At 32.6% G+C, this 57,671-nt stretch carries 63 protein-coding genes and 2 pseudogenes (1 of these 65 running past the window's edge); 61 read left to right on the top strand and 4 right to left on the bottom strand.

Translation table 11 applies throughout. The features are described 5' to 3' along the window. The 25 genes from ACU68U_RS03775 to ACU68U_RS03655 all read left to right on the top strand — a co-directional run. Positions 1 to 208, top strand: partial view of a DUF7768 domain-containing protein gene (locus tag ACU68U_RS03775; protein WP_002834899.1) — the 3' portion only. It extends 179 nt beyond the left edge of the window; the window shows 208 of its 387 coding nt (coding positions 180-387); its start codon lies beyond the left edge, outside the window; the stop codon is at positions 206 to 208. Next, entirely contained in the window at positions 209 to 2,437 is a 2,229-nt protein-coding gene (locus ACU68U_RS03770) for a phage/plasmid primase, P4 family (protein WP_446762783.1), read from the top strand. A 133-nt stretch (positions 2,438 to 2,570) separates the two neighbouring features. Continuing rightward, on the top strand, positions 2,571 to 2,852 hold the full coding sequence (locus tag ACU68U_RS03765) for a VRR-NUC domain-containing protein (RefSeq protein ID WP_308532393.1): 282 nt from the start codon (positions 2,571 to 2,573) through the stop codon (positions 2,850 to 2,852). After that, positions 2,853 to 4,196 carry an SNF2-related protein gene (locus ACU68U_RS03760; RefSeq protein WP_446762782.1) on the top strand — a complete coding sequence of 448 codons (1,344 nt, stop codon included), beginning with the start codon at positions 2,853 to 2,855 and terminating at the stop codon, positions 4,194 to 4,196. 47 nt (positions 4,197 to 4,243) lie between these two features. Beyond that, the gene (locus ACU68U_RS03755) at positions 4,244 to 4,672 is read left to right on the top strand and encodes a hypothetical protein (protein ID WP_446762781.1); all 429 of its coding nucleotides are present in this window, start codon (positions 4,244 to 4,246) and stop codon (positions 4,670 to 4,672) included. Positions 4,673 to 4,770: 98 nt separating this feature from the next. Continuing rightward, positions 4,771 to 5,136 carry an HNH endonuclease gene (locus tag ACU68U_RS03750; protein ID WP_446762780.1) on the top strand — a complete coding sequence of 122 codons (366 nt, stop codon included), beginning with the start codon at positions 4,771 to 4,773 and terminating at the stop codon, positions 5,134 to 5,136. A gap of 44 nt (positions 5,137 to 5,180) precedes the next feature. Next, positions 5,181 to 5,828, top strand: a complete 648-nt coding sequence (locus ACU68U_RS03745) for a P27 family phage terminase small subunit (RefSeq protein ID WP_446762779.1) — start codon at positions 5,181 to 5,183, stop codon at positions 5,826 to 5,828. 5 nt (positions 5,829 to 5,833) lie between these two features. Beyond that, on the top strand, positions 5,834 to 6,616 hold the full coding sequence (locus ACU68U_RS03740) for an S-adenosylmethionine synthetase N-terminal domain-containing protein (RefSeq protein WP_446762778.1): 783 nt from the start codon (positions 5,834 to 5,836) through the stop codon (positions 6,614 to 6,616). After that, positions 6,616 to 7,866: a site-specific DNA-methyltransferase gene (locus ACU68U_RS03735; RefSeq protein ID WP_151409014.1), complete on the top strand. Its 1,251-nt coding sequence runs from the start codon at positions 6,616 to 6,618 to the stop codon at positions 7,864 to 7,866. The genes ACU68U_RS03740 and ACU68U_RS03735 overlap by 1 nt, the downstream gene beginning before the upstream one ends. 43 nt (positions 7,867 to 7,909) lie before the next feature. Then, positions 7,910 to 8,125 (top strand): DUF4314 domain-containing protein, encoded by a 216-nt coding sequence (locus ACU68U_RS03730; RefSeq protein ID WP_060802110.1) that lies wholly within the window; start codon positions 7,910 to 7,912, stop codon positions 8,123 to 8,125. Between the two features lie 72 nt (positions 8,126 to 8,197). Continuing rightward, the gene (locus tag ACU68U_RS03725; protein WP_446762777.1) at positions 8,198 to 8,566 is read left to right on the top strand and encodes a DUF7698 family protein; all 369 of its coding nucleotides are present in this window, start codon (positions 8,198 to 8,200) and stop codon (positions 8,564 to 8,566) included. Positions 8,567 to 8,658: 92 nt separating this feature from the next. Beyond that, the gene (locus ACU68U_RS03720; protein ID WP_070611477.1) at positions 8,659 to 8,946 is read left to right on the top strand and encodes a transcriptional regulator; all 288 of its coding nucleotides are present in this window, start codon (positions 8,659 to 8,661) and stop codon (positions 8,944 to 8,946) included. A 98-nt stretch (positions 8,947 to 9,044) separates the two neighbouring features. Further along, the gene (locus ACU68U_RS03715) at positions 9,045 to 10,634 is read left to right on the top strand and encodes a terminase large subunit (protein ID WP_446762776.1); all 1,590 of its coding nucleotides are present in this window, start codon (positions 9,045 to 9,047) and stop codon (positions 10,632 to 10,634) included. Between the two features lie 44 nt (positions 10,635 to 10,678). Then, the gene (locus ACU68U_RS03710) at positions 10,679 to 11,098 is read left to right on the top strand and encodes a nuclear transport factor 2 family protein (RefSeq protein WP_002834879.1); all 420 of its coding nucleotides are present in this window, start codon (positions 10,679 to 10,681) and stop codon (positions 11,096 to 11,098) included. A 44-nt stretch (positions 11,099 to 11,142) separates the two neighbouring features. Continuing rightward, positions 11,143 to 12,420 (top strand): phage portal protein, encoded by a 1,278-nt coding sequence (locus ACU68U_RS03705; RefSeq protein ID WP_446762775.1) that lies wholly within the window; start codon positions 11,143 to 11,145, stop codon positions 12,418 to 12,420. Then, positions 12,407 to 13,093, top strand: coding sequence for a head maturation protease, ClpP-related (locus ACU68U_RS03700; protein ID WP_446762774.1), 687 nt, complete (start codon positions 12,407 to 12,409; stop codon positions 13,091 to 13,093). Before ACU68U_RS03705 ends, ACU68U_RS03700 begins: the two co-directional genes overlap by 14 nt. Positions 13,094 to 13,097: 4 nt before the next feature. Further along, positions 13,098 to 14,288, top strand: coding sequence for a phage major capsid protein (locus ACU68U_RS03695; RefSeq protein ID WP_446762773.1), 1,191 nt, complete (start codon positions 13,098 to 13,100; stop codon positions 14,286 to 14,288). Positions 14,289 to 14,298: 10 nt separating this feature from the next. Further along, complete coding sequence (locus ACU68U_RS03690) at positions 14,299 to 14,571, top strand: head-tail connector protein (RefSeq protein WP_144398637.1); 273 nt, start codon at positions 14,299 to 14,301, stop codon at positions 14,569 to 14,571. Then, positions 14,571 to 14,903, top strand: a complete 333-nt coding sequence (locus ACU68U_RS03685; RefSeq protein ID WP_144398636.1) for a phage head closure protein — start codon at positions 14,571 to 14,573, stop codon at positions 14,901 to 14,903. Before ACU68U_RS03690 ends, ACU68U_RS03685 begins: the two co-directional genes overlap by 1 nt. Next, on the top strand, positions 14,900 to 15,280 hold the full coding sequence (locus ACU68U_RS03680; RefSeq protein WP_278735908.1) for an HK97 gp10 family phage protein: 381 nt from the start codon (positions 14,900 to 14,902) through the stop codon (positions 15,278 to 15,280). The genes ACU68U_RS03685 and ACU68U_RS03680 overlap by 4 nt, the downstream gene beginning before the upstream one ends. Beyond that, entirely contained in the window at positions 15,273 to 15,599 is a 327-nt protein-coding gene (locus ACU68U_RS03675; protein WP_278735906.1) for a hypothetical protein, read from the top strand. The genes ACU68U_RS03680 and ACU68U_RS03675 overlap by 8 nt, the downstream gene beginning before the upstream one ends. Further along, positions 15,592 to 15,771 (top strand): hypothetical protein, encoded by a 180-nt coding sequence (locus ACU68U_RS03670; protein WP_278735905.1) that lies wholly within the window; start codon positions 15,592 to 15,594, stop codon positions 15,769 to 15,771. Before ACU68U_RS03675 ends, ACU68U_RS03670 begins: the two co-directional genes overlap by 8 nt. Next, on the top strand, positions 15,761 to 16,357 hold the full coding sequence (locus tag ACU68U_RS03665) for a major tail protein (protein ID WP_009431460.1): 597 nt from the start codon (positions 15,761 to 15,763) through the stop codon (positions 16,355 to 16,357). The genes ACU68U_RS03670 and ACU68U_RS03665 overlap by 11 nt, the downstream gene beginning before the upstream one ends. 2 nt (positions 16,358 to 16,359) lie before the next feature. Then, positions 16,360 to 16,716, top strand: a complete 357-nt coding sequence (locus ACU68U_RS03660; RefSeq protein ID WP_278735903.1) for a hypothetical protein — start codon at positions 16,360 to 16,362, stop codon at positions 16,714 to 16,716. 17 nt (positions 16,717 to 16,733) lie between these two features. Then, a complete protein-coding gene (locus ACU68U_RS03655) occupies positions 16,734 to 16,898 on the top strand; it encodes a hypothetical protein (protein WP_004816339.1) in 165 nt (54 codons plus the stop codon). On the opposite strand, the gene ACU68U_RS03650 is transcribed toward ACU68U_RS03655, so the two are convergent. Together ACU68U_RS03650 and ACU68U_RS03645 are read right to left on the bottom strand one after the other, a co-directional pair. Then, positions 16,895 to 17,224 (bottom strand): type II toxin-antitoxin system RelE family toxin, encoded by a 330-nt coding sequence (locus ACU68U_RS03650; protein WP_049690779.1) that lies wholly within the window; start codon positions 17,222 to 17,224, stop codon positions 16,895 to 16,897. The genes ACU68U_RS03655 and ACU68U_RS03650 overlap by 4 nt on opposite strands. Continuing rightward, entirely contained in the window at positions 17,221 to 17,544 is a 324-nt protein-coding gene (locus ACU68U_RS03645) for a type II toxin-antitoxin system Phd/YefM family antitoxin (RefSeq protein ID WP_108831510.1), read from the bottom strand. Before ACU68U_RS03645 ends, ACU68U_RS03650 begins: the two co-directional genes overlap by 4 nt. 89 nt (positions 17,545 to 17,633) lie before the next feature. On the opposite strand from ACU68U_RS03645, the gene ACU68U_RS03640 reads away from it, so the two are divergent. The 29 genes and pseudogenes from ACU68U_RS03640 to ACU68U_RS03500 all read left to right on the top strand — a co-directional run bounded on the left by ACU68U_RS03640 (position 17,634) and on the right by ACU68U_RS03500 (position 47,286). Then, entirely contained in the window at positions 17,634 to 20,699 is a 3,066-nt protein-coding gene (locus ACU68U_RS03640; RefSeq protein ID WP_446762772.1) for a phage tail tape measure protein, read from the top strand. 101 nt (positions 20,700 to 20,800) lie between these two features. Next, positions 20,801 to 21,163 carry a hypothetical protein gene (locus tag ACU68U_RS03635; RefSeq protein WP_446762771.1) on the top strand — a complete coding sequence of 121 codons (363 nt, stop codon included), beginning with the start codon at positions 20,801 to 20,803 and terminating at the stop codon, positions 21,161 to 21,163. After that, entirely contained in the window at positions 21,163 to 23,034 is a 1,872-nt protein-coding gene (locus ACU68U_RS03630; RefSeq protein ID WP_446762770.1) for a hypothetical protein, read from the top strand. Before ACU68U_RS03635 ends, ACU68U_RS03630 begins: the two co-directional genes overlap by 1 nt. Beyond that, complete coding sequence (locus tag ACU68U_RS03625; RefSeq protein ID WP_278735898.1) at positions 23,021 to 24,409, top strand: hypothetical protein; 1,389 nt, start codon at positions 23,021 to 23,023, stop codon at positions 24,407 to 24,409. The genes ACU68U_RS03630 and ACU68U_RS03625 overlap by 14 nt, the downstream gene beginning before the upstream one ends. Before the next feature lies 1 nt (position 24,410). Next, positions 24,411 to 24,812, top strand: a complete 402-nt coding sequence (locus ACU68U_RS03620) for a phage holin family protein (RefSeq protein ID WP_019125117.1) — start codon at positions 24,411 to 24,413, stop codon at positions 24,810 to 24,812. Next, on the top strand, positions 24,813 to 25,622 hold the full coding sequence (locus ACU68U_RS03615) for an N-acetylmuramoyl-L-alanine amidase (RefSeq protein WP_278735896.1): 810 nt from the start codon (positions 24,813 to 24,815) through the stop codon (positions 25,620 to 25,622). A gap of 173 nt (positions 25,623 to 25,795) precedes the next feature. Further along, a pseudogene (locus tag ACU68U_RS03610) lies at positions 25,796 to 25,948 on the top strand (TetR/AcrR family transcriptional regulator); the annotation flags it as partial. 60 nt (positions 25,949 to 26,008) lie between these two features. Next, positions 26,009 to 26,407 carry a hypothetical protein gene (locus ACU68U_RS03605; protein ID WP_000184355.1) on the top strand — a complete coding sequence of 133 codons (399 nt, stop codon included), beginning with the start codon at positions 26,009 to 26,011 and terminating at the stop codon, positions 26,405 to 26,407. Between the two features lie 170 nt (positions 26,408 to 26,577). Then, positions 26,578 to 27,171 (top strand): MptD family putative ECF transporter S component, encoded by a 594-nt coding sequence (locus ACU68U_RS03600; RefSeq protein ID WP_001006067.1) that lies wholly within the window; start codon positions 26,578 to 26,580, stop codon positions 27,169 to 27,171. Then, positions 27,172 to 27,858: an energy-coupling factor transporter transmembrane component T family protein gene (locus ACU68U_RS03595; protein WP_144398627.1), complete on the top strand. Its 687-nt coding sequence runs from the start codon at positions 27,172 to 27,174 to the stop codon at positions 27,856 to 27,858. 12 nt (positions 27,859 to 27,870) lie between these two features. After that, positions 27,871 to 29,286: an ABC transporter ATP-binding protein gene (locus ACU68U_RS03590; protein ID WP_000608260.1), complete on the top strand. Its 1,416-nt coding sequence runs from the start codon at positions 27,871 to 27,873 to the stop codon at positions 29,284 to 29,286. A gap of 3 nt (positions 29,287 to 29,289) precedes the next feature. Then, positions 29,290 to 31,002: an ABC transporter ATP-binding protein gene (locus tag ACU68U_RS03585; RefSeq protein WP_002842109.1), complete on the top strand. Its 1,713-nt coding sequence runs from the start codon at positions 29,290 to 29,292 to the stop codon at positions 31,000 to 31,002. A gap of 1 nt (position 31,003) precedes the next feature. Continuing rightward, the gene (locus ACU68U_RS03580) at positions 31,004 to 32,746 is read left to right on the top strand and encodes an ABC transporter ATP-binding protein (RefSeq protein ID WP_144398626.1); all 1,743 of its coding nucleotides are present in this window, start codon (positions 31,004 to 31,006) and stop codon (positions 32,744 to 32,746) included. Between the two features lie 2 nt (positions 32,747 to 32,748). Then, complete coding sequence (locus tag ACU68U_RS03575) at positions 32,749 to 32,931, top strand: AAA family ATPase (RefSeq protein WP_207689149.1); 183 nt, start codon at positions 32,749 to 32,751, stop codon at positions 32,929 to 32,931. Between the two features lie 113 nt (positions 32,932 to 33,044). Next, complete coding sequence (locus ACU68U_RS03570; protein ID WP_144398625.1) at positions 33,045 to 34,409, top strand: MATE family efflux transporter; 1,365 nt, start codon at positions 33,045 to 33,047, stop codon at positions 34,407 to 34,409. Positions 34,410 to 35,018: 609 nt separating this feature from the next. Next, a complete protein-coding gene (locus ACU68U_RS03565; RefSeq protein WP_144398624.1) occupies positions 35,019 to 35,228 on the top strand; it encodes an SHOCT domain-containing protein in 210 nt (69 codons plus the stop codon). A 59-nt stretch (positions 35,229 to 35,287) separates the two neighbouring features. Beyond that, complete coding sequence (locus ACU68U_RS03560; protein WP_446762769.1) at positions 35,288 to 36,850, top strand: recombinase family protein; 1,563 nt, start codon at positions 35,288 to 35,290, stop codon at positions 36,848 to 36,850. Next, a complete protein-coding gene (locus ACU68U_RS03555; protein WP_446755558.1) occupies positions 36,843 to 37,259 on the top strand; it encodes a recombinase family protein in 417 nt (138 codons plus the stop codon). The genes ACU68U_RS03560 and ACU68U_RS03555 overlap by 8 nt, the downstream gene beginning before the upstream one ends. Continuing rightward, positions 37,252 to 38,823 carry a recombinase family protein gene (locus ACU68U_RS03550; RefSeq protein WP_071027528.1) on the top strand — a complete coding sequence of 524 codons (1,572 nt, stop codon included), beginning with the start codon at positions 37,252 to 37,254 and terminating at the stop codon, positions 38,821 to 38,823. The genes ACU68U_RS03555 and ACU68U_RS03550 overlap by 8 nt, the downstream gene beginning before the upstream one ends. Before the next feature lie 325 nt (positions 38,824 to 39,148). Next, positions 39,149 to 39,274 (top strand): erythromycin resistance leader peptide, encoded by a 126-nt coding sequence (locus tag ACU68U_RS03545; RefSeq protein WP_135100604.1) that lies wholly within the window; start codon positions 39,149 to 39,151, stop codon positions 39,272 to 39,274. Positions 39,275 to 39,331: 57 nt separating this feature from the next. Beyond that, the gene (gene erm(A), locus ACU68U_RS03540) at positions 39,332 to 40,063 is read left to right on the top strand and encodes a 23S rRNA (adenine(2058)-N(6))-methyltransferase Erm(A) (RefSeq protein ID WP_019108019.1); all 732 of its coding nucleotides are present in this window, start codon (positions 39,332 to 39,334) and stop codon (positions 40,061 to 40,063) included. Between the two features lie 216 nt (positions 40,064 to 40,279). Continuing rightward, positions 40,280 to 40,804: a phosphotransferase gene (locus ACU68U_RS03535; RefSeq protein WP_001176020.1), complete on the top strand. Its 525-nt coding sequence runs from the start codon at positions 40,280 to 40,282 to the stop codon at positions 40,802 to 40,804. A gap of 45 nt (positions 40,805 to 40,849) precedes the next feature. Then, complete coding sequence (locus ACU68U_RS03530; protein ID WP_001041171.1) at positions 40,850 to 41,239, top strand: cytidine deaminase family protein; 390 nt, start codon at positions 40,850 to 40,852, stop codon at positions 41,237 to 41,239. Further along, a complete protein-coding gene (locus tag ACU68U_RS03525; RefSeq protein ID WP_019108018.1) occupies positions 41,230 to 41,922 on the top strand; it encodes an MBL fold metallo-hydrolase in 693 nt (230 codons plus the stop codon). Before ACU68U_RS03530 ends, ACU68U_RS03525 begins: the two co-directional genes overlap by 10 nt. A 468-nt stretch (positions 41,923 to 42,390) precedes the next feature. Next, positions 42,391 to 43,458: an ATP-binding protein gene (locus ACU68U_RS03520; protein WP_154272871.1), complete on the top strand. Its 1,068-nt coding sequence runs from the start codon at positions 42,391 to 42,393 to the stop codon at positions 43,456 to 43,458. Beyond that, the gene (locus tag ACU68U_RS03515; RefSeq protein ID WP_156850259.1) at positions 43,451 to 45,685 is read left to right on the top strand and encodes a S8 family serine peptidase; all 2,235 of its coding nucleotides are present in this window, start codon (positions 43,451 to 43,453) and stop codon (positions 45,683 to 45,685) included. The genes ACU68U_RS03520 and ACU68U_RS03515 overlap by 8 nt, the downstream gene beginning before the upstream one ends. Before the next feature lie 86 nt (positions 45,686 to 45,771). Next, complete coding sequence (locus ACU68U_RS03510) at positions 45,772 to 46,011, top strand: hypothetical protein (protein ID WP_154275594.1); 240 nt, start codon at positions 45,772 to 45,774, stop codon at positions 46,009 to 46,011. Positions 46,012 to 46,030: 19 nt separating this feature from the next. Further along, positions 46,031 to 46,447, top strand: a complete 417-nt coding sequence (locus ACU68U_RS03505; protein ID WP_154275595.1) for an Abi-alpha family protein — start codon at positions 46,031 to 46,033, stop codon at positions 46,445 to 46,447. A gap of 8 nt (positions 46,448 to 46,455) precedes the next feature. Beyond that, positions 46,456 to 47,286, top strand: coding sequence for a hypothetical protein (locus tag ACU68U_RS03500; protein ID WP_241673573.1), 831 nt, complete (start codon positions 46,456 to 46,458; stop codon positions 47,284 to 47,286). 14 nt (positions 47,287 to 47,300) lie between these two features. Here ACU68U_RS03500 and ACU68U_RS03495 read toward each other — a convergent pair. Together ACU68U_RS03495 and ACU68U_RS03490 are read right to left on the bottom strand one after the other, a co-directional pair. Further along, positions 47,301 to 48,632 (bottom strand): annotated as a pseudogene (locus tag ACU68U_RS03495) (relaxase/mobilization nuclease domain-containing protein). A 1-nt stretch (position 48,633) separates the two neighbouring features. Then, the gene (locus ACU68U_RS03490; protein ID WP_036755837.1) at positions 48,634 to 48,990 is read right to left on the bottom strand and encodes a plasmid mobilization protein; all 357 of its coding nucleotides are present in this window, start codon (positions 48,988 to 48,990) and stop codon (positions 48,634 to 48,636) included. A gap of 292 nt (positions 48,991 to 49,282) precedes the next feature. Between ACU68U_RS03490 and ACU68U_RS03485 the strand changes: the two genes are divergently transcribed. The 7 genes from ACU68U_RS03485 to ACU68U_RS03455 all read left to right on the top strand — a co-directional run bounded on the left by ACU68U_RS03485 (position 49,283) and on the right by ACU68U_RS03455 (position 57,491). Beyond that, a complete protein-coding gene (locus ACU68U_RS03485; RefSeq protein WP_004827281.1) occupies positions 49,283 to 49,879 on the top strand; it encodes a TetR/AcrR family transcriptional regulator in 597 nt (198 codons plus the stop codon). 4 nt (positions 49,880 to 49,883) lie between these two features. Continuing rightward, a complete protein-coding gene (locus ACU68U_RS03480) occupies positions 49,884 to 51,602 on the top strand; it encodes an ABC transporter ATP-binding protein (protein ID WP_446762768.1) in 1,719 nt (572 codons plus the stop codon). Then, positions 51,595 to 53,331 (top strand): ABC transporter ATP-binding protein, encoded by a 1,737-nt coding sequence (locus tag ACU68U_RS03475; RefSeq protein ID WP_002834855.1) that lies wholly within the window; start codon positions 51,595 to 51,597, stop codon positions 53,329 to 53,331. Before ACU68U_RS03480 ends, ACU68U_RS03475 begins: the two co-directional genes overlap by 8 nt. A gap of 364 nt (positions 53,332 to 53,695) precedes the next feature. After that, positions 53,696 to 53,905: an SHOCT domain-containing protein gene (locus tag ACU68U_RS03470; protein ID WP_002834854.1), complete on the top strand. Its 210-nt coding sequence runs from the start codon at positions 53,696 to 53,698 to the stop codon at positions 53,903 to 53,905. A 59-nt stretch (positions 53,906 to 53,964) separates the two neighbouring features. After that, complete coding sequence (locus ACU68U_RS03465) at positions 53,965 to 55,527, top strand: recombinase family protein (RefSeq protein ID WP_446762767.1); 1,563 nt, start codon at positions 53,965 to 53,967, stop codon at positions 55,525 to 55,527. Next, positions 55,520 to 55,936, top strand: a complete 417-nt coding sequence (locus tag ACU68U_RS03460; RefSeq protein ID WP_446762766.1) for a recombinase family protein — start codon at positions 55,520 to 55,522, stop codon at positions 55,934 to 55,936. The genes ACU68U_RS03465 and ACU68U_RS03460 overlap by 8 nt, the downstream gene beginning before the upstream one ends. Next, positions 55,929 to 57,491 (top strand): recombinase family protein, encoded by a 1,563-nt coding sequence (locus ACU68U_RS03455; protein WP_004835127.1) that lies wholly within the window; start codon positions 55,929 to 55,931, stop codon positions 57,489 to 57,491. The genes ACU68U_RS03460 and ACU68U_RS03455 overlap by 8 nt, the downstream gene beginning before the upstream one ends. Positions 57,492 to 57,671 lie beyond the last annotated feature (180 nt).

Raw genomic sequence — 57,671 nt, 5'->3', positions numbered from 1 at the left:
TATTCCCATAGCACCACATCTTTTATTTCCTCAGTTTATGAGTGATGAAAGTGAGAGAAGACTTGCCATGCATTTTAATTATGTCCTTCTTGGAAAATGTGAAGAAGTCTGGGCTTTTGGTGATCATATAAGTCCTGGAATGGCAGAAGAAATAAAAATTGCTAAGAAGAGAAAAATGAAGATTCGTTATATAAAGGAGGTATCCTAATTGAAAATATACACCTCAAATCAAATAGGAGTGGAGTCAAATTGTGTTTATCCTAATGGGGTCAATGCAGTAGATGTTAGGTCATTTGAGAAAGCTGCAAGTTTCGACCATGTAATGGCTAAGTATAAAAATTCCTACAGGTCCAATGATAGTTTTATAGAGTCAGAATGTATTCCCATGGATATAGATAACGACTATTCAGAAAATCCAGATGATTGGATTTCAACTAACGATTTAAAGAGAATATTTGATGGAGTTAAATTTGCCATAGTTTACAGCAGAAACCATAGAAAAGAAAAGAATGGAAAAGCTGCAAGACCAAGAATGCACATATATTTTCCAATTCCAAAGGTCACAAATTTAGCTGAATATGTAGGCATCAAAGAAAGATTGTCAGAGACTTATACTTTCTTTGATGGCAATGCCTTAGATGGAGCGAGGTTTTTCTTTGGAGTTAAGAATCCTGCTGTTGAAATAGCTAGGGGAAGGAAATATATAACTGATATTTTAAAAGATGACTTTGAAAATTTTGATAACTCTCAAGACTTGATTCAGCAAGGCTCTAGAAACTCAACTATGAACCATTTTGCAGGTAGGGTTCTCATTCGATATGGAAATACAGATGAGGCAAGAGAATTATTCGATAAAAAAGCTAGTCTTTGCTCACCACCACTCCCAGATGATGAATTGGAACAAATATGGAGGTCTGCTTGTAAATTCTATAAAAAGGTAGCAGCAAGTGAAGATTACATTCCACCTGAAGAATATACTGAAGGCATAAATTTAAGGCCTTCTGAATTTTCAGACATAGGTCAAGCAGAAGTTTTTGTAAGAGAATACCAAGACAAAATTCGATTTTCTCCTTCTACAGGTTTTCTTGTTTACAACGACTCCTACTGGGAGGAATCTGAACTAAAAGCACAAGGATACTCTCAAGATTTAGTTTTAAAACAAATAGAAGAAATAGACAATGAACTTTTGAAAATGGATGAAGACATTAAGAAATCAGGAATTAGGGATATTATGTCTTCTATGAGTGAGAAAAAGGCAATGGAGGTTTTTGATAAAAATCAAAAATCTATTTATTATAAGTTAACTTCGCTTGAGGCATATAAGAAATATGCAGTAAAAAGAGGTGACACCAGAGCTATTCATGCAACTTTAAAGGAATCAAAGCCAATGCTTGAAATAGACCAAAGAGAACTTGATACAGACGAATTCTTGTTAAACACTCCATCATTTACAGTAGATTTAAAAACTGGAGAATGCAGAGACCATAAGGCAAAAGACTATATAACAAAAGAAACCTCTGTAGATCCTAGTGATGAAAATATGGATATATGGCTTGATGCCTTAGATACATTTTTTGTAAAAGATAAAGAACTTATAGAATACGTGCAGAAAGTGGCTGGTATTTCTCTAATCGGAAAGGTCTATATTGAGGCTCTAATTATAGCTTATGGTGATGGAAGAAATGGGAAGTCCACTTTTTGGAATACTATCTCTAGAGTTCTAAATCTATATAGTGGGTCAATCTCAGCAGATATTCTTACTGTTAATTCTAAGAGAAATGCCAAACCAGAACTTGCTGAAACAAGAGGTAAAAGGCTTTTAATTGCAGCTGAACTTCAAGAAGGATTAAGGTTAAATACTTCAAATGTTAAACAGCTTTGTTCTACAGATGAGATTGTAGCAGAGAAAAAATATCGAGATCCATTCAAGTTCATACCTTCTCACACCCTTGTCCTATATACTAACCACCTACCAAAGGTGGGTGCCTTAGATGAAGGAACCTGGAGAAGACTCATTGTAATTCCATTTGAGGCAAAGATAGAGGGCAGTAGTGATATTAAAAACTACACTGATTATTTAGTAGATAAGGCTGGGGGAGCAGTTCTCAAGTGGTTAATCGAGGGTGCTAAAAAGGCTATTGATGAAGATTTTAAATTCAGCCTACCTAAAAAAGTAGCAGATGCCATAAATGAATATAAGGAATCGAATAACTGGTTCAAGCATTTCTTAAATGAGTGTTGTGAGATTGATTCATCATTTGAAGAGAAGTCTGGAGAAGTCTATCAAGAATATAGAGCCTATTGTTTAAGAATTGGAGATTATGTAAGGTCAACAACAGATTTTTATTCTGCTCTTTCATCCAATGGATTTATGAGGAGAAAAACTAATCAAGGAATTGTGATAAGTGGACTTAAACTAAAGTCAGACTTTGTGTAAAAATACAAGAAGTGCAGGTCGTGAATGTCATATATATAACTATTATATAGTAAGTAAATTAAATTTTAGTTATATATAAAGGTTATATAATAGAGTTTCACGACTTGCACAATGGCTAAGAATAGAGGTTTATATGTTAGAAAATGAAATAGAAAAAGCCTTAGTCGACAAGGTAAAACTCCATGGTGGTCTTTGTCTTAAATTTACATCTCCTTCAATGACGGGAATACCAGATAGGTTAATATTTCTACCTAAAGGAAAGATAGGATTTGTGGAAACAAAAAGACCTGGAGGAGAACCAAGACCAATTCAGAAAAAAAGAATAAGGCAATTTAAGAACTTAGGTTTTAAAGTTTATGTTCTTGACTCAAAAGAAAACATTGATGAAATAATAAAGAGGATCGGAGGTGACTAATTGGAATACACTCCACACAAGTATCAGAACTATGCTACTGAATTTATAAAAGAAAATGAAGAATCAGCACTTCTACTGGACATGGGACTCGGTAAGACGGTTATAAGCTTAACGGCTATAAAAGACTTACTCTTTGATTCTTTTGATATTTCTAAAGTTTTAATTGTAGCACCATTAAGAGTTGCAAGAGATACATGGAAGGAGGAAATAGTAAAATGGTCCCATCTTGATATCTTAGATTATTCAGTAGTCATAGGAAATGAAAAAGAAAGAATAAAAGCATTAAATAAACAAGCAGATATTTATCTAATCAATAGGGAAAATGTAGACTGGCTAATAAATAAGAGCGAACTGTCCTTTAACTACGATATGATCGTAATTGATGAACTATCATCTTTTAAATCTCATAGGTCAAAGAGGTTTAAAGCCTTGATGAAAGTTAGACCAAAGGTAAAAAGAATAGTTGGTCTTACTGGAACTCCATCATCTAACGGACTAATGGATTTATGGGCTGAGTTTAGACTGCTTGATATGGGAGAGAGACTTGGTAGATTTATTGGTCAGTATAGGGAAATCTACTTCAAACCAGATAAGAGAAATGGACCAATTATTTATTCTTACAAACCACTGCCTTTTGCTGAAGATGCAATCTATGAAAAGATATCAGATATCACAGTTTCTATGAAAGCTGAAGATTACCTAAAAATGCCAGAGAAGATAAACAATGAAGTTTTTGTAAACTTATCAGATAAAGAAAGAGATATCTACGAGACACTAAAAAAAGAATTGGTAGTTAGTATTAAGGATAAAGATATAGATGCAGTTAATGCTGCAGCCCTTTCTAATAAGTTACTTCAAATGGCATCGGGATCTGTTTATGATGAAGATAAAAATATGATTCATATTCATGATAGAAAGCTGGATGCCTTGGAAGATTTAATAGAAGGCGCAAATGGTAAACCAGTATTAATAGCTTATTGGTACAAGTCAGATTTGAAAAGAATGAAAGGCAAGTTTGATGTAAGAGAACTTAAGACAAGTGAGGACTTTAAAGAATGGAATCAAGGTAAGATTCCAGTTGCCATTATTCATCCAGCATCTGCTGGTCATGGACTAAACCTACAAGCTGGAGGTTCAACACTAATTTGGTTTTCTCTTACTTGGTCATTAGAACTTTATGAACAAACCAATGCCAGACTTTATAGACAAGGACAGAAAGAAACAGTTGTGATTCATCATATCTTAGCAAAAGGAACTATTGATGAAGATGTTATGAAAGCATTAGAAAATAAGAATAAAACACAAGCTGCACTTATTGATGCAGTAAAAGCAAATCTAAAATGAGTAGAGGTTCTATAGAGAACTTACCTCAAAAAAACATGGAGGTAAGCATGAACGCAAAAGAATATTTAAAACAAGCTTTTTATTTAGACAAGAGAATAAACTCAAAGCTGGAGCAAGTTGAATCACTCAACGCTCTAGCAACAAAAGCTACATCGACCTTATCAGATATGCCTAAGAGTCCTAATAGAGGACCATCAAAACTTGAAGATACTATCGTAAAGATTGTAGATCTCCAAGAAGAGATTAATAGAGATATAGATAAGTTGGTGGATTTAAAGAAAGAAATCGTAAGAACAATAAAAAAGATTGAAGACAAAGAACTTCAAGTCGTTTTAGAAAAAAGATATCTTTGCTTTGAGACTTGGGAGAAGATAGCAGTTGAAATGAATTATGATATTAGACATATTCATAGGCTTCATAATCGAGGATTGAAAGAAATATCCTCTCTGAAATTAAGTGGTCACAAAATGTCATAGAATGTCACTAAGCAAATGTAGTATTATTAAAATAGCGAAAGAATAATTAAAGAGCCTTGGAGATTTAATCTTCAAGGCTTTCTTTATGGAGTGATAAAGTGCCAAGAAAACCTAAGAGACCATGTTCTTATCCAGGTTGTCCTGAATTAGTTGATGGACGATTCTGCAAGAAACATGAAAAAGAATACAACAAAAACTATGAAAAATATAGAAGAGATCCTAAAACTCATAAGCGTTATGGGAAAGCATGGAGAGTTATAAGAAAAAGATATGTAGCAGAGCATCCACTTTGTGAAATGTGTTTAAAAGAAAATAGAATGACAAAGGTAGAGGAAGTACATCACATACTTCCTCTTTCTCGTGGTGGAACTAATGACGAAGATAATCTTATGAGTCTTTGTAAATCTTGTCACTCAAAGATTCATGCTGAGCGTGGAGATAGATTTGGACGAGAAAAGTTTTGAGGGAGGGGGAGTCGTTATCTTAAAAGCTGATTTCCCTACCAACGGTGCCGCCCTCTCACGCACAAAAAAACGGGTTCAAAGGCCCTATTAAAGAAAATAATAAAATAGGAGGTGATACTATCGCTAAAGATGGAACATACAGAGGTGGAAGAAGAGTAAAAGCAGGTGGCAAACCACAGCCTGCTGTTGAAAAAATAGAAAAAGGTAAAAAGGTAGAAATTTTAATGAATGATATTCCAACATTCACTCCAGAAGAAATAGATGCAGTTGACTTACCAGATGGATCAGTTCTTGATGGAACCGATATGCCTACACCAAGTGACTATCTATCAGCAAAGCAAAAGAATGGAATACCACTTGGTGCTGATGAAATATATAAAGAGACATGGTCTTGGTTAAAACAGAGAAACTGTGAAAACTTAGTAAATCCAAGATTATTAGAATCCTACTCCCAGGCTTTTGCAAGATACATTCAATGTGAAGAGGCAATAAGTCAATTTGGACTTTTAGGAAAGCATCCTACAACTGGTGGAGTTATTGCATCTCCATTTGTACAGATGTCTAGCCAGTTTCAAAAGACGGCCAATCTTCTATGGTACGAGATTTATGACATAGTTAAAGAAAACTGCACGGAAGTATATGAAGACTATGGAGAAGATATGATGGAAAAATTACTAAGGCAGAGGAGGTAATTATATTGTTTGAAAAAGTAAATCCAAAGCATCCAGATAAAATAGCAGATTGTATTGCAGGTGCAATTGTAGATTTAGCATATAAAGAAAAGGAGAACCCTAAAATTGCAGTCGAGGTTTTGCTTGGTCATGGTGATTGTCATGTGATTATTGAAACGGACTGCAAGTTAGATGTTGAAGAAATCAAATCAGCTATTAATAGAATAGCAGGAGAAGTAAAAGCCGATGTAAAAATTGTAGAGCAAGACATTCACTTATCGAACAATCAAAAAGAAAAGATTAGATGTGGGGATAATGGAATATTTAAAGGAGTGCCTACATCTGAAGAAGAAAAGAAACTCTCAACTATAGCCAGAGAAATTTATAGGGACTACCCATATGATGGGAAATATATTCTTGATGGGGATAAACTTATTATTTGTCAGTCAAATGTATCTACGGAAATTTTAAAATCTATTTATCCAAGAGCAATTGTAAATCCATTAGGAGATTGGACTGGAGGATTTAATGTAGATACTGGAGCAACCAATAGAAAGCTAGGTTCAGATATGGGTCGAGCTGTAACTGGTGGGGGCCTTCATGGCAAAGACCTATCTAAGGCAGATGTATCGGTCAATATCTACGCTCACCTAAAAGCACAAAAAGAAAATAGGGATATAGAATTATTCTGTGCAATTGGAGATGAAACTGTTGATGGTAAAGCCTATGAAGAAATAGTAGAAATTGCCAAAGACTATGTAAAATCTATTGGTGGTTTTGAGGAATTTGCAAAGTGGGGGCTCATCTAATGAAAGAAGGACTATTACAATATGAATTAAAAAATGTAGATGAACTCATCCCATATATTAATAATGCTAGAACGCATACTGACGAACAAATAAATAAGGTAGCTGCATCAATAAAAGAATTTGGATTTTTAAACCCAATCCTAATTTCAGATGACAATGTAATCACAGCTGGGCATTGCAGACTTCTTGCAGCTAAGAAACTTGGACTTAAAAAAGTACCTTGCATATTAGAAAATTATCTTACAGAGGCACAAAGAAAAGCATATGTACTTGCTGATAATAAGCTAAGTCTTGATGCTGGTTGGGATGAAGAACTATTGAGAGTTGAAATTGAATCCCTAGAAGATTATGGATTTAATGTAGAGCTTACAGGATTTTCAACTGAAGAATTATCTTCGCTCTTTGACCTTGGTGTAGAGGCTGAAGAAGATGACTTTGATGTTGAAGAAGAACTTAAAAAGCCTATTTTTTCCAAGGAAGGAGATATTTGGACTCTAGGAAGACATAAAGTTATCTGTGGAGATTCTACTCTAGGGGATACTTTTGAAAAGTTACTAGGTGAAACTAAGGTCAATTTAGTATGTACTGATGCACCATATTTTGTTGAATTAAAAAATAAATCGGGAACAATCAAAAATGACAACTTAAATGATAAGGAAGCCTATGAATTTTTAATGAAGGTATTTACTAACTTCAAAGATGCAATGGCCAAAGATGCGTCTATTTATGAATTCTATGCAACGATGAAAGCTAGAGTTTTCTATGATGCTTTTGAAGATGCAGGATTTAAAGTTGGTGCAGGGCTTATTTGGAAAAAACCAAGAGCTCCTTTCATGAGAACAGATTGGAAATTTAATATGGAGCCTATTATCTTTGGTTGGAGAAAAGATGGAAAACATAACTGGTATGGAGATCAAAAGCAAACAGCAGTCTTCGAATTTGATGGAATTAAAGATTCTGAAAAAGAAGGATGTGGTCATCCATCATCAAAACCAGTACCACTTATTGCTTATTTAATAAAGCAATCAACTCAAACAAATGGCTTAGTCCTTGATGGATTTTTAGGAAGTGCATCTACATTAATTGCCTGTGAGGAGCTTAATCGAATCTGCTATGGAATAGAAATAGAACCTAAATTTGTTGATGTAGCAGTAAAAAGATATTTAAATTTAGTGGGTAGTGATAAAGATATAAGCCTTTTAAGAGATGGAAAAAAATATAAGTATGAAGATGCTATTAATATGACTTGATATAAATCCTAGATTGAGTGATATATGTATGTGGGGTGATTAGATGATTTCAAGGGAAATTATACAAAAATTGAAAGAGACGTATCCAGTAGGTACAAGAGTAAAACTAATCCAAATGGAAGATGAACAGGCTCCACCAGTTGGAACCTTAGGCTCAGTTTATGGGGTGGATGCCATTGGATCAATCCTAGTAAAATGGGATAATGGTTCGATGTTAAATGTAATTTTTAGGGAGGACATAATTGAAAAATCTAAATAAATAACCATATATTGCTTGACTATTCCTCCAATGTACGGGAATATGTGTACAATAAAAGAGGAGGAACGAAAAATGAAAAAGATTGAACTGCTAGAAAATATAAAAGAAAAAGAAGAATTCGAAGAAAATAAAATCAGTTACAGATTTTATTGGGCATATAGAGAATCCCAAAGGATAGGTCGAGACATCATAAACTTTGATGACATTGGATTTGAAAATAATCACGAAGATATGATAGAGAATCTTGAAAGATTTGGGATACAAGAATTTACAATTTCCGACCAGTCAACAGGACTTATGAAAGGGTTAAAAAGCTTTAAAAGAAAAGGGTACTTTCCTATAGACTTAATTGAAATAGATACAGGAAGGACTAATTGGAATTTCAAAGAGAGCAAAGAGGAAAAAGAATATGCACCAGCCCTCCTTTTCAAGAGAAATTAGAATAAAAATAGAGAGTTGAGCAAGATAATTGCTTGACTTATCTCTAGTTGTACGGGAATATGTGTACAACAAAAGAAAAGGAGAGCATTACCATGAAAAAAGACCTTTTAGAAAGATTAGAAACAGAAGTTAAAGCTTGCAAAAGATACGCAGAAAACTCAATAAAAAAATCAAAAGAAGGCAAGATTGGAGCAGCCATTAACCTTTTAGACATAGCAGGAACAGCAAAGAAATGTGCAGATCAACTTCATGAAGAACTTTGGAAAGAGTCACAAGGAAACCTAAATGAAGAAGAATTTCAACTTTTTGCAGAATCAGAAACACTAGAAAGAGAACTTAAAAAAGCTTACAAAGAATTAAACACAGCAAGACAAAGATAAAAATAAAATTCCAAATAGAGTTTAGCCTCTATTTGTCGTAGTAGAAGTCACAATCAGGTGGCTATTTTTTATGCCTATTTTTCAAGGAAGGAGGTCAAATGAAATATAAACCAACTAGATTTATGCTTGAAAGCTCACGTTATGATAAAAACAAAGCAGACTATGCCGTCACCTTTATAGAATGTCTGAAGCATACAAAGGGTAGATGGGCAGGTAAAGATTTCAAGCTTATTGACTGGCAAGAAGAAATCATAAGAGACTTATTTGGAATTGTAAAAGATACGGGATATAGACAATTCAATACTGCATATATTGAAATACCAAAGAAGATGGGAAAGTCTGAACTTGCAGCTGCTGTAGCACTCCTCCTTACTTGTGGCGATGGAGAAGAAAGAGCAGAAGTTTATGGATGTGCTGCCGATAGACAACAAGCAACCATTGTCTTTGATGTTGCAGCTGATATGGTAAGAATGAGCCCAGCTCTTTCTAAGAGAGTAAAGATTCTAGCATCTCAAAAGAGAATGATATATAAGCCGACTAATTCTTTCTATCAAGTTTTATCTGCAGAGGCTTATTCTAAACACGGATTTAATATTCATGGTGTGGTTTTTGACGAACTTCATACTCAGCCTAATAGAAAGTTATTTGATGTTATGACCAAAGGGTCTGGTGATGCGAGAACTCAACCCCTATATTTTCTTATAACAACTGCTGGAACGGATACGAAATCAATCTGCTATGAGACTCATCAAAAGGCAGTCGACATACTTGAAGGAAGAAAAACTGATCCAACTTTTTATCCTGTAATCTATGGAGCAGACAGGGATGATGACTGGACAGATGAAAAAGTATGGCATAAGGCAAATCCGTCTCTTGGAATTACAGTTCCTATAGAAAAAGTAAGGCAAGCTTGTGAATCGGCTAAGCAAAATCCAACTGAAGAGAATGCCTTTAGACAACTAAGACTTAATCAATGGGTCAAACAATCAATTAGGTGGATGCCTATGGAAAAATGGGACCTATGTAATTTTGCTATTAATGAAGAAGAATTAAAAGGTAGAGTTTGTTATGGTGGTCTTGACCTATCAAGCACAACGGATATTACAGCTTTTGTTTTAGTCTTTCCTCCAGTAGATGAAGATGATAAATATCAAATATTACCCTATTTTTGGTTGCCAGAAGATAACCTCGACCTAAGAGTAAAAAGAGACCATGTAAACTATGACCTTTGGAAAAAACAAGGCTATATTATGACAACAGAAGGTAATGTAGTCCACTATGGTTTTATAGAAAAATTTATAGAGGACTTAGGTGAGGTATATAACATTAGAGAAATTGCCTTTGACAGATGGGGAGCAGTTCAGATGGTCCAAAACTTAGAAGGAATGGGTTTTACAGTTGTTCCCTTTGGTCAAGGATTTAAAGATATGTCTCCACCAACAAAAGAACTCATGAAACTAACTCTCGAAAGAAAAATAGCCCATGGAGGTCATCCAGTTCTAAGGTGGATGATGGATAATATTTTCATACGAACTGATCCTGCTGGAAACATTAAAGCAGATAAAGAAAAATCTACAGAAAAAATAGATGGAGTAATTGCTACAATTATGGCTCTTGATAGGGCTATAAGGTGTGGCAATGATACGAGTGAATCTGTTTATGATGATAGGGGGTTGATTGTTTTTTAATATGGGTATATAAATAAAATAGAAACATTTTTGAGGTGATATTCATGAGGAATAGAGAAGATATTATTCGTTTATGGTTTGATATGTGGATAAAAAAACAAGACTTAGGAATTAAAGATATTTTTGCTAATGATATTGTGTATACAGAAAGTTGGGGGCCAAAGTATAATAATCGCAGTACACTCGAGTTATGGTTTAAAGAATGGAACAGTCGTGCAAAAGTTGAAACATGGGATATTGTACAATTTTTAGACTTTAAAGACCAATCAATTGTGGAATGGCATTTTAAATCAGTGATGAATAATGGGAAAATTGATGAATTTAATGGAATTTCTTTGGTTAAATGGGATTTTGATAATAAAATAATAGAATTAAAAGAATTTGGATGTAATATAGATAATTATAATCCATATGCTTATGGAGAGATTCCTAAATTTAGAAAAGAAAAGTCAAAGTGGTTTTAACATATATTTATTCATGATATTTTTTTTAGCATCTACATTAGTAGGTGCTTTTTTCATACCTACTTTTAGGAGGTGGTAATATAAACATTTTAAATTTAATATTTAAGTCGCGAGACAAACCTAAAGACGGGGAGAGGATATCTTCATCGTCTTTTTTATTTGGGAGAACAACGGCAGGAAGGAATGTAACCGAATTTACTGCTATGCAAATGACGGCAGTTTATTCATGTGTGAGGGTTCTTGCTGAAACCTTAGCAGGACTTCCTCTTCATCTATATAAAAGAGGGGATTCAAACTCAAAGGAAAAAGCAAAAGAACACGCTATATATTTTTTATTACACGATGAACCAAATACTGAAATGACTTCCTTTGTATTTAGAGAAACACTAATGACCCATCTATTACTTTGGGGTAATGCCTATGCTCAGATAATTCGTAACGGAAGAAATGAGGTAATTGGACTTTATCCATTAATGCCAAACAAAATGACTGTTATGAGAAGTGAGGATGGAGAAATCTTCTATAAATACAATCATAAATCAGAGGAAGTTTATCTTTTAAAAGAAGATGTACTTCATATACCAGGACTTGGTTTTGATGGTCTTATTGGATACTCTCCAATTACAATGGCTAAAAATGCTATAGGTATGGCTATGGCTTGTGAAGATTATGGTGCTAGCTTTTTTCAAAATGGAGCACAGCCAGGTGGAGTTTTAGAACATCCAGGTATTATCAAAGACCCAGAAAGAGTTAGAGCGTCGTGGAATGCAGCCTTTCAGGGGCCTAAAAACGCCAACAAAGTGGCTGTACTTGAAGAAGGAATGAAATACCAACCCATAGCCATAGCACCAAGTGAGGCCCAGTTTTTGGAAACTAGAAAGTTTCAGTTAAATGAGATAGCAAGGATATTCAGAATACCACCTCACATGATTGGTGACTTGGAAAGGTCATCATTTTCAAATATAGAACAGCAGTCTCTTGAGTTTGTTAAATATACTCTTGATCCTTGGATTGTTCGTTGGGAGCAATCTTTGGAAAGATCACTATTAACAAAGAAAGAAAAGGCATCCTACTTTATTAAATTTAATCTTGATGGACTTCTAAGAGGAGACTATGAATCAAGGATGAATGGCTATGCTGTAGGAAGACAGAATGGCTGGATGAGTGCAAATGACATAAGAGAATTAGAAAACCTAGATAGGATATCGGCTGAAGAAGGTGGTGACTTATACCTTGTAAATGGAAATATGCTACCACTTGACAAGGCAGGTAGTTTTTATCAGCAGAAAGGAGAAGTGATAAGTCCTAATGAAGAACAATAAAATATTTTGGAACTGGAAAAAGGATTCAAATGAACTCTATATAGATGGAGTTATTGCAGAAGAGTCTTGGTTTGATGATGAAATCACGCCAAGGCTCTTTTTTGAGGAATTAAAAAACAAAAGTGGAGACATAACTGTATGGATCAACTCCCCTGGTGGAGATTGTATAGCAGCATCGAGAATTTACACCATGCTTTTAGAACACAAGGGAAATGTAACCATTAAGATTGACGGGCTTGCAGCATCAGCAGCATCGGTCATTGCTATGGCAGGAACTGAAGTTTTGATGAGTCCAACATCATTAATTATGATTCACAACCCTTTAACTGTAGCTATTGGTGACTCAAAAGAAATGCAAAAAGCCATAGATATGTTAAAGGAAGTTAAGGAATCAATCATCAATGCCTATGAGATTAAGACAGGTCTATCCAGAGAAGAGATTTCCAATCTAATGGATGGAGAAACTTGGTTTGATAAGAACAAGGCTATTGAGATGGGTTTTTGTGATGGAACTCTCACTGACAAAAGAAAAGATGAAAAAGTTACGAATATGGTCTTTTCAAGGCGAGCAGTTACAAACTCACTTTTAACAAAGATAAATAAAGAAGTAAAAACTCACTCAATGAGTGAGGTAGAAGAAAGATTAAACAAAATTAAAAATACTTGGAGGTAATTATATGAACTTAAAAGAACTAATGGAAAAGAGAACTAAAGCTTGGGATGAGGCAAAGGCATTTGCTGAATCTAAGAAAGATGAAAAGGGTCTAATGTCTGATGAAGACTTTAAAACATATGAAGAGATGGAGAGAACTATCGAGAATTACACTCGTGAAATTGAAAGAAAGAAGAGGGAAGAAGAAATGGATAAATCCTTGGAAAAACCTACTACTCAAGCATTAACAAATGAACCTGCTACTTTTAATGAAGAAGAAAAACCAATGAGAGCAAGAAATGTCTATAAAAAGTCTATGATGAAAGCATTAAGAACTAACTTTAGAGATATTTCCAATGAATTAAAAGTTGGCACGGACGAAAGTGGTGGATATTTAGTTCCAGAAGAAATGGAAACAGATATTGTAAATGGACTTGAAGATGAAAATATTGTAAGAAAACTAGCTACAAAAGTTCAAACTTCTGGACTTCATAAAATTAATATTGCAGCTACAAAGCCTGCTGCTCTATGGGTAGAAGAAGGTGGTCAACTTACCTTTGGAGATGGTACATTCGACCAAGTATCTCTTGATGCACACAAACTCCATGTTGGAATTAAAGTTACTGAAGAACTTCTCTATGATGCCGCCTTTAATCTAGAAAAATACATCACTGAAGAATTTACTAGAGCGTTAGCAAATGCTGAAGAGGACGCTTTCTTAAATGGCGATGGAGTAAATAAGCCTACAGGAATTTTTGACTCTAAAAAGGGTGGGGAACTTGGAGGAACAACAAAGGCTCAAACAATTACTGCAGATGAACTCATTGATTTAGTTTACTCGCTAGATAGACCATATAGAAAGAGAGCAGTCTTCATTTTAAATGATGCAACAGTAGCACAAATTAGAAAGCTTAAGGATGTTAATGGTGCATATATTTGGCAACCTTCACTTAAGGATGGAGAACCAGATAGACTTTTAGGATATCCTGCTTATACATCTGCCTTTGCTCCAAAAGCTGAAAAAGGAAAACTTGCAGTAGCCTTTGGCGATTTTTCATACTACAAAATTGGAGATAGAGGAAATAGATCTTTCCAAGACTTAAAGGAACTATTTGCTGGTAATGGCATGGTTGGTTTCTTAGGTAAAGAAAGAGTAGATGGAATTTTAGTTTTAAGAGAAGCAGTTAAACTTTTAAAAATTGGTGCTACTGCCTAAGGAGTAGATTATGATTACTCTTGAGGAGGCAAAATCATATTTAAGGGTGGATTTTGATGATGAGGATGAGATGATTAATTCTCTCATCCAATCATCAATAAAGCACTCTATGGATGTAGCGAGGGTTAATAGTGAAGAAGAACTTTCTAAAAATCCAAATGGAAAGATAGCAGTCCTCTATATGACTGCTTATCTTTATGAACATAGAGAAGAGGCAGATTATTCTGATCTAAACTTAACTCTAAGGGCTTTATTGTTTGGAATGAGAAAGGCTGAGTTTTAATGAAGATATCGGATTTAAATAGAAAAATAACCTTTCAAAATAAAAATGTTGAGGCGGATGGAATTGGTAACCATAAATCGGTATGGGCAGATTATCTAGAAACATCAGCCTATATATCATTTCAAGGTAAAGGCGAAGAAGTTTTTCTTGGTATGGAAGTAGATAGGTCAGATATTTCTTTTACTGTAAGATTTCAAAATAGTCTGAAGAACATTAATACTTCAGATTACAGAATTCTATTTGATGATGAAAAGTACAATATCATCTCAATTGACTTTATGAACTACAAAAATAGACTTATAAAGTTTAGATGTAGGAAGGTGAGTAGATGAATGTAAAAATTGAAAACCTCGCCAGTGAAATAATGAAGGGCTTAGAAGAATATTCTGATATGGCAACAGATGAAGTCAAAAAGGAAGTAAAAAAAACTGGTAGCAATATTAGAAAAGACATACAAGAAAATGCACCTGTAGGAGAAACAAAGAAATATTCTAAATCTTGGTCTGTAAAAACTATGAAAGAAACTTCAAACTCAATAGAACTTGTAGTTCACTCAAGAAGCAGATACCAGCTGGCTCATCTACTTGAAAAAGGTCATGTTCTTAGACAAGGAGGAAGAGTATCTGGTAAACCACACATTGGACCAGCTGAAAAGAAAGGAGTCAGAGAATTGGAAGAAAATATTATGAGGAAATTACAAGATGGATAGGCTATTAAAAATAATTGAAGATATAGGACTTCCTTTTGCATACTCGCACTTTGCTGAGGGCGAAAGTCCAGATCCACCATTTATAGTCTATCTATTTCCAAAGAATAAACACTTTGGTGCAGATGGAGTGGTTTTTTATAAAAACACACAGATAGACTTAGAACTTTATACTGATAAGAAAGATTTAAAACTAGAAGAAAAAATAGAAGAGATACTTGATAGAGAAGAAATCTATTATGAAAAATCTGAAGTTTGGATTGAATCAGAAAGACTCTATGAAGTTCTCTATGAATTTACTATGGAGGTAAAAAATGGCTAATAAAGTTAAATTTAATATTTGTAATGTTAATGACCTAACTCCACGAGCCTTGCGAGTGGAAGGTAGGTCAGATGTCACGCAATCCAATTCTCTGCGACTGATAAGGAGCGAAGAGAATTGTGATGGAGCTGACTCACTACAATTTACGGGAGGTAACAATTATGGCAAATAAGGTAAAGTTTAATATTTGCAATGTGCATTATGCATTATTCGATAAAGCTGAAGAAGGCGTTATTAAATATAAGACACCAGTGCCAATGCCTGGTGCTGTTTCAATTTCATTGGATCCTAATGGAGAGCCAGAAAGCTTTTATGCAGATGGAATTGAATACTACACTATTTCAAACAACATGGGATATGACGGAGATTTAGAAATCGCCCTTATTCCTGAATCATTTAGGACTGATGTTTTGATGGAAAAATCAGATTCAAATAAAGTTCTAATTGAGTCCTCAAATTCTGAAACTGCAAACTTTGCACTGTTATTTGAGTTTGATGGTGACCAGAAGAAAATCCGTCATGTCATGTATAACTGCTCAGCAGCAAGACCTACTCTCGAAGGAGAAACCAATGAAGAATCAAGAGAAGTTCAACCAGAAACCTTATCTATCCAAGCAAGACCACTTCCAAATGGAAATGTAAAGGCTAGAACAGGTGAAGAGACTACGAAGGAAACTTATGATGGTTGGTACAAGTCAGTCTATATGCCAACAGAAACTACAGTAACACCTTCAAGAGCAAGTGTTGGAGGTAAATAGATATGGCACTAACAAAGAAAATTCAAATTGACGAACAAGATGTTATTTTTCGTGCCTCAGCAGCTATTCCAAGAATTTATAGATTGAAATTTGGTCGAGATATTTTCAAAGACTTGATGGAATTAGAAAAGTCCATGAAGAAAAACGATGAAGATAAATCTAATCTTGACATAGGCTCATTAGAACTATTTGAAAATATAGCCTATGTAATGGCAAAGCATGGAGATAAATCTGTTCCTGATAGTCCAGAAGAATGGTTAGATAATTTCTCAACCTTTTCAATTTACCAAATCCTACCTCAGTTAATTGAATTATGGGGGCTTAACATAAAGTCGGAAGAAGTTCCTAAAAAAAAGTAAGGCCAACAGAAAGACCAATGACTACACCTTTGTTTTTACTAAGGGCAGTAGAACTTGGTCTTTCTGTTTCTGATTTATCTCTACTAACGATTGGACTTGTAAATGATATGTTCACAGAAAAGAATAATGACGACTATAAATACAAAGAAGTAGCTACACAAGAAGACTTTGATAAATTTTAATCTTCAAGTTTAGCTACTCTTTTTTCAGCATCTTTATAGACTTTGGATTCCGCTCTTGCACCGATAATAATGACAAGAACTTCATCATCTGATTTTTCCAATTTATAAACGATCCTAAGACCTGAACTCTTAAGTTTAATTTTCATAAGACCAGCAAGCTTAGAATCAGATAGGTTAGAAAGAGGCTTGCCATAGCCACCTTCGGTATTAGGAAGAGGATTTATTAAGATCCTCTTAAGTGCTTTATCGACAATTTTTCTTTGAGATCCATCTAAGGCTTTATAGTCTTGGATGGCTTCTTTTATAAAGGATAGTTTATAGTTCATTCGATTTCGTCCTCATTAAGAGGAGAGACTTCATTTAAATCGATATGGAAGGCTTCTTCAAATTCATCTTGAGAAATTAAATCGGATTTATCCATTGATGACATCCTTGTATTGGCAAGCATAAGATCTCTTGCATCTTCGAGTTCATCAATGAGTTTCGTATATTCATCAGGGGAAACAAGAATGCACTCAGGAGTGTTGTTCTTTAATACGACCTTAGAACCGTTCACTTTGACATCATCGAAAATACGTCCAGCTAGGCCTCGATTAAATTCAGAAATGGATACAGTCTTGTTGGATAATTCTTTTACAAAATTCATACTTATCACCTCAAGATAAGTATAGCAAAAATTGATAAAAACATCAACAAAAACACTGATAAATATATCTCTAAAGAGGAGGTGAGATATTGGCAAATAGAATAAAAGGGATAACTGTTGAGATTGGTGGGGATACTACCAAACTTCAAACTGCATTAAAACAAGTTAATACGGAGATTAAACATACTCAGTCTGAACTTCGTGATGTCAATAAACTTCTTAAACTTGATCCTGGAAACACAGAACTTATCTCCCAAAAGCATAAGCTATTAGGACAGACCTTAGAAGAGACAAAGAATAAATTAACCTCTTTAAAAGAGGCACAGAAACAAGCTGAACAGGCTCTTGCAGAAGGTAAGATTTCCCAAGAGCAATATGATTCCCTTAAACGAGAGATTATTGAAACAGAACAAGCCCTAAAGAATCTAGAAAGGCAAGGGGCAACCACTAATCAAACCCTGCAAAACATAGCTATTACTGGGGAAAAATGGCAAAACACAGGGCAAAATATAGAAAACGTAGGAAGAAAAGTGATGCCAGTATCTCTTGCAGTAGCAGGTCTTGGGGTAGCGGCAGTAAAGACTGCATCAGATTTTGACTCTGGTATGTCCAAGGTAAAAGCAGTATCTGGTGCTACAGGATCCGACTTTGATGCCCTAAGGGAAAAGGCTCGTGAAATGGGAGCCAAGACAAAGTTCTCAGCATCTGAAGCGGCAGAGGCTATGAACTATATGGCCATGGCTGGTTGGAAAAGCAAAGATATGATTAGTGGTATTGAAGGAGTCATGAACCTTGCTGCAGCTAGTGGTGAGGATCTAGCTACTACTTCAGATATTGTCACAGATGCCCTTACAGCCTTTGGTTTAAAAGCAGAAGACTCATCTCACTTTGCTGATGTTCTTGCTGCTGCATCATCTAACGCCAATACCAATGTTTCATTAATGGGTGAAACCTTTAAATATGCTGCACCTATTGCTGGGGCCCTTGGATACTCAGTTGAAGACACAGCAGTAGCTATAGGTTTAATGGCTAACGCAGGAATAAAAGGTTCACAAGCAGGGACAGCTTTAAGGTCTGGGCTAACAAGACTCGCATCACCAACTAAAGAAGTTATGAATGGAATGTCCATGTTGGGCTTATCTATTGAAGATGTACAGGGGCTTTCACTTGATGAGACTTTAAGTACCTTTAGAGTAGCCTTTGCTAATTTAGATGGAACTCAAAAAGCACAAGCAGCATCCATGATATTTGGTAAAAATGCCATGTCTGGAATGTTGGCAATTATAAATGCCAGTGAAAAAGACTATAACAGTTTAAGTGATGCCATCTATAAGGCAGATGGAACAGCAGAAAAAATGGCTGCTACTATGCAGGATAACCAGGCTGGTCAATTAAAGATCCTACAATCTGCCCTAGAAGAATTAGCTATATCCTTTGGAGAACTTTTAATGCCTGCTGTTAGAAAAGCAGTAGATATATTAACAAAACTGGTAAATGGACTTAATGCACTTCCAGGACCAGTAAAAGGTATTATTGCAGGTATCGGTCTTTTTATAGCTGCTCTTGGTCCTGTACTAATGATTGTAGGAAAACTTATATGGTCAATAGGTACTATTATGACCAAAGGGCCTCTAATAGTAGGAGGAATAACTAAGATAGTTGGAATCTTTACAGGTACACTTATACCAGCAATCACTGCAGTAGTATCAGCCATAGGTATTGTTCCTATTGCTATTGGTGCAGTAATAGCTGGACTTGTTCTTTTATGGAAGAAATGTGACTGGTTTAGAGAAGGTCTTATCTCTATTTGGGAAACAATAAAAGAATCAACAGTAGTTATTTGGAATGGAATAAAAGAATTCTTCGTAAACCTCTGGCAAGGAATATCAGAATCTTGGACAAGCACTTGGACTGATATTACAAGTTTTCTATCAGAATTTTGGGCTGGATTTATTGAAGGTGTTAAGACTACTTGGAAAGGCATCAAGGACTTCTTTGCCAACCTATGGAGTGGACTTTCTGAAGGATGGAACAGTATATGGACATCTATAACAACTTATCTAACTGAATCTTGGAATACATTTATTAAAGGAGCAAAGAGTCTATGGCAAAGTTTAGGAGAATTCTTTACGAGCCTCTGGACGGGAATTCAAACAACTTTTACCAATATATGGACAGCTATTTCAACTACAACTACAGAAGTATTTACAGCAGTTGGAGAGTTTATCAGGACTACTTGGGAAGGTATTAAGACTTTAATTTCAACAGTTCTTGATGCAATTAAAGTAAAAGTAGAGACTATTTGGAATGGACTAAAAGAGTTTTTAACAACAGTCATTACTGCAATTAGAGAATTTATCTCTACATCCTGGACCAATATAAAAACGACTATTGAGACTATCTTGACTTCTATTAAGACAGTCCTTGAATCAATCTGGAATGGGATAAAGACCTTTATATCATCAACGATGAATAATATTAAGTCCTTTGTTTCAACTGCTTGGAATTCTATAAAGTCGACTATTTCATCTGCAGTGAATACTGCAAAGTCAGCAGTATCGTCTGCATTTAATTCTATGAGATCAAGTATTTCATCGACCATGTCAAATATTCAGTCCACTATTAGAAATGGATTTAATAATGCGGTTAATCATATTAAGAACTTAGCATCTCAAGCCTATACATGGGGAGCTGATATGATTAACGGAATTGCAAGAGGGATTAGAAGTGCCATTAGCAATGTGACATCTGCTGTATCGAATGTAGCATCAACTATTAGGTCCTACCTGCACTTCTCTGTTCCAGATGTTGGTCCACTTACCGACTACGAATCATGGATGCCTGATTTTATGGAAGGTCTATCTAAGGGGATAGAAAAGAGCAGAAGATTAGTACAATCTTCAATGAAAAATGTGGCAAGTGATATGGTTTTAAGCCCAAGCATATCAGCTGTTGGCATAGGTGGACATGATAAAGAATCAGCTATAAATGGAATTGATATAGGAAGACAAATATCCGATGCATTTGCAAATATCAATTTAAAATCAGAAAATGCAGGAGATATAGTCATCCCAGTTTATCTTGGTGGAACTCTCCTTGATGAAGTTATTGTCAATGCATCTATGCGTAAGAATTTAAGAAGTGGAGGTAGATAATGACCTAACCCAAAATCTATGATTTTGTTGGTAGGTCAGATGCAGTCTCACCCCATGAACAAGGAGCAAAGCGACGCAGTGAATGGAGGTGTAGTCGTATAATGAAATATCAATCATATTTAATTATTGAAGGAGTAGACCTACCTCTACCAAATTCTTATGATTTGGAGTTTAGAGACATAGAGGCAGATACTGGAGGAGAAACAGAGGCAGGAACTATTCAGAGAGATATTGTTAGAAACAAAGTAGCAAGTATTTCTGTAGATTTTTCTTGTAGTCCTAAACTTGTAAAGACTTTAAGCAATTTTGCTAACAAGTCTAATCTTAAAGTTAAATTCTTAGATACAGAAACATTGGAACTAAAAGAGACACAAATGTATATAGACAAGTTTCAAGTCAAACTAATAAAAGATACTTCTTATAAAGGATTGTGGGAAGTATCTATTTCATTGGAGGAGTACTAATGTATCCAACAAGCAATGAATATAAAACAGTTATAAAAAAGAACTCTCGTAAATTTTACTGGACGGGAAATATCATCTTAAAAGACGAAACAATCATTCCATTTACTAATAAAGATATTCTTAAAGGGTCTGGATACATTCATCGTTCATGCTCTGGATCTTCTGAACTTGAAATAGGGACAGTTTATGCTGGAGAGTTTGGAATTAGCCTTTTTTCAAATATAGATAGGTATTCTTTAGAGGATTCCAAATTAGAACTTTTCTATCATCAAGAACTAGAAAATAAAAAGATAGAAACCATACCAATGGGAATCTTTGATGTCACTGAAGCAAATAGGTCTAAGAAAATTTTAGAACTAAAAGGCTATGATTATATGCTTAGATTTGATAAGAATTTCCCAGTAACAGATACCTTTGGTACAGCCTTTCAACTACTAAGTCTTTCATGTGAGAAGTGCAAGGTAGAATTGGGAATGACAGAAGATGAGGTAAAAGCTTTTGTAAATGGAGAGGAAGTTCTGGCAATTTATCAAGACCATGATATAGAAACTTACAGGGACTTTATTCACTATATAGCATCGACTCTTGGTGCTTTTGCTGGGGTTTCTCGTGATGGTAAATTAGTTTTAAAAAAGTATGCAGAAAGCATATCGACTGAAATTAAAACAAGAGAAAGATTTTCTTCATCAATATCAGATTTTAAGACAAGATATACAGCCATCAACTCAACAAATGCAAAGACTAAAATAGCTGAATACTATTCTTTAGAAAATGATGATGGGTTAACTATGAATCTTGGAATAAATCCTTTAATGCAATTAGGACTTCCAGAAAAAAGAAAAAGAATGTGTGAGGCTCTTCTTACTGAAATTTGTAAGATTCACCACACACCCTTTGATATGGTAACTATAGGAGACCCAAGTCTTGATGTTGGAGATAGGATAGCTATTTCTTATCCAGAAGAAAAGATTGAAGGGCTTATTACTGACATAGAGTACAAGATAAATGGTAAGCACAGGATTTTAGGAGTTGGAAAGAATCCATATCTATCAAAGGCCAAAAGCAAGAATGATAAAAATATAGTAGGACTTTTAAATCAGATTGAATCGGAAAAGTTGGTAGTTCATGCCTATTCAAATTATTCTGCCTTTAATCTTTCTACCACAGACACGCCGATAATTCGTATAGAATTTGCCTCTAATAAAGAAACAGAGGCAATTTTTAATGCATCTATCTTGTTAAATATCATCTGTGATACCGAAGAAAAGACAAGAAAGATTTCAAGGAGTGTCAAGAAGCAAGTAGAGGTATTAAATAAAGATGGAAAATCCTATGATCCTCCAAAGTATGAAGAAAAAGAGGAAGTAGAAGAATTAGACTTTATTGAAAACATAGAAATACCAACAAGGCTAGTTGTTACTTACGTTTTTAATGATACGAAAATAGAACATCACATTCCAAAAGAAACCTACTTAAGTGGTGACCATATTCTAAATCTTTTTTATCCGTTAACTAAACTTCAGGAAAAGACGATGAACAACTTCTCGGTATTAATTAGGCTTGAGTCTGGTCAAGCAATGATTGGAAAAGATAATGCTATTGCAGCTATATCTGGTCAATCCTTAGGTTCTACGGAGGCTTGGGATGGAAAGATTAAGATTGATGAATCCTGGAAGAGAATAGAACTTAGTCATTCATTTCTACTTAGGAAGTTGAAGGCTGAATACAAAGTAGAAAGACAAGTCCCAAGGCCACTAGTATTTAATGAAAAGGTAGGAAGATTTAAATATCAAGGATTAATGCTTGGAAAATATAAAGAAGAAATTACAACAGAATTTAAAGATAAGGAGGAAGAAAATGCTCAAGGGTAAATCAGTCATTGAACTAACTGATGTGAGGACAAATACGAAGGAGATATATGAAGATGAAAACTTAATAACTAATGCAGTCCCAGATATATTAAGACTAAACCCGTCAGGTCTTATGTATCCAATTCATCAAAGTGGAGAAGTAGAATACAAAGACGAAATATTTCCAATTGCAAACAAACTTTATGGAGGAATATTGCTATATGAAAATAGATTAGAAGAAGATCGAGATAAAATAATTCCACCATCAGATAATCCAATCATTGGTTATGCATCTAACAATGTGAATTCTACAGATAATCCTTTAAGGGGTTCTGCGAATTTAACAGAATCTATACCATTAGAAAATGGATATAAGTTTGTTTGGGATTTTTCTACATCACAAGCTAATGGAAGAATATCTTCACTAGCTTTGACACATTACAAAGCAGGAAGATTTTATTATGGAAATAATTTTAATAGGAATGCATGCTTACTACTAAACAGGACATACTATGATGTCAGTAAAGATATACAAAGAGCATATATAGGGATGGTTGAAGGAAATCCTAAAGATAATACTTTTATATCCTTATGGCCAAGAGAAAATAAGACACTTGATATTGTTAAATTTAAAGAAGCCTACTCAAGTATCGGATTAACGGATTCAGTTCTAGGTCCTAGATTTCAGGAAATGGAGAAAATCACAATCGACCTAACAGAATATTATGGTGATTTTTACTATTGGTATGATGGTGGATTTTATGATGGTAAAGACGGATATTGGTATGGATTTCTAACTAAATCCAACTACAATAGTGGATTAATTAGAAGAGTGAAAATAAAAAAAGACGATTATTCTACACAAGTAGACCAGTGGGATTTAAACGATATTAGATTGTATGACTTAGGATCGTACCCAAGTGAAGATTCGAGTAGTGTATACAGATCCATAGGAAGCGTGATAAAGGATGGATACCTTTATGCAATAAATAGAGACAGAAATAGAATTTATAAAATCAACATCAATAATCCAGTAGATATTTCATTTATGGAATTAGGATTTAAATCTGATTTTACGGAAGGATCGAGCACTTACTCTTACATGTATCAGTGGGGAGACCATATATTAGGATATGATTTTACTATTACCAAAGATGGTAGAATCATTAAGAATTATGGAAAAGATTATTCAGGAGCATCATTTAGATATATAAGAACTCCAACAATTGAAATTGGTCCTTTTAGGATTGGATACGGATCAAATTCTGGAACTCTATATAAATGTCTTTATCTTCATACCCCATACCTTGGAACAATTAATAACCTATCAAGTCCAATATTAAAAACGGCAGATAAGACAATGAAAATAACATATACCTTAACAGAGGAGGAATAAAATGAATAAGTTTTTAGAAATACTAAAAGTATGTTTTACAGCTATCGGAGGATGGTTGGGATTTTATCTTGGAAGTGTAGATGCATTTATTTACACATTACTTGCTTTTGTAATAGCCGACTATTTGACGGGAGTTTTAAGAGCAGGGGTCGAAAGAAAGCTATCCTCATCCATAGGATTTAAAGGGATAGCTAAAAAGATAATGATTTTTATAGTTGTAGGTATCGCAAACCTATGTGATGTAAATTTAATTAAAGGTGATGGAACTATGATAAGAACAGCCATCATCTTTTTTTATATAGCAAATGAAGGGCTTTCTATCTTAGAAAACTCTGTAGCACTAGGTTTGCCAGTACCAGAAAAATTAAAAAGAGTATTAGAACAATTCAAGGAGGAAAAATAAATGAGTAATAGTCCATTAGTACAAGCAACCATTCTCTCACCCAACCATAGCGGTAGAAGGAATCAAAAGATAACAAAAATAGCAATCCACCACGCAGCAGGGGTTATAAATGGTAGAAATCTTGCTGGGATATTTGTGCCAAGGTCAAGACGTGCATCAGCTAACTACAATTTAGGGTCCGATGGAGTCATTGTTTTAGGAGTAGATGAATCTAACAGAGCCTGGACAACCTCATCTTCCTGGTGTGACAACCGAGCAGTCACAATTGAAGTAGGGAACTCTACGAGAGGACCTCAGTGGTTAGTTTCTGATTATGTTTTAAATAGACTAATTGATTTAGTTACAGATATTTGTAGGAGAAATGGAATCTATCCTTGTACCTATACTGGAGGCAAGGATGGTGTTCTTCAAAAACACGAATGGTATAAAAGTACTAACTGTCCTGGTCCATATCTTGGCAACAAGTTTCCATATATTGCAAGAGAAGTCAATAAAAGACTAAGAGGCGATAATACTGTTAGTAAACCAACAGGTGGACTATATAGAGTTAGAAAATCTTGGTCTGATTCTAAAAGTCAGAAAGGAGCATTTAAGAATTTAGAAAATGCCAAAAGATGTGCCGATAGATTTGGATTAAAAGTATTCGATGTAAATGGCAAGATGGTATATCCAGTTGGTAAGACAATCGACCAATTAGCTAGAGAGGTTATAAGTGGAAAATGGGGTAATGGAGAAGAAAGAAAAAGAAGGTTAACTAATGCTGGATATGACTATTATGCTATTCAGAAAAGAGTAAATAAATTAATTTAATAGTAAATAGATAAAAGCCTGTGCTATTTTTATGGTTCAGGCTTATTTTTTATATTTAAATTAAGGTAAACGATACATAACAAAGTGTGAATATATTTATTTGATAGCGATTATTGACTTCATATGCTAAAATAAAGTAAACGGTGTTATCTTAATTTGGGAGGTGAAACTTACTGAGAGACAAAGATGTTACAATAAAGAAAATATTAAAAAGTGCAAAAAGCGAGTTTACAGAGCATGGATTCGAAGAGGCTTCTATTCGCACTATTGCTAAAAATGCAGGAATTACACCTGGTGCAATATATAAGCATTTTAAATCTAAAGAAGATATTTTTAAGGTACTTGTAAGTCCTATACTTAATCACTTATACAGAAGAAGTAAAGAATTGACAAATCAAGCGATTGAAGAAATTAAAGTAAATGGTTTACAAGCTTTTGGAGAAAAATCTGATGATAGTAATAGGGAATTATTGGAGTTTATTTACCAAAACGATCCTATAGTTAATCTTCTGTTTAACTGTTCTCAGGGTACGGAATTTGAATCAATTCGTCATGATTTAGTGAATCTTGAAGTGCAGGGTGCTAAGAAATTGATCGAGGTTCTTAAAGAAAAAAAGATTGAAGTAAATGATTTGAATGATGATGAACTTCATGTTCTTTATACAATGGCATGTACACCTTTATTTGAGGTAATCACACATAGGTATTCATATAATGAAGCCTTGAATTTTATCGATATGATGGAGGCAGCAATGAATTTTGGTTGGAGGAGGATTATTAAATGAAAACATAATATAAAATTAAAAATAATAAATTTTAAAATCGGGTTAATCCCGATTTTCTGCGTTTTATGGAAAGTAAACAAAAATAAGAAAAATTTACCAGTAAAGATTATTTTGAATCAATCATATTGCAACTGGTAAATAAATATAAAAATTTAAAAGGAGGTATTCAAATGAATGAAACAAAATTAAAAACAAAAGATTTAGTTAACATCGGCATTTTTTCAGTGATTTATATGGCATTATCCATGGCGGTAATGATTATTCCAATACTTTCACCGATACTTTGGTTATTATGGCCAGCAATGACAGGCATAATATGTAATTTTATTTACATGTTGTTGGTCTCTAAGGTGCCAAAACCAGGAACGGCTTTACTTTTGATAGCAATTACAGGGATTATATATTTTGCTATAGGAGAATGCACTTTTACAATTGTCATAACTTGCGTTATTGCAGGAGTTTTAGCAGAAATTACTAGAAAAATTTTGGGATATAAAAGTCAAAAAAGCGTAATAGTATCTTCAGGATTGATTTGCATTGGGTTGATTGGCTCACCATTGCCTATGTGGTTGTTCCAAGAATCTTATATGAAATCTATTATTAAAATGGGAATGAGTCCAGAATATGTAAATAAATTACAAACTTTAATTTCAATTCCAACACTTATCGGGATGATCATTACTGCATTTATTGGAGGAGTCATTGGTGCATATATAGGTAAAGCAATGTTCAAAAAACGTTTTGAGAAAGCTGGAATTATGTAAATGGAGGGTATTGTAAGAGGCATTATAAAGCTAAATCCACTAACTGAAATCATTTTTTTGATTTCAGTTAGTATTATTAGCTTTGCAAATAATAGCTTAAAATTAGATTTTTTTATTCTTTTAATGGTTGCTAATATAGCGTCATTTATGGGACTTGTTAAAATATCTTTAAAGGCATTATCTATGTTTGTATTATTACAGGGATTGAAATATTTTGTTTTGCCGATTCTACCAGATGTCATATCAGCACATTTTGGATTATTGGTGATTCATGCTCCTAAGTTAATACCGATTTTTTTAGTTGGTCAAATTCTTGTAAAAACTAATCCTATACGAAATATTATGTATGCCTTAAAAATGATGCATTTTCCAAAAAGCCTAATTATTTCTCTAGCAATAGGCATCAGATATTTTCCATCTTTAAGAGAAGAAAAAATATTAATCTCAGATGCAATAAAAATAAGAGGCGTGACTGGATTTAAAAAGATACAATTAGGACTAATATCTTTAATAGTTACAGCTTCTAATACCGCAGATGAATTAGCTCAGGCTATTACAGTAAGAGGGATAGAAAATCCTGCAAGAAAGACTTTTATGGATGATGCTGGATTTAACATTTGGGATCTAATAATTATTCTATTATGTATTCTGATGTTCTTTAATGTAAAGTTCAAGTTATTTTTATAAGAGGTACGAAACATGATTAATATAAATGAAGCTTCATATTCCTATAAGAGAAGCTTAGAAGAACAGTTAAAGAAAATTTCAATAAAGATTAATCAAGGAGAAGTTATCTTATTATGCGGAAAATCTGGTTCTGGGAAAACAACTATAACAAAATTAATCAATGGATTGATTCCTCATTTTTTAGAGGGAAATTTATTAGGAAATATTTTTATAAATGGGATAAACACAAAACAAATGAAGATATATGAAATTTCTGAAAAAGTGGGAACAATTTTTCAAAACCCCAAAACACAGTTTTTTAATTTAGATTCAGATAGTGAACTAACATTTGGATTAGAAAATTTAGGTGAAAACCCTGATAAAATAAAAAGACAAGTTTTTAAAGTAGTACGTGATTTGGGAATTGAACGATTAAAAAACAGAAATGTTTTTATGATGTCAGGTGGAGAAAAGCAATTACTTGCTATTGCATCTATTTATGCTACCAATCCAGATGTATATGTGTTTGATGAACCCTCTGCAAATATTGATGAGTATGGCATTGAAAGAATAAGAGAGATGCTTATAAATCTTAAAGCTCAGGGTAAGACAATTATTATTTCTGAACATAGACTCTATTATTTAATGGATTTAATTGATAGAGCTATTTATTTACAAGACGGAAAAATAGAATATGTTTTTTCAAATGTGGAATTTTCTTCAATTACTGACGAATCACGAAAGAAACTGGGACTTAGAACTTTTGTAAGAAAGAAAAATGATGATTTTGCAAATCCTGTCACATTTTGTGAATCTGATGACTTTGTAGTTTCAAATTTAGAATATGAAAATAAGAAACAAAAAATTTTGGATAAGATAAATATTTCTGGAAACAAGGGAGATATTATTGCAATAACAGGTAAAAATGGTCAAGGAAAAACAACATTAATGAGAATTTTGTGTGGACTGTTGAAAGAAAACGAAGGGAAAATAAGCTATAAAGGAAGTCCCATAAAATATAAAAAACGAAGAAAACTTTGTTATATGGTTATGCAAGATGTAATTCATCAGTTTTTTTCGGAATCTGTAAGAGATGAATTTAGTTTATTTGATTCTAAAATAGATGAAAAGCAAATAAATAATATTCTAGAAAAATTAGATCTTAAAAAATTAGATAATCGTCATCCTATGTGCTTATCAGGAGGTCAAATGCAGAGACTTTCTGTAGCATTAGGGATGTTAATGGATAGAGAAATTATTATTTTGGACGAACCAACGAGTGGACTTGATTATACAAATATGCTCGAAATAAGCAAAGTCATTAAAGAATTTTCAAATAATAAAATTATATTTATTGTTACGCATGATAATGAATTGATTGATAGTACATGTAATAAATTATTGGAGATTTGTGATGGCAGAATAAAAAGATTTTATGAAAGAAGGTAAAAGATGGATATTCTAAAGGGACATAAAAGCAAGATTTTCGCAGCTGTATTCATTGCGATAGTAGGAGTAGGATTTGGTGTAATACCTTATTTTTCTGTAGCAGCCATTATTAATAACTTGGTTGCAAAAAATGCAAATTTAAATAATTATTATCCATATATTTTTGCTGTATTTTTGGGATTTTTGGCAAGTATATTATTTCATGAAATATCTACTATTATTTCTCATAATCTTGCCTACAGAATTATTGAAGATAAAAGAAAGTTATTAGCTGACAAATTAAGTAAAATTTCTATGGGAGAAGTTGAAAGAAAGAGCAGCGGACAGTGGTCTCAATTTATGGTGGAAACACTTGATAAAATGGAAAAACCGATTGCTCATGTGATTCCAGAAGTTATTGCTAATATATTCATTCCTATAGTATTGATCATAACAATTTTTATAATGGACTGGAGAATAGGAATTGCAAATTTACTTACAATTCCATTGGGATTATTGTTCTCAATGTTAATGATGCGAGGTTATGAAGAAAAATCTAAAAGATATCAAGAAGCAGCTAAAGCTATGAATACGACAATGGTTGAATATGTAAATGGTATTAAAGTTATAAAAGCATTTAATAAATCAGCATCATCATTTGGGAAATTTAGAAAGACTGTTGAAGAAAATAAGAACGCAATGCTTGATTGGTACTTGAGTGTTTGTTTTTCAATGACAGCAACTATGGAAACTATCCCGTCAACTATGGTATTCGTTTTACCAGCTTCCTTGTATTTCTTTATGAAGGGTAGTGTTGAAGTAGGGACTCTTATCATGTGTATATTGCTATCATATGCTTCATATAAACCATTAATAAAAGCTATGAGTCATATGGAAACAATAGCAAATATAAAAGTTGTATTTGAAGAAATAAAAAAGATAATGGAAATTCCTAACTTAAAAAGAGGAGAAGAAGTAAGAGACATAAAATCTTATGATGTAGAGTTTAAAGATGTTACATTTGCATATGAAGAGTCAAAGAATGTATTAAATAATATTTCGTTTAGAGCAAATGAAAATGAGTTAACTGCAATCGTTGGAAATTCAGGTAGTGGAAAGTCTACTATTACAAAACTAATCGCAGGATTTTGGAATGTTTCTAATGGAGAAATTTTAATTGGAAAAACAAATTTGAACGAATTGCCTTTAAAACAGAATATGGAGCTTGTTAGCTATGTGTCGCAAGAAAACTTTCTTTTTAATAAAACAATATTAGAAAATTTAAAGATGGCGAAGGAAGATGCGAGTATGGATGAAATTAAAGAGGCTTGTGAAAAAGCGAGTTGCTATAATTTTATAAAGAGCCTACCAAATGGATATGAAACTATTGTAGGAAAGGGAGGAGCAAATCTTTCTGGAGGAGAAAAGCAAAGAATTGCAATAGCTAGGTGTTTTTTAAAGAATAGTCCTATTGTACTACTTGATGAAGCAACAGCATATTCTGATCCTGACAATGAATCAGTTATTCAACAGTCTATTGATAAGTTAATTAAAGATAAAACAGTGATTATGGTAGCTCACAGGTTATCTACAATTGTAAATGCAAATAAAATAATTGTGGTGGATAATGGAGAAGTAATTGAAGAAGGCACTCATAAACAATTACTAGAGTTAAATGGGAGATACAAAAAAATGTGGGATGTATATACAGAATCTAAAGAAATCGAGGTGATATAAAGTGAGAGAATTGATAAAAACTTTATATGAGGTGTCAGGGTCATATTCAAATAAAATAACAAAAATGCTTATTTTTGATGTATTTAAGGGAGTATTTGAAGGAGTTTCTTTAGGTGCAATTCTATTATGTTTGACCAAAATTTGTGAAAATATATTCACGAACCAAAGCATTTTAATGAAAGATGTGTATATTGTTTTTATTATTGCAGCTATAAGTGTGGTGGGAAAAATTATATTTGGATATCTGGCTGATAAAAACAAATACATTGCTTCGTACAATTTAGGAGCAGAAAATAGATTATATATTGGTGATCGTTTAAAAAATGTAAACATGGGATATTTCAGCACAAATTCTTTAGGGAATATAGCAGGAGCATTGTCAACTGTTATAGGTGAACTTGAAACAATAGGAGTTTTTATTATTGAGCAAATGCTTGTAGGTACAATACAGACACTAATTATGGTTATTTTCATACTACCTTATGATTTTGCAACAGCTATAATTATATTGTTGACTTTGATTGTTGGAACCTTAGTAAACTTATTCACACAAAAAAGCACAGATCAACTAACAGAGAGATTGTTAGGACTTAAATTGGATTTAAGTGAAAAAATGCTTGAGTATGTAAATGGGATAGGAATAACTAAAGCATTTGGAAAAGATAAAAATACAGTTAAGGAACTAAACGAAAGTATTACAAAAAGTCGCAAAGGTTTCCTTGCTGTAGAAAAAATTTTAGTTCCAACACAGTTTTTATTCTTGTTAGTATTTAAACTTGGCATTTGTGTGATAATTTTTAGTTCTATAATAAGATATTTATCAGGGGATATTGAAGTTACTAAAGCTATTATATTAATTGTTATGAGTTTTGTTGTTTTTTCTGGATTTGAATTAGCAGGAAGCATGCAGAGTATTAAGGGTGTTGCTGTACGAAATCTTAATACTGTTATAAATTTAAGAAATTTACCTGTAATTGAAGAAGGTGAAATGACAGAAGTAGATAAAGCAGAAATATCAATGAACAATATTTCATTTTCTTATGGAAAAGAAAATCTTTTCAATAATCTAAGTATGCTTGTTCCAGATGGAAAAACAACTGCTCTTGTTGGATTTTCAGGAAGTGGTAAAACAACACTTTGCAATTTAATGGCGAGGTTTTGGGATGTAAATTCTGGCGAAGTAAAAGTTGGAAATCTAAATATTAAACAGTACAAGTATGATGAATTGCTTTCAAATTTTAGCTTTGTTTTTCAAGACGTGTATCTTTTTGATGATACCATAAAAAACAATATTAAGTTTGGTAATCCAAATGCAACAGATGAAGAAATGATAGATATTGCCAAAAAAGCTCAGTGCCATGATTTTATTATGAAATTGCCACAAGCTTATGATACTGTTTTGCAAGAAGGGGGTTCAAACCTATCGGGTGGTGAGCGTCAACGAATTTCTATTGCAAGAGCCATGTTAAAACCGAGTAGGTTTGTAGTTCTTGATGAGGCAACTTCAAGCGTAGATCCAGAAAATGAAAAAGAATTATTGATTGCTTTGAAAAACTTATTAAAAGGCAAAACTGTTATTGTAATTGCACACAAGCTTTCTACTGTAAAAAATGCCGATCAGATAGTTGTTTTAAAAGATGGTGTTATAAAACAAGTAGGAACACATAGTGAACTTGCATCTAAACATGGAATTTATAAGGATTTTATTGAAATCAGAAAACAATCTGAAAAGTGGAAGATTTAAATTTGAGTAATAGATCAATCTTAATTTTTGACGAGCCTACAAGTGGTCTTGATTTTATGAATATGAAAGAAGTTTCTAATGAAATGATGAGGCTTAAAGAGGGCGGGGAAACTATTTTTATTATTACACATAACCCGGAATTAGTAGAATCCTGTTGTGATTATTTTATGTTTATGGAGAATTGAAAAGTCAAATGGCATGGTATTAAAGATAAAAAGGATATGGAAAAAATCAGGGAATTCTTCGATCAAACTTAAAATTTGCTTAAAAAATATGGATGAAAAAAGGAGGTAATTTTATGAAACAAGATATGAAAGAACAATTATTAACAAAAAGACCCATAGATTTACTTTTTCAATTATCTATCCCTGCTGTAATAGGAATGATAGTAATAGGTCTTTATCCACTAATGGATGGAATTTTTGCAGGAAATATTATAGGACAGACAGCAATGACTGCCTGCGGCGTTGCAATGCCACTTACTTTTTTTAACAGCGGTGTTTCAACTTTACTTGGTGTAGGTTCTGCTTCTGTACTTTCAAGAGCAATCGGTAAAGGAGATCAGAAAACCGTAGATAAAATTATGGGCAACCTTATTTTCTGGGTGATTTTGTTTTCGGCGATCATAACAGTTGGCGGAATACTACTTGCACCACATTTTTTAGATATGGTCGGAGCAACAGGTGAGATCAAAGCTTATGGTATCAGATACCTAAGAGTAATCTTTATCGGTTCCATCTTTGTAAATTTTACGCAGTCCGCAAACATGGTTATGCGTGGAGAAGGATTAATGAAAAAAGCAATGCTCATTATGGGGCTAGGGGCTTTTTTAAACATAATTCTTGATCCCATTCTAATGAAATTAATGGGAAAATATGCAATTGAAGGGGCTGCACTTGCAACTATTACAGCACAATTTGTTCAAGCGATAATAACACTCCATTACTTCAAATATAAAAGTAAAGCAGTAAAAATAAATAAAATCAAACCTGATCAGGAAATAAAAAAAGAAATGTTTGGCGTAGGGTCATCTGCTATGATGATGCAAATTTTATTTATGATTCAACAAACAATGCTATATAAAATGTCATTTAAATATGGCGGAGATACAAATGCTATCTTGATGGCAGCAACACTTAGAATATATGCCTTTTCATTCATTCCACTTTGGGGAATGAGTCAAGGTTTACAACCTGTAGTTGGTACAAACTTTGGAGCGAAAAAATACGACAGAGTAAAAGAAGCTATGAAAGTATTTTCTATCGGAGGATTAATTCTTGCATCAATATTTTGGATACCAGCATTAGCATTTTCAAAGAATATACTTTCCTTATTTGGAGTAGAAGAAAGTATTATAACTCAAGGGATAGGGAACTTTAGATTATTTTATTCTATCTTTATCCTATATGGAGTAATGGTAATGACTATAACATTCTTCCAATCAATAGGAAATGCTAAAAAAGCTGGCATAATAGTAATGCTAAGACAGTTATTTTTGTTCGTACCTGCCATGATTGTTTTACCAATGATATTTGGAGTTAAAGCAGTATGGTTTGCAGAACCACTTGTAGATTTAATTATGATAATAGCTGGTGTAGTAATGATGTTTGGGGAATTAAATAGGATGGATAAAATTAGTTTGAAAAATTCAAGTAATGAATAATAAGTGGGTTTATTTAAAAGAATGGAGGGAAATATGAAAATAAATATAATTAAAGTACATTTACCTTTTTTCTTTGGTTTACGCTATTTACAAGTTAGATAACTCAGTTAAAAAATTAAATACAATTACTATTAGAAAGAGTTTTTTTCATTCTAGAGGACTAACCATGCCCAAGAGCAGGAGTCCTCTTTTTTTGTTCCTTGAACTTACAAGCATACATGAAGACTGAAAAACAGAAAACCTTATAGGAAAAGAATACTCATCTGATATTGGTAGATAAAAATCAATATTTTACATACCTTTTAATACTTTTAAAAAGGGATGTGCAAAATCACAAAAATTCATTCTAAAAATAAAGCATTAAATTGTATCCAAATAGTGAGAGTTTTAGACCCTCCTTAAAGAACAGAATCATTACATAAAAATCAAATATTATATTTGACCTAATGGTATTCGTACAGGAATACTGATAGGTCTTTTTTCATCTAAATTTTTTAATTATTTAATTTTTACTCAAAAACACTCCTTTTGTCCTAAGGAATATAGAGGAAAGAAAATTAAGGTTAAAAATAGCCTTAATTTCTTTGCCTGTGATATAGGAGGTGGAGTATGAGAGTAGAAAAGTTTGAAGTTGAAAAAGAAGTTATAAAAACTGAATACACTGAAAGAGATTTAAAGGCAGAGCTTAATTTCTATCTATCGGATAAATTCATTCAAGATCTCTTTCTTTTAGATGAAATTAGCCTTGAAGAATATAGGAAAATCAGGAGAGAAAACATAAAAAAATTCAAACCTATTCTTTCAGAATTATTGCTATAAGACTTGATAAATACTCACTTGTACGGGAATATAGCACTAGCAGAAAGGAGGTTGAATGGATGAAAAAGATAACAAAAATAGAAGCAAATCAAAAAGAAGGATCCATATTAAGAGTTGCTGCCTATGCAAGAGTATCGACAGATGAAGATGCTCAGCTTGTGAGTCTTAAAACGCAAAAGGCACACTACGAAAAGATGATAGCAGAGAACAATTCATATACTTTTGCAGGTTTATACTTTGATGAAGGCATCACTGGAACCAAGAAAGAATGTAGAGATGGTCTTCTAAAAATGCTAAAAGACTGTGAAGACGGAAAAATAGATTTTATCCTAACCAAATCCATCTCAAGGCTTGCAAGAAACACGACAGATTGTTTGGAAATCGTAAGAAGACTCCTTGATTTAAACATTGGTATCTATTTTGAAAAAGAAAACATTGATACAAGAACCATGGAAAGCGAGTTGATGTTATCCATACTTTCATCCCTTGCAGAAAGTGAGTCCAGGTCTATTTCAGAAAATAATAAGTGGTCCATAAAGAAGAGATTTCAAAATGGAACTTTTATCATATCAAGCCCACCCTATGGCTATGAGAATATAGACGGAAAGATGGTAGTGAATGAAGAAGAAGGAAAAATAATAAAAGAAATATTTGAACAGTATCTCTCAGGTAAGGGAACTCACAAAATAGCAGATAACCTAAATAAAAGAAAGATTAAAGGACAAAAAGGAGCAAGCTGGAATGGGTCAACTATAAATGGAATCTTAAAAAATGAAAAATATATAGGCGATGTCATCTACCAAAAGACCTATACAGACGATACTTACAAGAGACATAAAAACAATGGAGAAGAAGACCAGTATAAGATAATAGACAACCATGAAGCCATAGTAAGTAGAGAGGACTTTGGCAAAGTACAAGAATTAATAAGGCTTAGAGCTATAGCAAAAGGAAATGGGAAAAACACCAAAAGATATCAAAATAGATATAGCCTATCGGGGAAAATAAAGTGTGGCGAGTGTGGTTCAAGCTTTAAAAGAAGACATCACTATAATGGCAAAGATAAATATATAGCTTGGACTTGTAGGGAACACCTAAAAGATATTAATAAGTGTTCTATGAAGTTTATTAAAGACAAGGACATAAAACTAGCTTTTGTAACTTTAGTTAACAAGCTAATCTTTGGAAAAGATAGTATCCTTACACCGCTTTTAGAATCCTTAAAGAGTGTGGACAGCAAGGGAGAAGTTGCTAAGATAAATAAAATAAAAGAAGGCTTAGAAAAACTAAAGGAAAGAAAAGAGGTTCTAAGCAAACTAATAACTTCGGGCGTTTTAGATGCAAGTATTTACGCAAAAGAAAGCAGTGAAATTTCAAGTGAAGAAAGTTATCTACTCAAAGAAAAGGAAAGAAGTAAAAAAGCCATCCTTGGAAATGATGAAGAAATAAGAGAACTTGAAAAACTAATAGGAATTTTAGATAAAAGTAAAATGATAGATCACTTTGAAGGGGACTTGTTTGAAGAAATCATTGACCACATTCAAGTTGTCAATAGAGAGACTCTTGATTTTCATTTAAAGTGTGGACTTGTACTAAGAGAGGAAGTGAAAAAGGATGTCTAGGTTATGCTATGGCTATACCATAAGAGACGGAAGATTAGAAATTCAAGAAAAAGAAGCGGAAAATATAAGAAAAATCTTTAAAAACTATCTTGCTGGAAATGCCCTTATAAAGTCGGCAGAACTTGCAGGATTACAGAAAAATAACTCCAGCGTTAAAAGAATCCTAACCAATAAAAAGTACTTAGGAAATGATATCTATCCCAAGTTAATAGATAGAGAAAGTTTTGAAAAGGCAGGACAAATGTTAAAGGAAAGGGCAGTAGCTATGGGACGAGTTTGGGAAAAGGAAGAAGAAATTATTAAAGTTCCCTGCAAGTTTAGATATAAAGAGGAAGGAGCTTTACCACTAAATCCCTTTGAACGAGCAAGGCACCAGTACAATTTAATCGAGGTGATAGATGATGAATAGCAAGGTTATAGTCATACCAGCTAAGAAGAAAAAAGGAAATTCCATCAAGGAATCAGAAAAGAAGAAACTAAGAGTAGCTGCCTATGCAAGGGTATCGACAGACAGCGATGAACAGGCAACTTCTTATGACACTCAAATAGACCACTACACAAATTATATTAAGAGAAATCCAGATTGGGAATTTGCAGGAGTTTTTTCTGATGAAGGAATCAGTGGAACATATACTAAGAAAAGAGCTGGCTTTAATAAAATGATTGAAGAAGCCATGGAAGGAAATATTGACTACATCATTACTAAATCCATATCGAGGTTTGCCAGAAACACCCTAGACTGCTTAAAATATATTCGTAAACTAAAAGAAAACAACATCCCAGTCTATTTTGAAAAAGAAAACATCAACACCATGGATGCCAAGGGAGAAGTTCTCCTTACCATTATGGCATCTCTTGCACAACAGGAAAGTCAGTCCTTATCACAAAATGTAAAGTTAGGATTTCAATATAGATTTCAACAAGGGCAAGTCCAAGTAAATCATAATAGGTTTTTAGGCTACACAAAAGACGAAGACGGAAAACTTGTCATAGTTCCTGAAGAAGCAAAAATTATAAAAAGGATCTACAGAGAATACTTGGAAGGAGCAAGCCTACGAGATATAAAGGTAGGACTTGAAAAAGACAAGATAGTAAATGGAGCAGGAAATAAGAAGTGGCATGTATCGAACCTCAATCAAATATTAACTAATGAGAAATATATGGGGGATGCCCTCTTACAAAAAACATACACCGTAGATTTTCTAAATAAGAAAAGGGTAAAGAATGATGGAATAGCACCTCAATATTATGTAGAAAATAGCCATGAAGCCATCATACCAAAAGAAATCTTCATGCGAGTTGGAGAAGAAATGTACAGACGATCTAATATGGTAAGTGGCAAAGGGAAAAGAAGAATTTATTCCAGCAAATACGCACTTTCAAGCATTGTCTATTGCTCTGAATGTGGGGATATTTACAGAAGAATTGCTTGGAATAACAGGGGAAAGAAATATACTGTTTGGAGATGTTGCACAAGAGTAACCCATGGACCAGATGCCTGCCATGCAAGAACTATTAAAGAAGACGACCTACAAGAAGCAGTTGTAAAAGCCATCAATCAGCTTATATCTGAAAGCAATGAATTAAAAGAAATAATAAAAGAAAATATAGAAAAAGCCATCACAGGTGATGGAAGTGGCCAGATAGAAGAAATAGATAAAGAAATGTTGAAAGTGCAAGAAGAGCTTTTAAAAGTAGCTAATGCCAAGAAAGATTACACAGACCTTGTAGAAAGGGTGGAAGAGTTAAGAAATGAAAAAGAAAAGATACTCCTTGAAATGGCGGAAGAGAAGAATGAACAAAGCAGGCTAAAGGAATTAGAAGAGTTTTTAGACAATCAAGAATTAGAAATAGAAAGTTATGATGAAGAATTGGTGAGGAAACTTATAGATAAGATAGTAATTTATGAAGAAAATTTAAAAGTAGTGTTTAAATCTGGACTTGAGGTTGAAATTGACAAGGATAAAAAGTAAATATACAATATAACTAACAGCACCCGACACGCCTCTTAACAATGCGAACCACGTTGAAGCAGCAATTCTGATGACGTATTGTGGTTTGGACAAGGAATAATAGGAGTCAACCACAACATGTAGTGGTTTGAGTACGAAAATTGGGTCAAAAACAGGCTAAAAAATACCGTTTTTTGACCCTTTTAAATAGGGCATTTGACAGATGACATTTGATGTTTCGGTATTAAAAATCCATAGGGTGAGGTAGATTAGCACAGAACTTTATTGAATAGAGAAATTAAAAGTGATATAATCAGTTGCATAAGGAGGAGTTAAATATGTGTACATGTATTGCAGTAGTAGATATTACTTTATCTCATTTATAATGAAAAAAATTAAAGGAGGTAAAGGTATGGGTATGTTTTCTATATTTGTTATTGAGAGATTTAATTATCAACCAAACCAAAAATAATTGGTTATAATGAGCTCTTAAGATTAGTTCATTATAACCGGCAAGGAGAAGGTTATAATGAAACAGAAAAACCCGAAAAATACGCAAAATTTCATTACATCTAAAAAGCATGTAAAGGAAATATTAAAATATACGAATATCAATAAACAAGATAAAATAATAGAAATTGGGTCAGGAAAAGGACATTTTACCAAGGAACTTGTGGAAATGAGTCAACGGGTGAATGCTATAGAGATTGATGAAGGTTTATGTCATGCCACGAAAAAAGCAGTTGAACCTTTTCAGAATATAAAAGTTATTCATGAGGATATTTTGAAGTTTAGCTTTCCTAAAAATACAGACTATAAAATATTTGGTAATATTCCCTACAATATTAGTACTGATATTGTAAAAAAGATTGCTTTTGATAGTCAAGCGAAATATAGCTACCTTATTGTAGAGAGGGGATTTGCTAAAAGGTTGCAAAATACCCAACGAGCTTTAGGTTTGCTGTTAATGGTGGAAATGGATATAAAAATTCTTAAAAAAGTGCCACGAGCATATTTTCACCCTAAGCCTAATGTAGATTCTGTATTGATTGTACTTGAAAGGCATAAACCATTTATTTTAAAGAAGGACTACAAAAAGTATAGATTTTTCGTTTATAAATGGGTAAACAGGGAATATCATGTTCTTTTTACTAAAAATCAATTAAGACAGGTGCTGAAGCATGCGAATATTACTGATCTTGATAAATTATCCAATGAACAATTTTTGTCTGTTTTCAATAGTTACAAATTATTTCAATAAATTAAAAATAATTAAGCGTTCTCTAACTTTAAGAGAACGCTTAATCTTATTACATTGAAAAATGCATTCTATTATTTTCAATTATTATGATATAACATAACTATCATTTTACTTATTTGCATATTTGCACGAAAATATAGTTATCGACGACTATTCTGATAATAGCAACTAATATAGTCAATGATAACTCAAAATTTATTGATATAGTAGGTATATGTGCAACTAATTAGGGAAGATTTTAGTTTGCCATTTCTGAAACAGCTAAAACAAGTATTGCGTAAAGAATGCGCCAGTCTTCCCATGGACTTAAAATGCTTGCTTGGGGCACACATAAAACCCCTTGAACAATCTATTGACAGAGTTGAAGGACTGTCGGAGATTCTAAGACGAAGTAATCCTAAAATGGCCCTATGCCATACAGATATTCATAATTGGAACTTGATGCAACGGGATGAGCAGTTAGTTCTAATTGACTGGGAAGGCTTGAAATTGGCTCCAGTAAAAGCTGATCTCATGTTTTTTGTTGATAAGCCATATTATGATGTATTTATGAACATATACCTGAAATTACACAAAGATTTTTTAATCAATACGGATGCTTTGTTATTCTATCATATTAGACGTAAACTAGAAGATATATGGGAGTTTATTGAACAACTTTTATATGACAATCAAGAGGATAAGGAAAGAAATGAAACTATAAAAGTTCTTGATGGTGAACTGAATAACTTAGTGTTTTGAAAAAAGAATAACGTATTATTAAGCTAAATAATATTGGAGAAGAAAATGAATAAACAAGAATTATATCAAATTGCTTTTAGTATAATTAATCATAAAAAGTTACGGAACTTTGGAACTTCAGGGCATGTTGCGTGCGCGTTGGAGACAAATAGCGGTAACATCTTTACAGGAATATGCATTGACTTGCCCTGTTCTATTGGCTTATGCGCTGAACAGTCAGCTATTGCTGAAATGGTAAAGAACAATGAAACTGCAATCAAAAGGATTATCGCTGTATTTGAAGATGGGAGTATACTTCCACCATGTGGAAGGTGCAGAGAGTTTATTGCACAGATAGATAATCAAAATATAGAGACCCAAATTGTATTACCTGAAATGGAAGAAGTGTTGCTGAAAGATTTATTACCAGAAAGGTGGGATGGCAAATGGAACTGAAAAAGATAACTAGCAGGGTCTTTTATTATCCACATCAACCAGAAACTGATAGGCCTATGTTGGCATACTTAAATGGAGATAAAATTGCACTTGCCATTGATGCAGGAAATTCAGCAGACCATGTTGATGAATTTTATAAATCCCTAGAAATCGAGGACCTAAAGAAGCCAGATTTTACTGTCATCACTCATTGGCACTGGGACCATACCTTTGGAATGCATAAAATTCACGGATTGTCCATTGCACACCATAAAACCAACGAGTTTTTGAAACAGGAAAGAGCCAAACTATCTGACAGTGCATATATAAAATTTTTGATAAATGATGATGAGTGCCTAGCTAGAGAATATGTAGATAATAAAAGAATTATTGCCGTTCTATCGGATATCCAATTTGAAAAAGAGCTTACCCTTAATCTCGGTGGAATAACCGCAATGATTTTTCATACGGTTTCACCCCATTCGGAAGATACGGTGCTTATCTATATTCCTGAGGAAAAAATATTGTTCTTGGGAGATTCAACAAGCGAGGATTTCTACAATGATGGGTATATGGATAAAGAAAAATTAATGTCATTAACAAATTTGATAGAAAGTTTCGACTGTAAGTATTGTATTTTAAGTCATGCAGAGCCTCTAACTAAATCAGATTTATTAGATTACTTAAAATCCATTCTAAAATAATAATCCATGAGGTGTATTGATATGTTCCCGTCTACCGATAGCTCCAAAAACGCAGTGGATATGTTCCCGAGAACGGACACACTCAAATGACATTCATTCTATCCTCTCAAGCCACGTGGAAGCTATAGCGTTGATACAAAAGATGTAAATATAGAAATCCTGCATTTTAAGCAGTTTTATAAGCATTTTTTATTTGAAAAAAATGAAGAAGGATATGTAAAGAAGACTCAAAAAAACTACGTGGATGTAAGAGTAGTTCTGCAACTGGTATGAGGAAACACAAAAAATATAATTAACTCATTTTGTACTTTCTACAAGAGTGGCTTAAAAAGCTGCTCTTTTTTTATTAAGAAACGACAATATAAATTCAAATATATAAATATAAATATAAATACAAATATTTGTCCCGAAAGCATAGAAATGCGTCCCGATATTTGATATAATAAAGAAAATAGGAGGTATAGAAATATGAAAAAACAAAATGTTTTGAATTTAATAAAATACCATGTGGAAAGGAATGAAAATTCCTTTAGAAATGAGGCTATAGCAATAGCAAGATATTTTGATAGCATAGGAGATTATCAGTTATCTGAATATATTATGGGGTTAATATCTGAATCAAATTTATATTCACCACAAAGTAGTGATTTTGAAAGTGAGTTTTTAAAGCAAGTTGAAATAAGAAATTTAGAGGCTTTAAATTTACCGCTTGAAATAACAGAGGATATAAAAGGTATTATTAATGCTGTAAATCATAATGTTGGTATTAATAAATTTTTATTTGAAGGATTACCGGGAAGTGGAAAAACAGAAGCAGCAAAAAATGTTGCAAGATTATTGGATCGCTCTCTTTTTAGAGTGGATTTTGAAAATTTGATAGATAGTAAGTTGGGGCAGACCAATAAAAATATTATAAAAGTCTTTAAAGAAATAAATATGCTTCCAAATGCGAATAAAATAGTAGTTTTATTTGATGAGATTGACGTTATCGCTCTGGATAGAATTAATTCTAATGATATTAGAGAGATGGGAAGAGTAACATCTACAATTTTAAGAGAATTAGATAGATTAACAGACCTTAATAAAGAGATTGTACTTATTGCAACAACTAATCTATATTCAAATTTTGATAAAGCATTAATTAGGAGATTTGATGCTGTCATTAATTTCAATAGGTATAGTGATGAGGATTTAATAGAAGTTGCTGAATATTATTTTTCTTCATTCATCAAGAATTTTAAAGGAATATCCAAGGATACAAGATTATTTAAAAAAATATTAAAGACAGCAAACAAAATACCTTATCCAGGGGAATTAAAAAACATTATAAAAACATCACTTGCATTTAGCGATGTTGGTTCTGAGTATGATTATTTGAAAAGATTATACAGTAGCTTGATAGGAAGTTTGGATCAAAAGGATATAAACCAACTTCATGAAGAAGGATTTACTGTAAGAGAAATTGAAAAATTAAAAGGTGAGTCTAAAAGTGCAGTATCAAGAAAATTAAAGAAGGAGAAACTAGGTAGTGAATAATGTCTTGGAATTAAAAGGGAAACGCTTTATGCAAGCCAGTAAAAATGGTATGCGTGGTGGTGTAGCTATGAATGGGAGAGTGGAAGTCAGTACAGAGCATTTATTAAGATTAAAATCTCAACTAATCCAGATTAAAGAATTTTGGGATAAAGAAACAAAACCGTTTGAGGGTATTTTGGTTAGTGTTTATTATAATAAGATTGTTGCGAAAAGTAATCGAATTGCTGGACTTTTTAAAGGGACGTATTCTAATGAAGCAATTGTTGGAGCAAAATTTAATAGAGATAAGAGCAAACATATCATCACATATTTTCTTGATGAGTATGATTTGACTAAAAGTATAGAGTTGATTACAGATACTTCAAATATATTGTCTCAAAAATTTGAAGGAAAGATTAATAAGAGCATATTTGAAGATAAAAATATTGTCAATCCAAGAGTTTTTAAAGACTTCTCTGTGAGTATGTCAATATTTAAACAAGTGATTGCAGATGTATCATATATTGATTCTTTTGAGGTAGAGTTACCTACGATAGATGTAAAGCAGAGCATTATAACTTTGTATGACGTAAGAAAAGATACCAAATTATTATTTGAAAGACTAGGGATAGATATTTTAAGTAGCAGAATTTTAGATAATCAAACTGTTTACCTAGACGAAAAGCAGGTAGAACTACTTTTTGAAAAAGCACCTTATCTTGTTTCAATGGCAACCGTTGATTTGTCAAGGTTATCACCTGATGATTTTATCAATGAGTATCAAACAAAAATGGTGGCTATACCATCTCCAACTATTGAACCGACAATTGGGGTGATAGATACTTTATTCGATGAAAGTGTTTATTTTAGTGATTGGGTTGAATATCATGATATGGTTTCAGAAGATATACCTAAAAATCCAAAAGATTATAATCATGGGACGGCAGTATCTTCCATTATTGTTGATGGAGCAAGATTAAATCCTTGGTTGGATGATGGCTGTGGAAGGTTTAAGGTTAGGCATTTTGGAGTGGCGGTAGGCGCTGAATTTTCTTCATTTTCAATAATAAAGAAAATAAAGAGTATTGTAGTAAATAATTCAGATATAAAGGTATGGAATATTTCACTTGGTAGTAATCAGGAAATTAATGACAACTTTATTTCTGCTGAAGCTGCAACACTAGACAAAATTCAGTTTGAAAACAATGTAATATTTGTTGTAGCAGGAACAAATAAACCAAGTGCAGATATAGTAAAAATAGGATCTCCGGCAGATTCTGTTAATAGTATAGTCGTAAATTCAGTTAGTAAGAATGGTCTGTCTACTAAATATGCTCGTAAAGGATTAGTATTATCTTTCTTTGCAAAGCCTGATGTGTGCTATTATGGTGGCAGTGAAGAAGAGTACATTGGGGTTTGTGAACCTTTAGGGGCTGCGAGTGTTGCCGGAACTTCTTATGCTGCACCTTGGATTGCGAGAAAATTATCTTATTTAATTGATGTGTTAGGACTTAATAGGGAAGTTGCAAAAGCCATGATTATTGATGCTGCAAGAGGGTGGGATGAAAAACCGACTCCTGAGGAAGTTGCTTTATATGGGCATGGAGTTGTACCAATTCATATAAACGATATTATTCAAACAAAAGATGATGAAATAAAATTTGTGGTATCAGATATTAGTGAAAAATGGAATACTTATAACTACGATTTTCCAGTTCCTCTAAAGGATAATAAGTATCCATATATTGCTAAGGCTACGATGTGTTATTTTCCATTGTGTGATAGATTGCAAGGTGTTGACTATACAAATACAGAATTGAACTTGCATTTTGGTCGAATAGGAGATGATAAAAAAATCAAGGATATTAAGGGTGATAAACAGAATACAGAAGACACATTAGATGGAGAAAGAAATTATCTTTTGGAAGGTGAAGCCAGAAAACAGTTTAGAAAATGGGATAATGTTAAGTATATCGCAGAGAGTGCTACAAAAAGAATGATACCAAAAGACTCTTATAAAAATAAAAACTGGGGTATGGAAGTAAAGACAAATAACCGATTAGCTCCCCAAGATGGCGTAGGAGTTAGGTTTGGTGTTGTTGTAACACTCAAAGAAATGAATGGAGTTAATAGAATTGATGAATTTATCAGAAGTTGTACATTAAATGGTTGGTTAGTAAATGTAATTGATGTTGTTAATAGAGTAGATATTCACCAAAAAGTTAATGAAGAAATTAAGTGGGAATAGTATTTGTTTTTTTTACGCTATCGACAGTAAATGGAATGGTATGGAATATTTATAAAAATTATAGCAAGTATAAAAGGTGAAGAGATATGGAGAATCAAGATAAGATATATGAGATAGAAATTAACAGTTGTGGTATAGGAGGGAAGCTAAGTATACAGAATAGTAATAATAGAGTTTTAGCAAAAATTGGAGAGGCTTTATTAGATAAAATGAATTATTACAGATGGAATAATTCTGTAAAGTTTTTTGACAAGTATGAGCAGAAAAAAAACGAAAAGAAGTTCAATTGGCAAAGAAATACCATTGCCACCAAAATATTTATTTGAAATATTAGGTAATGCTTTTATGGAAGAAGAGGATGAAGTGCAAGATTTGTGGGATAATCTTCTTTCTAATTGGCAGTTTTCTGAAAATCGTACAGACATAGCAATGATGTATATAGAGATATTAAAAAATCTATCTAAAAATGAAATTCGTATTTTATCAGCGATTCATACCAGTTTAGATAGAAATAATCATAGGTATAACAAAAATTTTTACGTATATGGCAATGTTGTACGAGAACATCTTTGTTTGTCTAAAGAAGAATATGAATTGGCAATGCTTAATTTATTTAGATTATATTGTTGCGAAGGATTCCATCAAGAAATAACAGCAATGCATTTTGGTAACATAACGATTCAAACTAATGGATGCATTAAAAAAATTAGTATTACTGCATTAGGATATAAATTATTAGATATGATATTAGAAAAGGATTAGGGGGAGTGATGACTATGCTTGATACAATTATATATTGGTTATGGGGATTGGTAAAAGCAATACCTGAAGATATTATCAAGGGACTAATAGTATCATTTTTAATTTTACTTATAATAAAACTTGTTAACAAAATTAAATTTTTATCTTCTAAAATTAAAAATATCATATTAAAATTGTTTAATACGAAGATAGAAATATCTACTAAAACCACTTTTATTGAATCTCCAGATTATCGTTACACTACAATAAGACGAGCTGAAAGTGTTAGAAGTGAAAATTCTAATGACAATGATGTTTTTTTGCTATTCATTGCAGGATTGTTTGTAGCTTCTATAGTAGTTAGTTTTTTCAAAGAATATGTAGATTATATTTCTTTGTTTTTAAAGTGGTTTGGACTTATTCCACTGATGATATGCATATTATTTTTATTTGTTATATCTATTAGTCAAGAAGTTCAAAAAATTACAGTTAAATTCATCGCAGTTTCAATAGTTGTTTCTGCATTGACCTTATATTATGGACTTAATCTTAAAGAAATGGCGAAAACAATGAGTGCAACAATAACAGATGGAAGAAATCTTTTTGCATCGGTATATAAAATTTTTGGCGTATTTATAGGAGTCATACAACAGTTAATATCTTATATATTATTGCTTAGAGTAATAAGTGTTTATATTGATAGAAAAAAGAAAAAACCGATACAATCAGTACGTCGTTTCATTGCTAAAACAAAACAATTTGAATCAGTTATGTTCCTTAGCATTATAGTAATATTTTTGTCAATTTTATCATACACATTTACATTAGAAGCTGTTCATAAATTTCTATTAAAGCAATAGGCAGATTTAATAGTCTATATCTCCATCTTCCCGCACATGTAAATTCCATAGTTCTTTCGTATTTGACAAAGCTCATCCATAGCAGTTTTTGTAGAAGAGTACCATTGCATAAGGGTATTCTTTTTTTCTTGCAATTTATCAAGTTTAGTCAAAATATCTTTTGAATTTGGCAGCTTAGAATGGGATTTTTTAAGCTCTGAAATGGCAGTTTCGTATAGAACAATTTGGAATTTATATTCCTCATAAAATGCCTTATCTGGTGGTTTTGCTTTATATTCTTTGTAGTAGGCTAGATATTTTTTAAAAGTATGAATTTGTTCCATCGTATTAGAAAGTAGCTGCATATTCTTATCAATTTCTTTGATTTTATCTTGTAAGTTCTGTCTTTATTCAGCACTTTTCTTGATGTATTCATCAAGCTATTTGACAGTGTTAATGCCTTGTTCTATTATGAAAATAACTGACTCAGCCATTGCATTTAGGTTATGTTTTGTTGGCCAATATTAATAGCCTTTGATTTCTTTCACTTTGACATTGGTATTCATATTGATAACATTTTAGATTCGTTTTTTGACAGGTGAGATTTTAATAGCTTGATTTTATGTAATTTAATCTTTTAAATTTTCCTAGGTATAATCTTCTCTGATAGTCTTTGCTCTTGTAAATTTTTGTTTGTCTTTATGGCGAAAAGCAATGTGTTTACCAAACTTAATTTCATAATCAAGAGATTTCATATTTTCTAAAAATTCTTCCCACGAGTTAGACTTATTAATCATTCTGTCTATATCAAATTGTAGTTTAGACTTCCAAGAATTTCCTTTCTTGTTTAGGTCATATTCGTACCAAGATTTACCTGCAGTTTTATATTTTCTTTTGTAAGCTTCATAATATTCATCAATGACTGAAAGCTTATTTTCTTTACATAATTCGTCACTTTGATACCTGATTTTATGGTAAGATTTTTTATTAGATTGGTAGCACTTACCAGTCTTATAATTAACGTTATTAAAAATAATATGGTTATGGATATGTCCTCTATCTATATGAGTTGCAAGAACAAATTCATAATCTTCTTTTAAAATTTTCTTACATAATTCCATTCCAATTTCGTGAGCTTTTATAGGATCAACCTCTCCTGGTAGAAAAGATTGGATTAAATGTCTAGCCAAAACTGTACCTTTAGTATCATTATTTTTTCGTGTTTTCATAAATTGAATATGGGCAGTAGATGGGTGACATTTAAATGAAGATACCAAGATTTTTTCATCAGTTTTTTCACTCTTAGTTATATAATCTATTGCCAAATTTAGGGTTGATTTTATAGGATGTATTTTTGTAATTGCCATACTAATCACCAGAACCTTCTTTTGATTTATTAAGAAGTAGGGAATGGATCTGCCATATTTCTCTTGATAATTTTTCTATCTGCTTATTCATAGATTCAATTTCATTCTTGTAAATAACACCAGTTGTATTAGTAGCTTTTGCAATCTGGTTTATATTATTTGTTGCATTTGAAAGTAGCCATTGTAGGTTTCTGAATGGTTCTAAATCTACAACATAAATTTCTTTTTCTAAGACACATTTTCTAAGAAAGTGGGACATAGTTTTGCAATTAGCAAGTTTCATTTTTTTTTCAAAAACTTCTTTTTCTTCTTTGGTTAGTTTTATTTCTATTCTTTCATTTCTAAATCTATTTGCCATTTTATTCTCCTTTATAAAATATATTTCGGGGTCTTAGGGCTCTCCCTAACAAGGTAAAAATTAAAAAAATGGAGCATTCCGTAAAGGTTTGCTCCATTAATTTTTTCGTAAGTGTCCGTACACTTACTGTGCTTGCTATTAAAGTTATAAGCGTTAAGCGTTTATTCAGTTTTATTAATTATACCGCATTTAAAGAAATTAATAAAGAAGTATAAGCGAAGCTATTGACAATGATTATCAGAGTTGATACAATAATACCGACAAGAGTGTCGGTTTGGAGGTTATTTATGAAATGAAAATGGAAGCTGATGAAAGAAAAAAGCAGATTAGACAAGCAGCTATTAAAGTCTTTTTGGATAAGGGATTTAGAAATACAGTTATGAATGACATTATGGAAGCTACTGGGCTTTCTAGAGGTGGCTTGTATCATCATTATGGTTCTACGCATGAAATCTTATACGACATTATGATGGAAGGTAATTTAAATAGAAAAGATATTATTCAAAAATCAATTTATGATGAAGGATTAATATTAAGTCCACAGTTGTTTTCAAGAATGATTATAGACAAGATACTTGCAGATAATGATTATGTAAAGCTTTATGTTATGTTTTTATGTGAGTTAAAAGAAAATGATGATCTGAAAGAATTATATGTGAAAATAAAAAAAGAGTCCATACAAGTATTTAAAGAATTGTTTTCTACTTTGTTTAACGTGTTACCTTCTGATGAAACATTTGAATTTATGATTAATATTATGAATTCTGGATTGATGGCTTGCGAAATTTTGAATGCACGTGAGAATTTTACAAAAAATAAGATATATCTAACTGAAATGATAGAGACTTATTTTATAAATGTAATGAAAAAAGATGATGAAAGGAGTTAAATTTATGGATCTATTAAAAAAATACATTAAGAGAAATAAAGCACCATATTTTATTTCTGTCTTGTTTGCAATACTTGGAGTAATTTCAAATCTTTTTGTATATATTATTCTAAGTAAGATGATTATATCATTAATTGATGGTAGCCAAGATTTTTATTACTATATAAATAAAATTTTCTTGATACTTTCATGTCTTATAATCAAAGAAGTGTTTATGTTTTTGTCAACAATGATTTCTCATAAAACAGCCTATAAAATAATACGAGATATAAGAAAAAGCCTTATGGAAAAATTATTTAATATGCCATTAGGAGATATATTGAATGAATCTACTGGTAAGTTAAAAGACATAATTGTAAATCAAGTCGATAATACTGAAACAACATTGGCTCATATGATACCTGAGATGACAGCTAATTTAATCGGACCTATAATATTATTTGTTTACATGTTAATTTTAGATTATAGACTAAGTTTAATATCTTTAATTCCATTAGTTATTGGTGGATTTTTTATGACAGGGCCGATGAAAAGAATGAAGGTAAAGTTTCCACAAGCAGTTAAAATTGGCCAAGATATGAATAATTCCGTGGTTGAATATATAAATGGAATAGAGGTTATTAAAACATTTAATCAAGGCGAAAAATCTTATAGAAAATACAGGGACAATGTGTATAAAAAGGCAAATTACTATTATGATTGGATGGGAGAAAATACAAGAGACTATGCGATAAGTATGTCTATTGCTCCAGTTGGTATTTTGACAATTATACCATTTGGTTTATATTTCTGTATGAATGGTTCACTAGATGGTGGTGTATTTTTAACATTGATAATCCTTTCTTTTGGGACTATCCAAAATATTATGAGAGTAATGACTTTTGAAGATGATATTGGAAGAATGTCAACTATTTTCGAAGAGATTAAAAATATACTTTCTGCGAGAGAATTATCTCATAAAAATGAAAATTTGGATATAAAAAATTATAATATAGAGATAAAAAACGTAGATTTTTCTTATGAAAAAGATAAGCAAGTCCTAAACAATATAAATATAAATATAGAAGAAGGAAGTGTGAATGCTTTAGTAGGCGAATCGGGTTCGGGAAAGTCGACTATTGCAAAACTAATTTCAGGATTTTGGGATGTAGATAGTGGTTCTATAAGTATAGGAAATGTAAATATTAAAGATATGTCCCTTGAAAAGTTATCTACTGTTATTTCCTATGTAGCACAAGATAATTTTCTTTTTGATATGTCAATTAAAGATAACATCAGAATAGGAAATAAAAATGCTAGTGATGAGGAAATAATTGAAGTATGTAAGAAAGCAGCCTGCCATGATTTTATAATGAAGTTGTCAGATGGATATGATACAAGAGTAGGAGAAGCTGGTAAACATTTGTCTGGAGGAGAAAGGCAAAGAATATCAATTGCAAGAGCTATGATAAAGAATGCTCCAATAGTTATTTTAGACGAGGCTACCTCTTATATCGATCCTGAAAATGAAGCCTTAATTCAAGATGCAATATCAGAACTGGTCAAAGGGAAAACTCTAATTATAATTGCCCATCGTTTAAAGACAATAACAGATGTAGATAATATATTTGTAATTAAAAATGGAGAACTTTCATGTAAAGGAAGTCATGAAGAGCTTTTGAAGGAATCAAAAGATTATCACGATCTTTGGGAAACTGCCTTGAAAGGAGAAGAAAATGCTTAGTGTTTTTAAAAAAATATGGAATTTTTCTATTGAAGAACAAGTGTATATAAAAAAATCAATCTTTGCTAATTTTTTCGGTTCTATTTTTAATGCTCTACAATTTGCAGCCATTTATTATGCGATTTTTGGGATAGTAAACAAGGATATAAGCTTTAAAACAATAGGAATATCAAGTTTATTTTTATTAATTAGTATAGCCGGAGTAATTATTTCAAAAAATTCCTCTATGCTCAAACAAACACATGCCGGATATTTTATGGCTGGACACAAGAGAATTGAATTAGGTGAAAAAATAAAAAAAGTTCCCATGGGATTCTTCTCAAGTTTAAGTTTAGGAAATTTAACAACTATTGCGACTACTAACTTAGATAATGTAGAGACTTGGGTTCCAACTTTGTGTATTATGGTTTTCGGTGGCATGCTTAATGCTATTGTTTTTATCTTATCCTTATTTTTGTTTTCTTATAAGGTAGGTATTGTAGCAATAGTTGGGTCTATTGTATTTTTGTTGATTGTTGCTCGTATGCAAAAAAAGTCCAGTAAAAATGCGGATAAGATTCATGAGATTCAGGTATCACTTACCAAAGAAGTCTTATCAACATTGCAAGGAATGCAAATTATAAAATCATACAATCTGAGAGGAAGTAATAATAAAAAACTTGACAAAAGCTTTGATGGTGCTAGTAAATATTCTTTTGATTTAGAAAAAACTATAATGCCATATAGTTTATTAGCTAAAATCATAATAGCTATAACAATTTGTTTGATGTTATTTATATCAATAAAATTATATTTTGTTGAAAACAGTCAAATAGTCAATACTATTATGATACTTATAGCAAGTTTTGTAATATTTGATGGGCTTATAACATCTGGCTCTGCTATGGCTATGCTAAGAATGGTTGAGAATGCATTAGATTCTTATTCTTATGTAAATGATATGGAAGATATGAAAGAAGGAAGTATTACAGAGCCAATAAAAAATCACAACATAGTCTTTAAAAATGTATCATTTTCCTATGATGATAGACCAATTTTAAAAAATGTATCAGCAGAGATAAAAGAAAATACCATGACTGCCATAGTTGGTCCATCAGGATCTGGTAAGACCACATTTTGTAATCTTATTGCAAGATTTTGGGATGTAAATTCTGGCGAAATTTTAATAGGTGGAAAGAATATTAAGGACTATAAGATAGAAAACTTAATGAATTCTATTTCCATGGTATTTCAAGATGTATATCTCTTCGAAGACACTATTGAAAACAATATAAAATTTGGAAAACAAAATGCAAGCCATGAAGAAGTAGTTCAGGCTGCTAAAAAAGCAAGATGTCATGAATTTATAGAAGCTTTACCAGAAGGATATAACACTATAATTGGAGAAGGTGGAGCAAGTCTATCAGGTGGAGAAAAACAAAGAATCTCAATTGCAAGAGCTATGCTAAAAGATGCAGACATCATAATCTTTGATGAAGCCACAGCAAGTATAGATCCAGAAAATGAAGATAAACTTAAAGAAGCAATAGAATCATTAACAAAAAATAAGACAGTAATTATGATTGCCCATAGACTAAAGACAATAAGAAATGCAGATAAAATCTTAGTCTTAAAAGATGGAGAAATAATAGAACGTGGAAATCACGAAGAACTGATTAAAAATAATGGACTTTATTCTGACCTTATAAATGCAAAAGCTAAGGCGGAATCATGGAAATTAAATAATTGATTAAACGATAGATAATGAGACTGGTATTAGGCTAGTCTCTTTTTTTTTTTGACCTATCAACACTTTTTAATAGAGGTGTGGATTTACATAAGATACTAATTTAAAAAGCCAATCAATTAAATTGCATCAAAATAGAGAGGGTTAGTACACGCTTTAAAGAGCGGGACAATTACTTTAAAACTACTATTATTCATGAAGTAATTATCGTTGTTCTCTTTTTATTTAATCTGTCTATTTCAGTATTTATATTAATGGCAATAAACTTTACTCAAAAACACTTCCTTTGTCCTAAGGAATATAGAGGAAAGAAAACTAAGGTTAAAAATAGCCTTAATTTCTTTGCCTGTGACATAGGAGGTGGAGTATGAGAGTAGAAAAGCTTGAAAGTGAAAAAGAAGTTATAAAGACTGAATATACAGAAAGGGATTTAAAGGCAGAGCTTAATTTCTATCTATCAGATAAGTTCATCCAGGATCTCTTTCTTTTAGATGAAATTAGCCATGAAGAATATAGAAAAATTAGAAGAGAAAACATTAAAAAATTTAGCCCTATTCTTTCAGAATTATTGCTATAAGACTTGATAAATACTCACTTGTACGGGAATATAGCACTAGCAGAAAGGAGGTTGAATGGATGAAAAAGATAACAAAAATAGAAGCGAATCAAAAAGAAGAATCTATATTAAGAGTTGCTGCCTATGCAAGAGTATCGACAGATGAGGAAGCTCAGCTTGTGAGTCTTAAAACACAAAAGGCACACTATGAAAAGATGATAGCAGAGAACAAGTCATATACTTTTGCAGGTCTATACTTTGACGAAGGCATAACTGGAACAAAGAAAGAATGTAGGGATGGACTTCTAAAAATGCTAAAAGACTGTGAAGACGGGAAAATAGACTTTATCCTAACTAAATCCATCTCAAGACTTGCAAGAAACACAACAGATTGTTTGGAAATCGTAAGAAGACTCCTTGACCTAAATATTGGTATCTATTTTGAAAAAGAAAACATTGATACCAGGACAATGGAAAGCGAGTTGATGTTATCCATACTTTCATCCCTTGCAGAAAGTGAGTCCAGGTCTATATCAGAAAATAACAAATGGTCCATAAAGAAAAGATTTCAAAATGGAACGTTTATTATATCAAGCCCACCCTATGGCTATGAGAACATAGACGGAAAGATGGTAGTGAATGAAGTAGAAGGAAAAATAATAAAAGAAATATTTGAACAGTATCTCTCAGGTAAGGGAACTCACAAAATAGCAGATGACTTAAATAAAAGAAAGATTAAAGGACAAAAAGGAGCAAGCTGGCATGGTTCGACTATAAACGGCATCTTAAAAAATGAAAAATATACAGGTGATGTCATCTACCAAAAAACTTATACAGACGATAGTTATAAGAGACACAAGAATAAGGGAGAAGAAGACCAGTATAAGATTATTGATAACCATGAAGCCATTGTAAGTAGAGAGGATTTTGAAAAAGTACAAGACCTAATAAAGATAAGGGCTATAGCAAAAGGAAATGGAGAAAACACCAAAAGATATCAAAATAGATATAGCCTATCGGGGAAAATCAAGTGTGGCGAGTGTGGTTCAACCTTTAAAAGAAGGCATCACTATAATGGAAAAGAAAAATATATAGCTTGGACTTGTAGTGAGCACCTAAAAGATATTCATAAGTGTTCCATGAAGTTTATTAAAGACAAGGACATAAAACTAGCATTTGTGACTTTAGTAAACAAGCTAGTCTTTGGAAAAGATAGTATCCTTACACCGCTTTTAGAATCCTTAAAGAGAGTGGACAGCAAGGGAGAAGTTGCTAAGATAAATAAAATAAAAGAAGGCTTAGAAAAACTAAAGGAAAGAAAAGAGGTTCTAAGCAAACTAATAACTTCGGGCGTTTTAGATGCAAGTATTTACGCAAAAGAAAGCAGTGAAATTTCAAGTGAAGAAAGTTATCTACTCAAAGAAAAGGAAAGAAGTAAAAAAGCCATCCTTGGAAATGATGAAGAAATAAGAGAACTTGAAAAACTAATAGGAATTTTAGATAAAAGTAAAATGATAGATCACTTTGAAGGGGACTTGTTTGAAGAAATCATTGACCACATTCAAGTTGTCAATAGAGAGACTCTTGATTTTCATTTAAAGTGTGGACTTGTACTAAGAGAGGAAGTGAAAAAGGATGTCTAGGTTATGCTATGGCTATACCATAAGAGACGGAAGATTAGAAATTCAAGAAAAAGAAGCGGAAAATATAAGAAAAATCTTTAAAAACTATCTTGCTGGAAATGCCCTTATAAAGTCGGCAGACCTTGCAGGCTTGAAGAAAAACAGCTCCAGTGTCAAAAGAATGTTGACTAATGAAAAATATTTAGGAAATGAAATCTATCCCAAGATAATAGATAGAGAGAGTTTTGAAAAGGCAGGTCAAATGTTAAAGGAAAGGGCAGTAGCCATGGGACGAGTTTGGGAAAAGGAAGAAGAGATTATTAAAGTTCCTTGTAAGTTTAGATATAAAGAAGAAGGAGTTTTACCACTAGAACCCTTTGAACGAGCAAGCCACCAGTACAATTTAATCGAGGTGATAGATGATGAATAACAAGGTCATAGTCATACCAGCGAAAAAGAAAAAAGGAAATTCCATCAAGGAATCAGAAAAGAAGAAACTGAGAGTGGCAGCCTATGCGAGGGTATCAACAGATAGTGATGAGCAAGCAACTTCTTATGACACGCAAGTAGACCATTACACAAATTATATAAAGAGAAATCCAGATTGGGAATTTGCGGGAGTTTTTTCTGATGAAGGAATCAGTGGAACTTACACAAAGAAAAGAGCTGGCTTTAACAAAATGATTGAAGAAGCCATGGAAGGAAATATCGACTATATCATTACAAAGTCCATATCGAGGTTTGCCAGAAATACACTAGACTGCTTAAAGTATATTCGTAAACTAAAAGAAAACAACATCCCAGTCTATTTTGAAAAAGAAAACATCAACACCATGGATGCCAAGGGAGAAGTTCTCCTTACCATTATGGCATCTCTTGCTCAACAGGAAAGTCAGTCTTTATCACAAAATGTAAAGTTAGGCTTTCAATATAGATTTCAACAAGGGCAAGTCCAAGTAAACCATAATAGGTTCTTAGGCTATACAAAAGACGAAGACGGAAAACTTGTCATCGTTCCTGAAGAGGCAAAAATTATAAAAAGGATCTACAGAGAATATTTAGAAGGAGCAAGCCTAAGAGATATAAAAGAAGGGCTTGAAAAAGATAAGATAGTAAATGGAGCAGGAAATAAGAAATGGCATGTGTCAAACCTCAATCAAATATTAACTAATGAGAAATATATGGGGGATGCTCTCTTACAAAAGACTTATACAGTGGATTTTCTAAATAAGAAAAGAGTAAAAAATGATGGAATAGCACCTCAATATTATGTAGAAAATAACCACGAAGCCATTATACCTAAAGAAATCTTCATGCGAGTTGGAGAAGAAATGTACAGACGAGCTAATATGGTAAGTGGCAAAGGGAAAAGAAGAATTTATTCCAGCAAATACGCCCTTTCAAGTATTGTCTATTGCTCTAAATGCGGAGATATTTACAGGAGAATAGCATGGAACAACAGAGGGAAAAAATATACAGTTTGGAGATGTTGTACAAGAGTAACCCATGGGCCAGATGCCTGCCATGCTAGAACTATTAAGGAAGAAGACCTACAAGAAGCAGTCGTAGAAGCCATCAATAAACTTATATCTGAAAGCAATGAATTAAAAGAAATAATAAAAGAGAATATAGAAAAAGCCATCACAGGTGATGGAAGTAGTGGAATAGAAGAAATAGACAAAGAAATGTTGAAAGTGCAAGAAGAACTTTTAAAAGTTGCCAATGCCAAGAAAGACTACACAGACCTTGCAGGCAGAGTGGAAGAATTAAGGAATGAAAAAGAAAAGATACTTCTAGATTTAGCGGAAGAGAAGAATGAACAAAGCAGGCTAAAGGAATTAGAAGAGTTTTTAGATAATCAGGAATTGGAAATAGAAAGCTACGATGAAGACTTGGTAAGGAAACTTGTAGATAAGGTAGTTGTATATGATGAGGAACTAAAGATAGTGCTCAAGTCAGGAGTTGAAGTCAATGTATGTGTATAAACATCTTGACTTTCAAATATAACATGTGCTACAATATAACTAAGTTATATTTGAAGAAAGACTAACTATTAAAAGTCAAGAGGTGAAACAAAGAAAATATAAGTAATGATATTGATAAAAACTGAATAAAAATAAGCATGAAAAAGCACCCTAAAGTTTAAGATTAAAAATAGGGTAAGT

The organism is Finegoldia sp. P3-F-LR, from assembly GCF_052932165.1.
Note: the sequence above shows the minus strand (reverse complement) of the source record. Positions and strands in the feature narration are given on the sequence as shown.

Excerpts from the sequence above, each read along its gene's own strand:
- ACU68U_RS03765 (WP_308532393.1), top strand. The coding sequence starts at position 2,571 with ATGTTAGAAAATGAAATAGAAAAAGCCTTAGTCGACAAGGTAAAACTC.
- ACU68U_RS03755 (WP_446762781.1), top strand. The coding sequence starts at position 4,244 with ATGAACGCAAAAGAATATTTAAAACAAGCTTTTTATTTAGACAAGAGA.
- ACU68U_RS03735 (WP_151409014.1), top strand. The coding sequence starts at position 6,616 with ATGAAAGAAGGACTATTACAATATGAATTAAAAAATGTAGATGAACTC.
- ACU68U_RS03730 (WP_060802110.1), top strand. The coding sequence starts at position 7,910 with ATGATTTCAAGGGAAATTATACAAAAATTGAAAGAGACGTATCCAGTA.
- ACU68U_RS03725 (WP_446762777.1), top strand. The coding sequence starts at position 8,198 with ATGAAAAAGATTGAACTGCTAGAAAATATAAAAGAAAAAGAAGAATTC.
- ACU68U_RS03720 (WP_070611477.1), top strand. The coding sequence starts at position 8,659 with ATGAAAAAAGACCTTTTAGAAAGATTAGAAACAGAAGTTAAAGCTTGC.
- ACU68U_RS03715 (WP_446762776.1), top strand. The coding sequence starts at position 9,045 with ATGAAATATAAACCAACTAGATTTATGCTTGAAAGCTCACGTTATGAT.
- ACU68U_RS03710 (WP_002834879.1), top strand. The coding sequence starts at position 10,679 with ATGAGGAATAGAGAAGATATTATTCGTTTATGGTTTGATATGTGGATA.
- ACU68U_RS03700 (WP_446762774.1), top strand. The coding sequence starts at position 12,407 with ATGAAGAACAATAAAATATTTTGGAACTGGAAAAAGGATTCAAATGAA.
- ACU68U_RS03695 (WP_446762773.1), top strand. The coding sequence starts at position 13,098 with ATGAACTTAAAAGAACTAATGGAAAAGAGAACTAAAGCTTGGGATGAG.
- ACU68U_RS03690 (WP_144398637.1), top strand. The coding sequence starts at position 14,299 with ATGATTACTCTTGAGGAGGCAAAATCATATTTAAGGGTGGATTTTGAT.
- ACU68U_RS03685 (WP_144398636.1), top strand. The coding sequence starts at position 14,571 with ATGAAGATATCGGATTTAAATAGAAAAATAACCTTTCAAAATAAAAAT.
- ACU68U_RS03680 (WP_278735908.1), top strand. The coding sequence starts at position 14,900 with ATGAATGTAAAAATTGAAAACCTCGCCAGTGAAATAATGAAGGGCTTA.
- ACU68U_RS03675 (WP_278735906.1), top strand. The coding sequence starts at position 15,273 with ATGGATAGGCTATTAAAAATAATTGAAGATATAGGACTTCCTTTTGCA.
- ACU68U_RS03670 (WP_278735905.1), top strand. The coding sequence starts at position 15,592 with ATGGCTAATAAAGTTAAATTTAATATTTGTAATGTTAATGACCTAACT.
- ACU68U_RS03665 (WP_009431460.1), top strand. The coding sequence starts at position 15,761 with ATGGCAAATAAGGTAAAGTTTAATATTTGCAATGTGCATTATGCATTA.
- ACU68U_RS03660 (WP_278735903.1), top strand. The coding sequence starts at position 16,360 with ATGGCACTAACAAAGAAAATTCAAATTGACGAACAAGATGTTATTTTT.
- ACU68U_RS03655 (WP_004816339.1), top strand. The coding sequence starts at position 16,734 with ATGACTACACCTTTGTTTTTACTAAGGGCAGTAGAACTTGGTCTTTCT.
- ACU68U_RS03650 (WP_049690779.1), bottom strand. The coding sequence starts at position 17,224 with ATGAACTATAAACTATCCTTTATAAAAGAAGCCATCCAAGACTATAAA.
- ACU68U_RS03645 (WP_108831510.1), bottom strand. The coding sequence starts at position 17,544 with ATGAATTTTGTAAAAGAATTATCCAACAAGACTGTATCCATTTCTGAA.
- ACU68U_RS03635 (WP_446762771.1), top strand. The coding sequence starts at position 20,801 with ATGAAATATCAATCATATTTAATTATTGAAGGAGTAGACCTACCTCTA.
- ACU68U_RS03630 (WP_446762770.1), top strand. The coding sequence starts at position 21,163 with ATGTATCCAACAAGCAATGAATATAAAACAGTTATAAAAAAGAACTCT.
- ACU68U_RS03625 (WP_278735898.1), top strand. The coding sequence starts at position 23,021 with ATGCTCAAGGGTAAATCAGTCATTGAACTAACTGATGTGAGGACAAAT.
- ACU68U_RS03620 (WP_019125117.1), top strand. The coding sequence starts at position 24,411 with ATGAATAAGTTTTTAGAAATACTAAAAGTATGTTTTACAGCTATCGGA.
- ACU68U_RS03615 (WP_278735896.1), top strand. The coding sequence starts at position 24,813 with ATGAGTAATAGTCCATTAGTACAAGCAACCATTCTCTCACCCAACCAT.
- ACU68U_RS03600 (WP_001006067.1), top strand. The coding sequence starts at position 26,578 with ATGAATGAAACAAAATTAAAAACAAAAGATTTAGTTAACATCGGCATT.
- ACU68U_RS03595 (WP_144398627.1), top strand. The coding sequence starts at position 27,172 with ATGGAGGGTATTGTAAGAGGCATTATAAAGCTAAATCCACTAACTGAA.
- ACU68U_RS03590 (WP_000608260.1), top strand. The coding sequence starts at position 27,871 with ATGATTAATATAAATGAAGCTTCATATTCCTATAAGAGAAGCTTAGAA.
- ACU68U_RS03585 (WP_002842109.1), top strand. The coding sequence starts at position 29,290 with ATGGATATTCTAAAGGGACATAAAAGCAAGATTTTCGCAGCTGTATTC.
- ACU68U_RS03570 (WP_144398625.1), top strand. The coding sequence starts at position 33,045 with ATGAAACAAGATATGAAAGAACAATTATTAACAAAAAGACCCATAGAT.
- ACU68U_RS03565 (WP_144398624.1), top strand. The coding sequence starts at position 35,019 with ATGAGAGTAGAAAAGTTTGAAGTTGAAAAAGAAGTTATAAAAACTGAA.
- ACU68U_RS03560 (WP_446762769.1), top strand. The coding sequence starts at position 35,288 with ATGAAAAAGATAACAAAAATAGAAGCAAATCAAAAAGAAGGATCCATA.
- ACU68U_RS03555 (WP_446755558.1), top strand. The coding sequence starts at position 36,843 with ATGTCTAGGTTATGCTATGGCTATACCATAAGAGACGGAAGATTAGAA.
- ACU68U_RS03550 (WP_071027528.1), top strand. The coding sequence starts at position 37,252 with ATGAATAGCAAGGTTATAGTCATACCAGCTAAGAAGAAAAAAGGAAAT.
- ACU68U_RS03545 (WP_135100604.1), top strand. The coding sequence starts at position 39,149 with ATGTATTGCAGTAGTAGATATTACTTTATCTCATTTATAATGAAAAAA.
- ACU68U_RS03530 (WP_001041171.1), top strand. The coding sequence starts at position 40,850 with ATGAATAAACAAGAATTATATCAAATTGCTTTTAGTATAATTAATCAT.
- ACU68U_RS03525 (WP_019108018.1), top strand. The coding sequence starts at position 41,230 with ATGGAACTGAAAAAGATAACTAGCAGGGTCTTTTATTATCCACATCAA.
- ACU68U_RS03520 (WP_154272871.1), top strand. The coding sequence starts at position 42,391 with ATGAAAAAACAAAATGTTTTGAATTTAATAAAATACCATGTGGAAAGG.
- ACU68U_RS03510 (WP_154275594.1), top strand. The coding sequence starts at position 45,772 with ATGGAGAATCAAGATAAGATATATGAGATAGAAATTAACAGTTGTGGT.
- ACU68U_RS03505 (WP_154275595.1), top strand. The coding sequence starts at position 46,031 with ATGGAAGAAGAGGATGAAGTGCAAGATTTGTGGGATAATCTTCTTTCT.
- ACU68U_RS03500 (WP_241673573.1), top strand. The coding sequence starts at position 46,456 with ATGACTATGCTTGATACAATTATATATTGGTTATGGGGATTGGTAAAA.
- ACU68U_RS03490 (WP_036755837.1), bottom strand. The coding sequence starts at position 48,990 with ATGGCAAATAGATTTAGAAATGAAAGAATAGAAATAAAACTAACCAAA.
- ACU68U_RS03485 (WP_004827281.1), top strand. The coding sequence starts at position 49,283 with ATGAAAATGGAAGCTGATGAAAGAAAAAAGCAGATTAGACAAGCAGCT.
- ACU68U_RS03480 (WP_446762768.1), top strand. The coding sequence starts at position 49,884 with ATGGATCTATTAAAAAAATACATTAAGAGAAATAAAGCACCATATTTT.
- ACU68U_RS03475 (WP_002834855.1), top strand. The coding sequence starts at position 51,595 with ATGCTTAGTGTTTTTAAAAAAATATGGAATTTTTCTATTGAAGAACAA.
- ACU68U_RS03470 (WP_002834854.1), top strand. The coding sequence starts at position 53,696 with ATGAGAGTAGAAAAGCTTGAAAGTGAAAAAGAAGTTATAAAGACTGAA.
- ACU68U_RS03465 (WP_446762767.1), top strand. The coding sequence starts at position 53,965 with ATGAAAAAGATAACAAAAATAGAAGCGAATCAAAAAGAAGAATCTATA.
- ACU68U_RS03460 (WP_446762766.1), top strand. The coding sequence starts at position 55,520 with ATGTCTAGGTTATGCTATGGCTATACCATAAGAGACGGAAGATTAGAA.
- ACU68U_RS03455 (WP_004835127.1), top strand. The coding sequence starts at position 55,929 with ATGAATAACAAGGTCATAGTCATACCAGCGAAAAAGAAAAAAGGAAAT.